The sequence below is a fragment of the Pseudomonas sp. PB101 genome, assembly GCF_009764265.1.
GTDB lineage: Bacteria > Pseudomonadota > Gammaproteobacteria > Pseudomonadales > Pseudomonadaceae > Aquipseudomonas.
The window spans coordinates 1-57,671 of the sequence record NZ_RWIR01000021.1 but is presented as its reverse complement, the minus strand read 5'-3'; the positions used below and the strand labels follow the sequence as shown (position 1 = coordinate 57,671).

The following is a 57,671-nucleotide window of genomic DNA, read 5'->3' as shown; positions in this document are numbered from 1 at the left end:
TGGAAAAAGTCCTGATGGCCTTGCGCCCTCACGCCAAGGGCCGGTTGTTGTGCCTGTTCGGCTGTGGCGGTGATCGCGATCGTGGCAAGCGTCCGTTGATGGCCGAAGTCGTCGAGCGTCTGGCCGACGGCGTGCTGGTGACCGATGACAACCCGCGTACCGAAGATCCATCGGTGATTTTCGATGACATCCGCGCCGGTTTCACGGCTGTGGATAAAGTGGCGTTCGTTGCCGGTCGTGGTCAGGCGATTGCCCGGCTGATCGCCAGCGCCTCGGTGGATGACGTGATCGTCCTGGCCGGTAAAGGTCATGAGGACTATCAGGAAATCAACGGCGAGCGTCATGCCTTTTCCGATCTGGTCGAGGCCGATCATGCCTTGACCGCGTGGGAGGTGGCCCATGCTTAAAGCCCTGCAGCTGAGCGAACTGACCGGAGCGCTGAATGCACGCCTGGTTTCGACTGATGCCAGCTTCGACGGCGTCAGCATCGACAGCCGTGCAATCAAGTCGGGCCAACTGTTTATTGCCCTGGCCGGTCCGCGTTTTGACGGTCATGACTATCTCAATGAAGTGGCGGCCAAGGGCGCCGTGGCCGCGCTGGTCGAGCGAGAAGTCGCTGACAGCACGCTGCCGCAGTTGTTGGTCAGCGACGCCCGTCAGGCATTGGGGCAGTTGGGCGCGCTCAACCGTGCTGCGTTCACCCAGCCCGTTGCCGCCGTGACCGGTTCCAGCGGCAAGACCACGGTCAAGGAAATGCTTGCGAGCATCCTGCGTACGCGCGGTGCCGTGCTGGCGACCCGTGGCAACCTGAACAACGACCTCGGCGTGCCGCTGACCTTGCTCGAACTGGCGCCGGAACACACCGCCGCGGTGATCGAACTGGGTGCCTCGCGCCTGGGCGAAATTGCCTACACCGTCGGCCTGACCAGGCCGCACGTGGCCATTCTCAATAACGCCGGGACCGCCCACGTCGGCGAATTCGGCGGGCCGGACAAAATCGTCGAAGCCAAGGGCGAGATCATTGAAGGGCTGGATGCCGATGGCGTCGCCGTTCTCAATCTCGATGACAAGGCATTCGGCATCTGGAAGACGCGCGCCGGTGATCGCAAGGTGCTGACGTTTGCGCTGAGCAACTCCAGCGCCGACTTCTACGCCAGTGACCTGGCCACCGATGCTCGTGGCTGCCCGGCGTTCAATCTGCACAGCCCTGAAGGTGTGGAGCGCGTTCAACTGAACCTGCTCGGCACCCATAACGTCGCCAACGCCATGGCTGCCGCCGCTGCCGCCCATGCCCTGGGCGTGTCGCTGTTTGGCATCGCCACCGGCCTTGGCGCGGTGCAACCGGTCAAGGGTCGCACCGTTGCACAGCTGGCCAGCAATGGCATGCGCGTGATCGATGACACTTACAACGCCAACCCCACCTCGATGTGCGCTGCCGTTGATATACTGGCCGGCTTTTCCGGTCGCACCGTCCTGGTGCTCGGGGATATCGGCGAGTTGGGCGAATGGGCGGAGCAGGGGCACCGCGACGTGGGCGAGTACGCCCGCGGCAAGGTTTCTGCGCTGTACGCCGTCGGGCCAATGATGGCCCACGCCGTGAACGCATTCGGTCCACAGGCTTTTCACTTCAGCACGCAGGCTGAACTGATCAAGGCCCTGGGCGCCGAGCAAGACACAAACACCACCATTTTGATCAAGGGGTCGCGCAGCGCTGCGATGGAAAACGTCGTCGCCGCCTTGTGCGGGTCCAGCCTGGAGAAACATTAATGCTGCTGCTGCTAGCGGAGTATCTGCAACAGTTCTACAAAGGCTTCGCGGTCTTCCAGTACCTGACCCTGCGGGGGATTCTCGGTGTGCTGACCGCGCTGGTCTTGTCGCTGTGCTATGGCCCGTGGATGATCCGCACTTTGCAGAACCGTCAGATCGGTCAGTCCGTTCGCAACGACGGCCCGCAGTCGCACCTGTCCAAATCGGGAACCCCGACCATGGGCGGCGCGCTGATTCTGTCGTCCATCGGTGTCAGCACCCTGCTGTGGGCTGACCTGACCAACCGTTACGTCTGGGTCGTACTGCTGGTGACCCTGCTGTTCGGCGCCATCGGCTGGGTCGACGACTACCGCAAGGTCATCGAGAAGAACTCCCGTGGCTTGCCGAGCCGCTGGAAGTATTTCTGGCAATCGGTATTCGGCCTCGGCGCAGCGATCTTCCTTTATATGACCGCCGCGACGCCGGTGGAAACCACCCTGATCCTGCCGATGCTCAAGGACTACAGCATTCCGCTGGGCGCAGGCTTCATCGTGCTGACCTACTTCGTGATCGTCGGTTCGAGCAACGCGGTCAACCTGACCGACGGCCTTGACGGCCTGGCGATCATGCCGACCGTGATGGTCGGTGGTGGCCTGGGGATCTTCTGCTACCTGTCGGGTAACATTAAATTCGCCGAATACCTGCTGATTCCTTATGTACCGGGCGCCGGTGAGTTGATCGTGTTCTGCGGCGCGCTGATCGGAGCAGGCCTGGGCTTCCTCTGGTTCAACACCTATCCGGCACAAGTGTTCATGGGTGACGTCGGCGCACTGGCGCTGGGCGCGGCCCTGGGCACCATCGCGGTGATCGTTCGTCAGGAAATCGTCCTGTTCATCATGGGCGGCGTGTTCGTGATGGAAACCCTGTCAGTGGTCATTCAGGTTGCCTCCTTTAAGCTGACCGGTCGCCGCGTATTCCGCATGGCGCCTATCCACCACCACTTTGAACTCAAGGGCTGGCCCGAGCCGCGCGTGATCGTCCGTTTCTGGATCATCACCGTGATTCTCGTGCTGGTTGGCCTTGCCACCCTGAAGCTGAGGTAGAAACTCGTGTCTCTGATCGCTTCTGACCACTTCCGCATCGTTGTCGGCCTCGGCAAGAGCGGCATGTCTCTGGTTCGCTTCCTGGCGAACCGGGGCGTGGCGTTTGCAGTGGCCGATACGCGGGAAAACCCACCGGAACTGGCCACGCTCAAGCGTGACTATCCGCACGTGGAAGTGCGTTGTGGCGAGCTGGACGTCGAATTCCTCTGCCGTGCCGACGAGCTCTACGTGAGCCCCGGCCTGGCGCTGGCGACACCGGCCCTGCAGGCGGCCGCCGCCCGTGGCGTGAAATTGTCCGGCGACATCGAGCTGTTCGCGCGTAACGCGAAGGCGCCGATCGTCGCCATCAGCGGTTCCAACGCGAAAAGCACCGTGACCACGCTGGTCGGCGAAATGGCGGCGGCGGCAGGCAAGCGTGTGGCCGTCGGCGGCAACCTCGGCACGCCGGCGCTGGACCTGCTGAACGATGACATCGAGTTGTACGTGATGGAGTTGTCGAGCTTCCAGCTGGAAACCACAGACCAGCTCAACGCTGAAGTGGCGACCGTGCTCAACATCAGCGAAGACCACATGGATCGCTACAGCGGTCTGCCGGCCTACCACCTGGCCAAGCACCGGATCTTCCGTGGAGCGAAGCAGTTCGTGGTCAACCGTCAGGACGCCCTGAGCCGTCCACTGATGGGCGAGGGCCAGCCGTGCTGGACCTTCGGCCTGACCAAACCCGATTTCAAAGCCTTCGGTATCCGTGAAGAAGGCGGCGAGAAATACCTGGCCTTCGAATTCCAGGACCTGATGCCGGTGCGCGAATTGAAGATTCGTGGTGCCCACAACCAGTCCAACGCCCTGGCGGCCTTGGCCCTGGGTCATGCAGTCGGCCTGCCGTTCGACGCCATGCTGTCGAGCCTGCGCACCTTCGCCGGTCTCGAGCATCGCTGCCAATGGGTCCGCGATCTCGACGGCGTGGGCTACTACAACGATTCCAAAGCCACCAACGTGGGTGCCGCGCTGGCGGCCATCGAAGGCTTGGGCGCGGACATCGAAGGCAAGGTCGTGCTGATCGCCGGCGGTGACGGCAAGGGTGCCGATTTCAAGGACCTGCGCGATCCGGTGGCGGCCAACTGCCGCGCCGTGATCCTGATGGGCCGCGACTCCGACAAGATCGGCGAGACCATCGGCGACGCGGTACCGCTGATCCGCGCCGGTTCCCTGGTCGAAGCCGTCGAGCAATGCCGCGCTGTCGCCCAGCCGGGCGACGTGGTGCTGTTGTCGCCGGCCTGCGCCAGTTTCGACATGTTCAAGAACTACGAAGACCGTGGTCACCAGTTCGTCCAAGCCGTGGAGGATCTGGCATGAGTCTCAAAGGCATCATCAAGCCATATCCATCGCCGCTCATCACCGGACGCGGGATCGACCTCGACTTCCCGATGCTCGCCGGTTGCCTGACGTTGCTCGGCCTCGGCCTGATCATGATCGCCTCGGCATCGACCGAAGTGGCGGCTGTGCAGTCCGGCAGCGCTCTGTATTACATGATTCGCCACCTTATTTACGTGGTGCTGGGCCTGGGTGCCTGCATCGTCACCATGATGATCCCGATCGCCACCTGGCAACGCCTGGGCTGGCTGATGCTGCTGGGGGCGTTCGGCTTGCTGGTGATGGTGATCATTCCGGGGATCGGCCGTGAGGTTAACGGCTCGATGCGCTGGATCGGCTTCAGTTTCTTCAACGTTCAGCCTTCCGAGATCGCCAAGGTGTTCGTGGTGATCTACCTCGCCGGTTATCTGGTACGCCGCCAGAAAGAAGTGCGTGAAAGCTGGATGGGCTTTTTCAAGCCGTTCATCGTGCTGCTGCCCATGGCCGGCCTGCTGCTGATGGAACCGGACTTCGGTGCCACCGTCGTGATGATGGGGGCCGCGGCGGCGATGCTGTTCCTTGGCGGCGTCGGGCTGTTCCGATTTTCCCTGATGGTGGTACTGGCCGTCGGCGCGGTGGTGCTGTTGATTCAGATGCAGCCGTATCGAATGGCGCGTCTGACCAACTTTGCCGACCCGTGGGCCGACCAGTTCGGTGCCGGCTATCAGTTGTCCCAGGCATTGATCGCTTTCGGTCGCGGCGAATGGCTGGGCGTCGGCCTGGGCAACAGCGTGCAGAAACAGTTCTACCTGCCGGAAGCCCACACGGACTTCGTGTTCTCGGTGCTGGCCGAGGAGCTGGGCGCGGTGGGTTCGTTGTGCACCGTGGCACTGTTCGTCTTCGTGTGTATTCGCGGCATGTACATCGGTTTGTGGGCCGAGAAGGCCAAGCAGTTCTTTGCGGCTTATGTGGCATACGGTCTGTCGTTCCTGTGGATCGGCCAGTTCCTGATCAACATCGGTGTAAACGTCGGTCTGCTGCCGACCAAGGGTCTGACCCTGCCGTTCCTCAGTTACGGGGGTAGTTCGTTGGTGATCTGCTGTGCCTGTCTCGGCTTGTTGCTGCGCATCGAGTGGGAAAGTCGAACCCACCTGGGCAGCGAAGAGATGGAGTTCCATGAGAGCGACTTCGCCGAGGAGCCGCACCATGGGCGCTAACGTGATGATCATGGCTGGCGGTACCGGTGGCCACGTGTTCCCGGCGCTGGCCTGTGCCCGCGAATTCCAGGCGCGCGGCTATACCGTGCACTGGCTCGGCACTCCGCGTGGGATCGAGAACGATCTGGTGCCGGCGGCCGGTATCGAACTGCATCGGATCAACGCCAGCGGTCTGCGCGGCAAGGGCAAGCTGTCATTGCTCAAGGCACCGTTCATGTTGTTCAAGTCGGTCTGGCAGGCACGGGCGATCATTCGCCGTCTGCAACCGGTCTGCGTCGTGGGTTTTGGTGGTTTTGTGACCGGGCCTGGTGGCGTCGCGGCCAAGCTGGCCGGCGTACCGGTGATCGTTCACGAACAGAACGCCGTGGCTGGTACCGCCAATCGGTTGCTGGTGCCGTTGGCCGCCCGAGTCTGTGAAGCGTTCCCCGACACCTTTACCCTGTCGGACAGCCGCCGGACCACTGGTAATCCGGTGCGCACCGAGCTGTTCCTCGAAACATCGCGACCTGCCTTGGCCGGTCGCAAGGCGCGTTTGCTGATCCTGGGCGGAAGCCTGGGCGCAGAACCGTTGAACAAATTGCTGCCTGAAGCCCTGTCGCAAGTCGCTGCCGACTTGCGTCCGGAGGTGTTCCATCAGGCCGGTAAAAACCACGATGAAGTGACTGCAGAGCGCTATCGCGCGGCTGGCGTCGAGGCGCAGGTGCAGCCCTTCATCAAAGACATGGCCCAAGCCTACGGCTGGGCCGACCTGGTGGTATGTCGCGCAGGCGCGCTGACCATCAGTGAACTGGCCGCCGCCGGTCTGCCCTCGATGCTGGTGCCTTTGCCCCATGCCATCGATGATCACCAGACCCGCAACGCCGAATATTTGGCCCGTGAAGGCGCAGCCTTCCTGATGCCGCAAAGAACGACCGGCGCAGCGGATCTTGCCGCTCGCCTGACAGAGGTCCTGATGCAACCACAACGACTCAACGAAATGGCTACCGCGGCACGCCGCCTGGCCAAACCCGATGCCACCCGCAACGTCGTCGATAGCTGCCTGGAGGTGGCCCATGGTTGAGAGTCAGAAAGCCATGCCGCAACCGGAAATGCGCCGCATCCGTCGCATCCACTTCGTCGGTATCGGCGGCGTGGGCATGTGCGGGATCGCCGAAGTATTGCTGAACCTGGGTTATGCCGTGTCCGGCTCCGACCTGAAGGCTTCACCGGTAACCGAGCGCCTGGAGTCCTTCGGGGCGCAGATTTTCATCGGCCACCGCGCCGAGAACGCCGCTGCCGCCGACGTGCTGGTGGTGTCTAGCGCCGTGAACACGTCCAACCCGGAAGTCGCCACCGCGCTGGAACGCCGTATTCCGGTGGTGCCGCGTGCCGAGATGCTGGCTGAGCTGATGCGTTATCGCCACGGCATCGCCGTTGCCGGTACCCACGGCAAAACCACCACCACCAGCCTGATCGCTTCGGTGTTCGCCGCCGGTGGCCTGGACCCGACGTTCGTCATCGGTGGCCGCCTGAATGCCGCGGGCACCAATGCCCAGCTCGGCACCAGCCGCTACCTGATCGCCGAGGCCGACGAAAGCGACGCCAGCTTCCTGCACTTGCAGCCACTGGTGGCCGTGGTCACCAACATCGACGCCGATCACATGGCGACCTACGACGGTGACTTCAACAAGCTGAAGAAAACCTTCGTCGAGTTCCTGCACAACCTGCCGTTCTACGGTCTGGCGGTGGTGTGCCTGGACGACCCGGTAGTGCGTGAAATCCTCCCGCAGGTCAAGCGTCCGACCGTTACCTACGGCTTCGGCGAAGACTGCGACGTGCGCGCCATCAACGTGCGCCAGCAAGGCATGCAAACCTTCTTCACCGTGCTGCGCCCAGACCGCGAGCCGCTGGATGTTTCGGTGAACATGCCTGGCAACCACAACGTACTGAACTCGCTGGCGACCATCTGCATCGCCACCGACGAAGGCGTCAGCGATGAAGCCATCGTCCAGGGCCTGTCCGGATTCCAGGGTGTCGGCCGACGCTTCCAGGTCTACGGCGAACTGCCGGTGGAAGGCGGCAATGTGATGCTGGTGGATGACTACGGTCACCACCCGACGGAAGTCGCGGCCGTGATCAAGGCCGTACGCGGCGGCTGGCCGGAGCGCCGCCTGGTGATGGTCTACCAGCCACACCGTTACAGCCGCACCCGTGACCTGTACGACGATTTCGTCAATGTACTGGCCGACGCCAACGTCCTGCTGCTGATGGAAGTCTATCCGGCCGGCGAAGAGCCGATTCCGGGCGCCGACAGCCGCAAGCTGTGCAACAGCATCCGTCAGCGTGGCCAGCTCGATCCGATCTACATCGAGCGTGGTGTCGACCTCGCGCCAGTGGTCAAGCCGCTGCTGCGTGCCGGCGACATCCTGCTGTGCCAGGGCGCCGGTGATATTGGCGGTCTCGCACCAAAACTGTTGAAAAGCGAGTTGTTCGCCGGTGCCGTTGCCGCGCCGGAGAAGGGGAAGTTGAAATGAGTGCTGCCTACGCCAACCTGGTCTCCACGATCGCGCCGAAAGACTTCGGCCGCGTCGCCGTGCTGTTCGGCGGCAAGAGTGCCGAGCGCGAGGTGTCCCTGAAGTCGGGCAACGCGGTGCTCGATGCACTGCAAAGCGCCGGTGTCGACGCGTTCGGCCTCGACGTGGGCGATGACCTGCTGCAGCGCCTGCTCAATGAAAAGATCGACCGCGCCTTCATCATCCTCCACGGTCGTGGCGGTGAAGACGGCAGCATGCAGGGCCTGCTCGAATGCCTGGGCATTCCGTACACCGGCAGCGGCATCCTCGCCTCGGCGCTGGCCATGGACAAGCTGCGGACCAAGCAGGTCTGGCACAGCCTGGGCATTCCGACGCCCCGTCACGCGGTACTCGGCAGCGAGGCCGATTGTATTTCGGCGGCGACGGAACTGGGCTTCCCTTTGATCGTCAAACCGGCCCATGAAGGTTCAAGTATCGGTATGGCCAAAGTGAGTTCCGCGTCCGAATTGATCGACGCATGGAAAGCGGCCAGTACCTACGATTCGCAAGTGTTGGTCGAGCAATGGATTCACGGTCCGGAGTTCACCATCGCCACCCTGCGTGACCAGGTGTTGCCACCGATTGCCCTGGGCACGACGCACAGCTTCTACGACTACGACGCCAAGTACATCGCCAACGATACCCAGTACCGCATCCCGTGCGGTCTGGACAGCGCCAAGGAAAAGGAACTCATGGACCTCACGGCGAAAGCCTGTGAAGCGCTGGGTATCGCCGGTTGGGGCAGGGCAGACGTGATGCAGGACGCCGAAGGGCGGTTCTGGTTCCTGGAAGTCAACACCGCACCGGGCATGACCGATCACAGCCTGGTGCCGATGGCGGCCCGTGCTGCCGGTCTGGATTTCCAGCAACTGGTCCTGGCCATTCTGGCCGAGAGCGTTGCCGGCAATAAAGAGCCAAGAGGTTAAGAGCATGCAAGGCGCACAGCTGAGACATCAGCCCCCCGCATCGCCCGGCCGCAAGCCGGTGCCGCGGGGTGCCAGCCGAATGGTGGCCAAAGAGCCGATGTCCGCGCGCCTGCCGAAAGCCAACTTCGGTTTTCTCAAAGCGTTGTTCTGGCCGGTGCTGCTGGTGGCTTTGGGGTTCGGTACCTATGAGGGCGCGACACGCTTGCTGCCATATGCCGACCGGCCGATCACCAAGATCAACGTGCAGGGCGACTTGAGTTACATCAGCCAGCAAGCGGTGCAGCAGCGGATCGCCCCGTACGTGGCGTCGAGCTTCTTCACCATCGACCTGGCGAGCATGCGCACCGAGCTGGAAACGATGCCATGGATTGCCCACGCCGAAGTGCGCAGGGTATGGCCGGATCAAGTGGTGATCCGCCTGGAAGAACAACTGCCGGTGGCCCGTTGGGGCGACGAGTCGCTGTTGAACAACCAGGGCCAGGCCTTCACCCCGCGTGAACTGGCGAACTACGAACATTTGCCTCAGCTGTTCGGCCCACAACGGGCCCAGCAGCAGGTGATGCAGCAGTACCAGGTGTTGAGTCAGATGCTCCGGCCTCTGGGCTTCTCGATTGCACGCCTGGAGTTGCGCGAACGCGGCAGCTGGTTCCTGACCACCGGCCCCGGCAGTGCCGGCCCGGGAATCGAACTGCTGCTTGGCCGCGGCAACCTGGTGGAAAAGATGCGCCGCTTTATCGCCATCTATGACAAGACGCTCAAAGAACAGATTACGAACATTGCGCGCATCGATCTGCGCTACGCCAACGGCCTCGCTGTTGGCTGGCGGGAACCTGTAGCGCCCACGGCAGCCCAACCCGCTGTCGCGAAGAATTAAGAAGAGGCAGGACCCATGGCAAACGTGCAAAGCGGCAAAATGATCGTCGGTCTCGATATCGGCACCTCCAAGGTGGTGGCGCTGGTGGGCGAGGTCGCGGACGACGGCACGCTGGAAATCGTCGGGATCGGTACCCATCCATCCCGTGGCCTGAAAAAAGGCGTGGTGGTGAACATCGAGTCCACCGTGCAATCGATCCAGCGCGCCATCGAAGAAGCGCAGCTGATGGCTGGTTGCCGCATTCACTCGGCGTTCGTCGGCGTGGCCGGCAATCACATCCGCAGCCTGAACTCCCACGGCATCGTGGCGATTCGTGATCGCGAAGTCAGCTCGGCGGACCTTGAGCGCGTGCTCGACGCCGCCCAGGCCGTGGCGATCCCGGCTGACCAGCGCGTGCTGCACACCCTGCCGCAGGATTACGTGATCGATAACCAGGAAGGCGTTCGCGAGCCTCTGGGCATGTCCGGCGTACGTCTGGAAGCCAAGGTCCACGTGGTCACCTGCGCCGTCAACGCCGCACAGAACATTGAAAAATGCGTGCGTCGCTGCGGTCTGGAAATCGACGACATCATTCTCGAACAGCTGGCTTCCGCCTATTCGGTACTGACCGATGACGAGAAAGAGCTGGGCGTGTGCCTGGTGGACATCGGTGGCGGCACCACCGACATCGCGATCTTCACCGAAGGCGCGATCCGTCACACCGCGGTGATCCCGATTGCCGGTGACCAGGTGACCAACGACATCGCCATGGCGTTGCGCACTCCGACCCAGTACGCCGAAGAAATCAAGATCCGCTACGCCTGCGCCCTGGCCAAGCTGGCCGGTGCCGGTGAAACCATCAAGGTGCCAAGCGTCGGCGACCGTCCGCCGCGCGAACTGTCCCGCCAGGCCTTGGCCGAAGTGGTCGAGCCGCGCTACGACGAACTGTTCACGCTGATCCAGGCCGAACTGCGCCGCAGCGGCTACGAAGACCTGATCCCGGCCGGCATCGTGCTGACCGGCGGTACGGCGAAGATGGAAGGCGCTACCGAGCTGGCCGAGGAAATCTTCCACATGCCGGTGCGCCTGGGCGTGCCGCATGGCGTGAAAGGCCTGGATGACGTAGTGCGCAACCCGATTTACTCCACCGGCGTCGGCCTCTTGATGTACGGCCTGCAGAAGCAGTCCGACGGCATCTCGTTCTCGGGCATCGGCAGCCGCGACAGCTACAGCAATGAAGAGCCACAGGCTCCGCTGCTGGACCGCCTGAAGAAGTGGGTCCAGGGCAATTTCTGAAGATTTACCGCTACACCGTTACACCGAAGCACGCAGTAGGCGAAAAAACTAGAGAATGTAAAGGAGAGGGAAAATGTTCGAACTCGTAGACAACATCCCCGCAAGCCCGGTAATCAAGGTTATCGGTGTCGGCGGTGGCGGCGGCAACGCTGTCAACCACATGGTCAAGAGCAACATTGAAGGCGTCGAGTTCATCTGCGCCAACACTGATGCCCAGGCGCTGAAATCCATCGGCGCGCGCACCATCCTGCAATTGGGCACCGGCGTGACCAAGGGCCTGGGCGCTGGCGCCAACCCTGAAGTAGGTCGTCAGGCCGCTCTCGAAGATCGTGAGCGCATCGCCGAAGTCCTGCAGGGCACCAACATGGTGTTCATCACCACGGGCATGGGCGGCGGTACCGGTACCGGTGCTGCGCCGATCATCGCCGAAGTGGCCAAGGAAATGGGGATCCTCACCGTTGCGGTGGTGACCCGTCCGTTCCCGTTCGAAGGCCGCAAGCGCATGCAGATCGCCGACGAAGGCATCCGTCTGCTGTCTGAAAGCGTCGACTCGTTGATCACCATCCCCAACGAGAAGCTGCTGACCATCCTCGGTAAAGACGCAAGCCTCTTGTCGGCTTTCGCCAAGGCTGACGATGTACTGGCCGGTGCCGTTCGCGGTATCTCCGACATCATCAAGCGTCCGGGCATGATCAACGTCGACTTCGCCGACGTGCGTACCGTGATGAGCGAAATGGGCATGGCAATGATGGGCACTGGCTGCGCCAGCGGTCCGAACCGTGCACGCGAGGCCACCGAAGCGGCCATTCGCAACCCGCTGCTGGAAGACGTGAACCTGCAAGGCGCTCGCGGCATCCTGGTAAATATTACCGCCGGTCCGGATCTGTCCCTGGGTGAGTACTCCGACGTGGGTAGCATCATCGAGGCATTCGCTTCCGAGCACGCGATGGTCAAGGTCGGTACCGTTATCGATCCGGACATGCGCGACGAGCTGCACGTGACTGTCGTTGCCACAGGTTTAGGCGCTAAAATCGAGAAGCCTGTAAAGGTCATCGACAACACCGTCCACACGTCGATGGCTGCACAGCCTCAACAACAGGCCCCTGTTCGTCAGGAAGCTCCAGCGGTGAACTACCGTGACCTGGACCGTCCGACCGTCATGCGCAACCAGGCTCAGGCCGGTGCTGCGACTGCCGCGAAGATGAATCCGCAAGATGACCTGGACTACCTGGACATCCCGGCTTTCCTGCGTCGTCAGGCCGATTGATGAAATGTATCAGGGGTATTAGGGTGATTGGTGTTCAGCAAAGGTCTGGTCTGCTATCATCGCCAGCCTTTGTTGATACCAGTTCGCAATTTGCGCTGAAGCGGCCCATGCCATGATTAAACAACGCACCCTGAAGAATATTATCCGTGCCACAGGTGTCGGCCTGCACTCCGGGGAGAAGGTCTACCTGACCCTCAAGCCAGCGCCTGTCGACACCGGCATTGTGTTTTGTCGCGCCGACCTCGATCCCGTGGTGCAGATTCCTGCCCGCGCGGAAAACGTTGGTGAAACCACTATGTCGACCACGCTTGTTAACGGTGACGTCAAAGTGGACACGGTAGAGCACCTGCTCTCGGCCATGGCAGGCCTGGGCATCGATAACGCCTACGTCGAGCTCTCCGCGTCCGAAGTCCCGATCATGGATGGTAGCGCCGGACCTTTCGTATTCCTGATTCAATCGGCTGGCCTGGAAGAACAGGACGCCGCCAAGAAGTTCATCCGCATCCTGCGTGAAGTGACAGTGGAAGATGGCGACAAGCGCGCTACTTTCGTCCCTTTCGAAGGGTTCAAGGTGAGCTTCGAGATCGATTTCGATCACCCGGTTTTCCGTGACCGCACCCAAAGTGCAAGCGTGGATTTTTCCAGCACTTCGTTTGTAAAAGAAGTCAGCCGCGCCCGTACCTTTGGTTTCATGAGTGACATCGAGTACCTGCGCAAGCACAACCTCGCACTCGGCGGCAGTGTTGAAAACGCTATTGTGGTCGACGCCGATGGCGTACTGAACGAAGACGGCCTTCGCTATGAAGACGAATTCGTGAAGCACAAGATTCTCGATGCAATTGGTGACCTCTACCTGTTGGGCAATAGCCTGATTGGTGAGTTCAAGGGCTTCAAGTCCGGCCACGCACTGAACAACCAGCTGCTGCGCAAGTTGATTGAGCAGACAGATGCCTGGGAAGTCGTGACGTTCGAAGACGCCAGCACTGCACCGATCTCTTACATGCGCCCGGTTGCGGCCGTGTAAGCAAAAAAACCTCTCTAGTTTTTTAAAGGCCACCTTCGGGTGGCCTTTTTTTATGCCTTGGCGCACACCACCCGGTTACGTCCCCCGTCCTTGGCCTGGTACAGCGCCTTGTCCGCGCTGAACAGCAATTGTTCCAGGTTCATATCGCTGGCCGCCGTCCAGGTGGCAATGCCGATGCTCACGCTCATCGGCGGTTCACCGACGTCCACCAGCGGCAGTTTTTGCACCGCTTCACGAATATGTTCGGCAATCTGCGATGCACCCTCACTGCCTGTTTCGGCCAGGACCACCGAAAACTCTTCGCCTCCGTAGCGTGCCACCAGGTCTGTGGGGCGATGGACATTGGCGCTGATGACCTCGGCCAATGCCCGTAGCGCTTCGTCGCCAGCCTGGTGCCCGTGTCGGTCATTGAAGGCCTTGAAGTGATCGGCATCGATCATCAGCAATGACAACGGCTTACCGCTGCGTTGCGCACGAAACCATTCATGGCGCAGGGCTTGATCGAGGGACCGACGGTTGGCCACGCCGGTCAAGGCATCGGTGGCTGCCAGTTGCGCCAGTTCCTGCTCGGCACTTTGACGCAGGCGCAGTTCGCGGCAGAGCAGCCAGGTCAGCCACAACAAACCGATGCACAAAACCCCGGTAGCCCCGCTGATCACATAGGCCGTGCGGTTCCAGGTGGCGAACACTTCATCGATGGAAAGGGCCACGATGACGGTCAGCGGCAGATTGCCGACCCGGGTAAAGGTGTAGAGGCGTCGTTGATGGTCGACGCTGGACACGCTTTCGAAGGTACCGCTGCGCTCTTGCAGCATGCGTATGACGTTGGGGCGGCTGGAGAAGCTTTTGCCGATGGAGTTTTGTTCCCGGTGCGGTTTCTGCGCCAACAGAATCCCGTCATCGTTGATGATGCCCAACGTGCTGCCGCTGCCGATGTCGAGGCTGTTGAACAGTTGGTCGAAGTAGCTCAGGCGCATCGACGCCACCGCGACCCCGAGAAACTCTCCCGTGGGAGAGGAAATGCGCCGGCTCAAACTGATACGCCATTCGTCGCTGTCTTCGCAGTCGCAGCGCGGCTTGAACGGTCGGCTGATAAACATGCCGGTGTCGCGATTGAAAGCATGGGCCAGGAAGTAATCGCGGTCAGCGAAATTACCCGGTTTCGGTTCGATCAACGACGAGTCGGCCAGCACTTCGCCGTGCTTGTCCAGCAACAGGATGTCGCCCTTGTAGCGCGCGGTGGTAGAGCGGTCGAACAGCACCAGATGACGGACCTGCGGCGAAACCTGCTTCAGGTCGTCCCGCTGGGCGGCGGCAATCAGGCCCTGCAAGGTCAAATCATAGAGCTCGACCGTCCGCAGGACATCGGCATCGATCAGTTGCGCAATGGTGGTGGCGCTGCGTGTGGCGGTCTGCTGGGCATTGGCGTGCTCGCGGATCAGCAGGAACGTGACGATGCACAGGATCGAGATGACCGTCAGCGTGCTGCCGAAGATCACCAGGATTTCGGGACGCCCGGGCGGGCCTTGAAAATGTGGGGTGCGGCTTGCGGTCATAGGGCTGAGGTCTGCTGGATGAACGTAGTAAGCGTAGTTCCATATAGGCAGCAGCCGAGTGAATCGTTCCTGTTGTTCTGACGATTGATCAATCGCCCGGGCATCAGGGCCTTTCGTTGCAAAAAATGTAATGAAGGTTGAGTTTCCACCATAAAAAAAGCCGCTGACAGCAGCGGCTTTGGGGACAACCTTTCAAAGGGAAGAGCCGATGAAAAGTGTCGGGGAAAGCAGGGCGACAGGTGCAGGTCAGCTGTCTTTCCCGGCCTGTGGCCGGGACTGGGTGCTGGATGCTTGCGGGGCCTGGGTGTCTTGCACGGCCTTGGCCGTCATCTCGATCCGGTGCTCTTCGAACGCCGCGGCGCGTGCGGTGTTATGCGCGACGAACGTCTGCGATTCTTCCGCCATCGCCAATGGCGACAGGAACAAAGAGGACAAAACGAAAGCGCTGACAATACCCATACTGTTGGACATCTTTAAAACCTTCTTGCTTGGCAAGTGCTGTTTGGTGCGGGCAAAGATAAGGATATGCGGCGAGGGGAAAAAGAGCGGATTCATGAAAGGACTGTTGCTGTTATGGCAACAGTTGGTTGACTGTTCAACCCAAATCCAATGTGGGAGCGAGCCTGCTCGCGATAGCAGCACCTCGGTCCTTGAGTTGTACCGAGTCGCCTGTATCGCGAGCAAGCTCGCTCCCACAAAGAAAGAGGGTTTCAGACGGGAAGATGAATCCCGAACGTATTCATCCCCTGATCACTGCGCACAAACACATCCCCACCATGCATCAACGCAATAGCCTTGACGATGGCCAGCCCAAGGCCATGGTTGTGGCCGCTGTTGCTGCGAGACGCATCGACCCGGTAGAAGCGTTCGAACAGCCGTGGCAGGTGTTCGCGGGCAATCGGCGAGCCGGGGTTGGCGACACCGATGCTGACCTGGTGTTCTGCGGCTTCAATGTGCACCTCGATGACTTGCCCGGGCGCGGTGTGCTGCACCGCGTTGTTCAGCAGGTTGATCAGCGCCCGGCGCAGATGGGCGATCTCGATGTGCACTTGCGCGTCACCACTGACTTCAACCCGGACCTGGGCGTCTTCGAGAATGAAGTCCAGATACTCCAGGGTCGTGGCCACCTCATCGGCCAGCGAGGTCGAGGTGAGCTTGGTCGCCTTGCTGCCCTGATCGGCGCTGGCGAGGAACAGCATGTCGTTGATGATCGAGCGCAGTCGCTCAAGCTCTTCGAGGTTCGATTGCAGCACTTCGAAGTAATGTTCGGCGGAGCGTCCGCGGGTCAGTGCGACCTGGGTCTGGCCGATCAGGTTGGTCAGTGGCGAGCGCAATTCGTGGGCGACGTCGGCGTTGAACGATTCAAGGCGCGAGTACGCTTGCTCAACCCGTTCCAGGGTCGAGTTGAACGAGCTGACGAACTGGTCGAGTTCCGGTGGCAAGGGTGACAAGCGCAAGCGCCCCGAGCGCAACGGCGGAGCCAGGCGCTGGGCCTCCTGGGACAGTTTGATCAACGGCTTGAGGCCGATCCGCGCCACCCAGTAACCCAGTGCCGAGGCCAGCAGTACGCCGACGATCGCCAGGCTGATCAGCGCGATCAGCAGTTGATGCTGGGTGTGGAAAAACGTCTCGGTATCGATGGCGATCATGAAGCGCAGCGGTGGGCGCTGATCCTTGGCCGGGAACTCGCTGACCAGCACTTTCAGCGGATACGGGTGCTCCGCCAGATGCATGTCGCGCGTGCCCAGCGGCCCTTGGGCAAAGGCGCGGACCTGCGGGGTCAGGTTGCCGTATTCGTAGTGCGGATCGCCGCTGATGATCCAGAAACTGATGCGCTTGTCTTCTTCGCTCAGCAGGTTGAGCTTGTTGTTGATCTTCACCCAATGCTCGGGTGTGCCGTAACGGCCGACCGTGGATTCGAGCACGCTGTAGCGCGCATCCAGTTCGGCTTCCGGTAGCAGGCCAAGGCCTTTGTCGACCTGTTGGTACAACGCCCAGCCGATCAACAGGAACACCAGCAACGCCACCAGCGTAAACATCCCGCTTAAACGCAGCGCGATCGAGTTACTGGACACCACGGCTCTCCAGCACATAACCCATGCCACGAATGGTGTGCAGCAGTTTTTCTTCGAACGGCCCGTCGAGCTTGGCCCGCAGGCGTTTGATCGCGACTTCGACGACGTTGGCGTCACTGTCGAAATTGATGTCCCAGACCATTTCGGCGATGGCGGTTTTCGAGAGGATTTCACCCTGACGCCGGGCCAGCACACTGAGCAGCGAGAACTCCTTGGCGGTCAGGTCCAGCCGTGCGCCAGCTCGAGTCGCCTTGCGGCTGATCAAATCTATCCACAGGTCGGCGATGCTCACCTGCACCGGCTCATGGCCGCCGCTGCGCCGGGTCAGCGCTTGCAGGCGCGCCACCAGTTCAAGGAAGGAAAACGGTTTGCCCAGGTAGTCATCGGCACCGTCACGCAGGCCCTTGATACGGTCTTCTACACGTTCGCGGGCGGTGAGCATGATCACCGGGGTTTGCTTGCGCGCACGCAAGGCGCGCAACACGCCGAAGCCGTCGAGGCCCGGCAACATCACGTCGAGGACGATCACCGCGTAGTCGCTCTCCAGCGCCAGGTGCAGGCCTTCGACCCCATCCCGTGCCAGGTCCACGGTGTAACCCTGTTCCGTCAGGCCGCGGTGCAGGTAGTCCGCGGTTTTTTCCTCGTCTTCGATAATCAGAACGCGCATGACCCCGCCTCAGTCTGTGGTCACCAGCGCCGGTACGGGCGCAGGTTCAGGTCGATGGAATAGCCGCTCAAGCCACAAGTATATGACCGGCGTGGTGAACAGCGTCAGCGCCTGGCTCACCAGCAAGCCACCGACCACCGCGATCCCCAACGGCTGGCGCAGTTCGGCGCCGGTGCCGTAGCCGAGCATCAGCGGCAGGGCGCCGAGCAGGGCGGCGAGGGTGGTCATGATGATCGGCCGGAAGCGCGTGATGCAGGCCTTGAAGATCGCCTCCTCAGGCGACAGGCCGCCATTGCGCTGCGCCTCGAGGGCGAAGTCGATCATCAGGATACCGTTTTTCTTGACGATACCGATCAGCAGCACCAGCCCGATCAGCGCCATGATCGAAAAGTCCTGGCCGCAGATCCACAGCATGATCACCGCGCCGAGGCCCGCCGAAGGCAAGGTCGAAATGATCGTCAGCGGGTGCACGAAACTCTCGTAGAGCACACCAAGAATGATGTACACCGCCACCAGCGCCGCGAGGATCAGCCACGGCTGGCTGGCCAGCGAACTCTGGAACGCCTGGGCCGCACCCTGGAAATTGCCGCTGATGGCGGCCGGCATGCCGATGTCGGCCTTGGCCTGGTTGAGCATGATCACCGCATCGCCCAACGCCACGCCGGGCGCCAGGTTGAACGACAGGTTGGCGGCCGGGAACATGCCGTCATGGGCGATGGACAGCGGGCCGATGGTCGGCGCATCGAACCTGGCCAGGGCCGACAACGGCACCATTTCTCCACTCAGGGGCGAGCGCAGGTAGAAATAGTTGAGGCTTTCGGCTTTGCCGCGCTGCTTGGTGTCCAGTTCCAGGATCACATTGTATTGATTGACCTGAGTCTGGAATTCGTTGATCTGGCGCTGACCGAACGCATCGTACAGCGCCTCGTCGACGTCGCTGGCGGTCAGGCCGAAACGGGCTGCCGCGCTGCGGTCGATGCTGATATGGGTGATGCTGCCGCCCAGTTGCAGGTCGTTGGAGATGTCGCGGAAGGCCGGGTTGGCGCGCAGTTTTTCCGTCAGGCGCTGGGTCCAGGTGCTGAGGGTCGCGCCGTCATTGCTCTTGAGCACGTATTGATACTGCGCACGGCTCGGGCCGGAACTGAGGTTGATGTCCTGCCCGGCACGCAGGTACAGGACAATGCCCGGCACTTTCATCAGTTGCGGACGAATCCGGTCGATGAACTCGCTGGCGGAGACGTCGCGGTCGCCGCGTTTTTTCAGAGTGATCCAGAAGCGGCCGTTGGCGATGGTCTGGTTGCTGCCGGAAACTCCGACCGAGTGCGAAAACGTTTCCACGGCAGGGTCGGCGGCGACGATTTCCGCCATCGCCAGGTGTTTTTTCACCATGTCGCCGTAGGAAATATCGGCAGCGGCTTCGGTGGTGCCGAGGACGAAACCAGTGTCCTGGATCGGGAAGAAGCCTTTGGGAATGAAGATGTAACCGGCGACGGCCAGAGCCAGCGACAAAGCGAATACACCGATCATGCTTTTCTGGTGGGCGAGGGCGCGGCGCAGGCCTTTTTCGTACCACGCCAACAGGCGTTCACCGAAGCCCGGTTTGTCGTGGGCGTGATGCACCGGCGCGCGCATGAACAGCGCCGCCAGCGTTGGCGCCAATGTCAGGGAGACCACCACCGAAATCATGATGGTCGAGGTGGCGGTCAGGGCGAACTCCTTGAACAGCCGCCCGACCACGCCGCCCATGAACAGCAGCGGAATGAACGCCGCCACCAGCGAAAAGCTGATCGAGACCACGGTGAAGCCGATCTCGCCGGCGCCCTTGATCGCTGCTTCGCGCATGCCGTCACCGGCCTCCAGATGGCGGTGTATGTTTTCCACCACCACGATCGCATCGTCGACCACAAAGCCCACGGCCACCACGATCGCCACCAGCGTCAGGTTGTTCAGGCTGAAACCCATCACATACATCAGGGCGAAACTGGCGATCAGTGACACACCGAGTACCGCGGATACGATCAGCGTGGCCGACAGCTGGCGCAGGAATAGCGCCATCACCGCCACCACCAGCATGATGGCAATCAGCAGGGTGATTTCCACTTCATGCAGCGAAGCGCGGATGGTCTGGGTGCGGTCGATCAGCACCTTGACCTGCACCGAGGCGGGCAACATGGCTTCCAGCGCCGGCAACGCCGCCTGAATGCGGTCCACGGTCTCGACGATGTTGGCCCCCGGCTGGCGGAAGATCACCAGGTTGACCCCCGGTTGCGAGCCCGCCCAGGCCTGGACGTAGGCATCTTCCGAACCGTTGACGACTTTGGCGACATCCTTGAGGTGAACCGGTGCGCCATCCTTGTAGGAAACGATCAACTGGCTGTATTCGTCGGGATGGAACAACTGGTCATTGGTGGACAGGGTCGAGATGCTCGACTCCCCGTACAACGCACCTTTGGCCAGGTTAAGGCTGGTCTGCTGGATGGCCAGGCGGATGTCGGCCAGCGTCAGGCCGATGGCCGCCAGTTTGTCCGCCGAAACCTGGACACGGATCGCCGGACGCTGCTGACCGGTGATGGAGACCTGGCCTACGCCGTCGACCTGGCTGAGCTGACGGGACAACAGGGTTTCCGTCAGGTCGCTGAGTTCCGGGCCGGGCATCTGCGAGGAGTTGACGCTGAGGATCAGCACCGGGCTGTCGGCCGGGTTGACCTTGCGCCAGGTCGGCAGGTTCGGCATGTCCTTGGGCAACTTGCCGGCAGCGGTGTTGATCGCCGCCTGGACTTCCTGGGCGGCGGTGTCGATGCTCTTGTCGAGGGTGAATTGCAGGGTCAGGTTGGTCGAGCCCAGTGCGCTGCTCGAGGTCATCTGGGTCACGCCTGGAATGGCGCTGAATTGCACTTCAAGGGGCGTGGCCACCGAGGACGCCATGGTTTCCGGGCTGGCGCCGGGCAGTTGCGCGGCCACCTGGATGGTCGGGAATTCCGCCTCCGGCAAGGGCGCTACCGGCAGGCGCGGAAACGCGATGACACCCAGCAGCACCAGGGCGAACGTCAGCAGGACCGTGGCCACCGGGTGGTCGATGCACCAGGCGGATATCGAACCTTGGCCCTTCATTGCGCGGCCTCCGATTGCACCACTTGCGGCGGCTCGGTCATCACCTGCACCGTCGAACCCGGTTTGAGCCGCGACTGGCCATCGCTGACCAGCACATCACCGGGCTTCACGCCTTTGATGATGTCCAGGCCGCTGCCTTGATAGACCATCTGCACCTGCACGGCTTCGACCTTGTCGCCATTGACCCGGTACACGAAGTGCTGATCGAGGCCGCGTTGTACGACTGTCGGCGGCACCACCAGCGCATCTTTGTCCAGGGCTGTCTGAATCTTTACCGTCACCAGCAGGCCCGGCCAAAGCTTCTGGCCCTGATTGTCGAACTCGGCCTTGGCGCGGATGGTGCCGGTGTTGGCGTTGATCTGGTTGTCGATCAGGGTCAGATGGCCTTCGCCGAGCAGGTTGCCGGTTTCGCCGTCGGTGTCGGCACCGATGTAGGCCTTGACCCGGGCGTGCTGTGGGTCGTTGATCAGGCCCTGCAGGGTCGGCAGCATTTGCTGTGGCAGGGAGAATTCCACGGCGATCGGGTCGATCTGGGTCACCGTGAACAGGCCTTGGGTGTCGGTCATGCGCAGGAAGTTGCCTTCGTCGACGGTACGAATGCCGACACGCCCGCTGACCGGGGAGCGAATTTGTGTGTAGGAAAGTTGTACCTCAGCGGAATCAATCGATGCCTGGTTGCCTTGGGCCGTGGCCTTGAGCTGATTGACCAGCGCCTGTTGCTGGTCGTAGGTCTGCTTGGACACGCCGTCGTCGACACTCAACAGCTTGTAGCGCTTGAGGTTGACCAGTGCCACTTGCAGTTGCGCCTGGCTTTCGCCCAGTTGTGCCCGGGCCTGGTCGAGGCTGGCGCGGATCGAGCGGTCGTCGATGGTGGCCAGCAGGTCACCTTTTTTCACCAGTTGGCCTTCCTTGACCATGATTTTGGTGAGAATGCCGTCGATTTGCGGGCGGACCACGACGCTGTGCAGGGACAACACCGAGCCGATGCCGCTGACGTAGCGCGGCACGTCTTTTTCGGCGACGGCGACCACGCGCACGGGGATGGCGCTGGGGGTGGCGAGTTTGGCCTTGGCCGGTTTGATGGCGTACCACAGGCCCAGCGCTGCCAGGACGATCAGAAGGGCGACGAGCAGGGCGGGGTTTTTCTGGATTCGCATGCGAGTGGGGCGCCGGGGCTGGGTTTTGGGTCGAAGGGGAGTTTCCTTTATAAACCTGTTTGGTGGTCAGGAGGGTGACGGCTAACTGACGGCGCTGTCAGTTTTGTGTCTTGGCGGCCTCTGGGCCGACCATGTTGTGGGTGACCGTGTACATATCCGTTTCTTCGGTAACGGCGGCTGGCGGTTTCGCCCTTACGGCGAGTCCCTTTTGGCAAACGCCCGGAGTGCCGGCCCAGCCAAAAGGAACCAAAAGGTCTCGCCCCGAACGTCCGGCCCCTCGCTGGGGCTCGGCGTTCCTTCGCTCCGACATTCATCCGGGGGCATTGCCCTCCGGTCGGCTTCGCTTCGACCTACATGCAATGAGTTCGACTGCGTCGAACGGCGCTGCGCGCCAATCCCCGGATGAACGCCTCCGCTCAGCCTCCCGAGGGGGCGGGTGGATCAAGATCAAGAGCTGCAGGCGAGCTAACGCTCGGCCTGTTGAGTGGTGAGCCGATCTGCTGTTGCTCCTCTGTAGGAGCGAGCCTGCTCGCGATGGACGTCAACGATAACGCGGGAAACCTGACTCACCCCGGCGCCCTCAGGTTTTTCGCGAGCAAGCTCGCTCCTACGGAGATGCACGCCGATCTGCTGTTGCTCCTACAGGTATGCGCGTCAATTCGCCACCCGAACCCCACCCAGACTCCCGCTCAATTCATACGCCGCCAGTTCCGCCTGATGCGCCGCCAGCAATTCCGGCAACGATCCACGCAGATACTCGACCCAAGTCTTGATCTTCGCATCCAGGTACTGGCGCGAAGGGTAGATCGCATACAGGTTCAGCTCCTGCGAGCGGTATTTGGGCATCACGCGGACCAGCGTGCCGCTGCGCAGGCCTTCGATCGCGGCGTACAGCGGGAGGACGCCTACGCCCATGCCGCTGATGATCGCGGATTTCATCGCGTCGGCGGAGTTCACCAGGAAGGGTGAGCTGTTGATGGTGACCATTTCCTGGCCATCGGGGCCGTCGAACGCCCATTTTTCCAGCGGGATCACCGGGCTGACCAGGCGCAGGCAGGCGTGGTTGAGCAGGTCGCCGGGTTTTTGTGCGCAGCCGTTGGCTTTGACGTAGGCCGGCGAGGCGCAAACGATGCTGTAGGTGATGCCCAGGCGCTGGGAGACGAAACCCGAGTCCGGCAGTTCGCGGGCGAGGACGATGGACACGTCGTAGCCTTCGTCGAGCAGGTCCGGCACGCGATTGGCCATGGTCAGGTCGAAGGTCACGTCCGGGTGGGTCTTGCGGTAGCGGGCGATGGCGTCGATCACGAAGTGCTGGCCGATGCCGGTCATGGTGTGCACTTTCAGTTGTCCGGCCGGGCGGGCGTGGGCGTCGCTGGCCTCGGCTTCGGCTTCTTCGACATAGGCCAGGATCTGCTCGCAGCGCAACAGGTAGCGCTTGCCGGCTTCGGTCAGGGCGATGCGGCGGGTCGTTCGGTTGAGCAGGCGGGTTTGCAGGTGGGCTTCCAGGTTGGAGACCGCGCGCGAGACGTTGGCCGTGGTGGTGTCCAGTTGCAGGGCGGCGGCGGTGAAGCTGCCGGCCTCGGCCACGTAACTGAAGGCGCGCATGTTTTGCAAAGTGTCCATGGGGTGCTCTCGAGTGCGATGGCAAATTGTGACACGAAGTTTCAGGGGCTGAGACCCCCGACTTACGGATTATCTCGCTAACGGTAACAAAGATTCACAAGAATCCCAGCTTATCGCCATCAAAGCCCACCCATAGAATTGCGCGGACTGTAGGAGCCGGCTTGCTGGCGATGGCATCGCTGCGGTCATCCAGATGCACCGCGGTGTCTGCATCGCCAGCAAGCCGGCTCCTACAAAATCTTGTGCCTCCCTCCATTTCAGGAAATCGCAGCAGTGCCGCGTCGCATCAGCAGAGCGCTTCAGTCGCTCAGTGTTTTGGCTTTATCCCTGGCAATCAGCGGCTGCATCGGAACCGGAGGTATTGCCCCGCAGGGCAAGGCGCTGGAGGCCAATTCACTGGCCACCGACGAAGCGATCCAGAGCGCCGCGCAAGATGCGCACTGGCCCACCGCGCAATGGTGGCAGGCCTACGGCGACCCGCAGTTGAACCGCTGGATCGATCTCGCCTTGCAAGGCAGCCCGAGCCTGGCCATGGCCGCTGCCCGGGTACGCCAGGCCAGGTCCATGGCCGGCGTCGCTGAAGCGGCCGAATCATTGCAGATCAATGGCGAGTCCACCCTCAAGCGTCATAACTGGCCTACCGACCCGTTCTATGGCCCTGGTGAGCTGGCCAACAGCACCACCTGGGACAACAACGCAGCGCTGGGTTTCAGCTATGCCCTTGACCTCTGGGGCCGCGAAAGCAATGCCACGGAGCGCGCCGTGGACCTGGCGCACATGACGGTCGCCGAGGCGCGGCAGGCCCAGCTCGAATTACAGGACAACATCGTCCGGGTCTACATCGAGCTCTCGTTGCATTACGCGCAACGGGACATCGTCGAAGCGACCTTGAAGCAGCAACAGCAGATTCTCGAGCTGGCGCAAAAACGCCTGAACGGTGGCATCGGCACCCATTTCGAGGTCAGCCAGGCCGAGACGCCGCTGCCGGAAACCCATCGCCAACTCGATGCCCTCGACGAAGAAATCGCCTTGAGTCGCAACCAGCTCGCCGCTCTCGCCGGCAAGGGGCCGGGTGAAGGCGCGCGGTTGCAGCGGCCAACGTTGTCGCTGGGTGCGCCGCTGAAGCTGCCTTCTTCGTTGCCAGCGCAATTGCTCGGGCAGCGCCCGGACGTCGTCGCCAGCCGCTGGCAAGTGGCGGCGCAGGCGCGGGGTATCGATGTCGCCCATGCCGGTTTCTACCCCAACGTCGACCTGGTCGGCAGCCTCGGCTACATGGCCACCGGCGGTGGGGCGCTGGAGTTCCTGACCGGCAAGAAGCTCAACTACAGCGTGGGGCCGGCGATTTCGTTGCCGATCTTCGATGGCGGACGTTTGCGTGGGGAGTTGGGGGAGGCCTCGGCCGGGTATGACATCGCCGTGGCCAGGTACAACCAGACCCTGGTCAATGCCCTGAAGAACATCTCCGACCAGTTGATCCGCCGTGAGTCCATGGACAAGCAACAGGCCTTCGCCGCCGAGTCGGTGGCCACCGCGCAGAAGACTTACGACATCGCGATGATCGCCTACCAGCGTGGCTTGACCGACTACCTCAACGTGCTCAACGCCCAGACCCTGCTGTTCAAGCAGCAGCAAGTGCAGCAGCAGGTTCAGGCGGCGCGGTTGAGTGCTCACGCTGAACTGGTGACGGCGTTGGGCGGTGGTCTGGGGGCGGGCAACGATGTGCCGAAAGACAGCCAGACAGCAGCACCGAAAACCCCGAGCCTTTTGCGTTGAACACAAAACCTGTGGGAGCGAGCTTGCTCGCGATGAGGGCGGCACATCCAACATTGATGCCGGCTGATACTCCGCTATCGCGAGCAAGCTCGCTCCCACAGGTTCCGGTTTTCACTGGAATTTATTGAGCAGGATTTGATGACTCCCTTGCCCGCACCCTTGCGCTGGCTGTACTCCCTGGAATGGCGTCGGGGCTTCTTCGACTGGGTCCGCAGCGATGGCGTGACCTGGGTCTATATCTTCAAGGTGCTGACCGCGGCTTTCCTGACGCTGTGGCTGGCCATGCGCCTGGAACTGCCGCAACCGCGTACCGCGATGATCACTGTTTTCATCGTCATGCAGCCGCAAAGCGGCCAGGTGTTCGCCAAGAGTTTCTATCGCTTTCTCGGCACCCTGGCCGGGTCGGCGGTGATGGTCGCGCTGATCGCCCTGTTTGCGCAGAACACTGAGCTGTTCCTCGGTTCGCTGGCGATCTGGGTCGGTATCTGCACGGCCGGCGCCGCCCGCTGCCGCAACTTCCGCGCCTACGGTTTCGTACTCGCCGGATACACCGCCGCGATGGTCGGCTTGCCCGCACTTGCCCACCCGGACGGCGCGTTCATGGCGGCGGTCTGGCGAGTACTGGAAATCTCGTTGGGCATTCTCTGTTCGACACTGATCAGTGCAGCCATCCTGCCGCAAACCGCCAGCGCCGCCATGCGCAACGCCCTGTATCAGCGCTTCGGCGTGTTTGCCCAGTTCGTCACCGACGGCTTGCGTGGCCGCAGTCAACGCGAGGCGTTCGAGGCCGGCAATGTGCGCTTCATTGCCGAGGCAGTCGGACTGGAAGGGCTGCGCAGCGTCACCGTGTTCGAAGACCCGCACATGCGTCGGCGCAATGGACGACTCAGCCGCCTGAACAGTGAGTTCATGGGCATCACCACGCGCTTCAATGCCCTGCATCAGTTGCTCGAACGCTTGCGCAGCAACAATACGGATCATGCCGTAGCGGCGATAAAACCGGGCTTGCAAGACCTCGCCGAATTACTCGACGGCTTCAGTGGACGTGCGCTGACCAGCGCCGATGCAGCGCGTCTGGTTACGGCGCTGAGCGCCTACAAGGCAGGGTTGCCGGCGCGGGTGCGCAGCCTGCGGGCGATCTTTCAGGAGAGCGAACCGAGCGACGACGAACTGCTGGACTTCCACACGGCGTACGAACTGCTCTACCGCTTCGTCGACGACCTGCACAGTTATGCACAGACCCACGCCTCCCTGGCCGATCACAGTCACGAGCGGGAGCGCTGGGACGAGCCCTTCACCCCGCAAACCAACTGGATGGCCGCGGCGGCATCGGGGATTCGCGCAGCGTTCATTCTGGTGGTATTGGGCAGCTACTGGGTGGCAACCGCCTGGCCGAGCGGCGCGACCATGACCCTGATCGCCGCCGCGACCGTGGGCTTGTCCGCCGCCACCCCGAACCCGAAACGCATGGCCTTTCAGATGGCCTGCGGAACATTGCTCGGGGCGCTGATCGGCTTCGTCGAGATGTTTTTCATTTTTCCGTGGATCGACGGATTCCCATTGCTGTGCGTGATGCTCGCACCGGTGATCGTACTCGGCTCGTTCCTGACTTCGCGACCGCAATACGTCGGCGTCGGCCTGGGTTTGCTGATCTTCTTCAGCACCGGTTCAGTGCCGGACAACCTCACGGTCTACAACCCCTACACCTTCATCAATGACTACATCGCCATGGTGCTGGGCATGCTGGTGTGCGCGGCGGCCGGGGCGATCATTTTGCCGCCCAACAGCCGCTGGCTGTGGCGCCGGTTGGAGCAGGACCTGCGCGGTCAGGTGGTGTACGCCATCAGCGGCAAGCTCAAGGGCCTGGCGTCGAGTTTCGAAAGCCGCACCCGCGATCTGGTGCATCAGGCGTATGGCTTCGCGGCGGGTCAACCGCAAGTGCAGCGGGACCTGCTGCGCTGGATGTTCGTGGTGCTGGAAGTCGGCCACGCGATCATCGAACTGCGCAAGGAACAGGCGATTCTGCCGGTGCATCCGGCCTATGCCGAATCCCAACCGTGGCGCCAGGCGATCCGGGTGATGGGGCGGGCGCTGGTGCGGCTGTTCCTGCAACCGAACAGCAGCAACCTCGAACGCGCGCTGATTGCCGTCGATCACGCGATCAGCCGTGTGCAGTCCACCGACGAACCCTTCGCCCCGCACTTCGATACCTCGGCGTTGCGCCGGGTGAAGAGCTACCTGCACTTCATCCGCACCTCGCTGCTCGATCCGCAATCACCGCTCGCCGCCTTCGCCAACAGCCAGCCCCAAGGACTTGAACATGCCTCGTGAAATCGCCTTCCACGGCGTGTACATGCCGACCATGACCCTGATGTTTTTCATCGCGGCGGCGCTTGCCTGGGCGCTGGACCGGTTCCTGTCCGGGTATGACCTGTACCGTTTTTTCTGGCACCCGGCGTTGCTGCGCCTGAGCCTGTTTACCTGTCTGTTCGGCGCCATGGCGCTGACTGTCTACCGTTGAGAACGTTCTGATGAAAAAGTTTTTCAGCCTGCTCGCGACCCTGTTGGTGCTGGCCCTCGCGCTGTGGATCGGCCGCTCCTTGTGGGAGCACTACATGAACACGCCATGGACCCGCGACGGCCGCGTGCGCGCCGACATCATCAACGTCGCCGCCGACGTCACCGGCGAAGTGGTGAACGTGCCGGTGCGGGACAACCAGTTGGTGAAGAAGGGCGATTTGCTGATGCAGATCGACCCCGAGCACTACCGTCTCGCGGTGAAGCAGGCGCAAAGCCTGGTGGCATCGCGCAAGGCAAACTGGGAGATGCGCAAGGTCAACGCCCATCGTCGCGCCGACATGGACAACCTGGTGATCTCCCGGGAAAACCGCGACGACGCCAGTAACCTCGCCGACTCGGCCCTGGCCGATTACCAGCAGGCCCAGGCGCAACTGGAAGCCGCCGAACTCAACCTCAAGCGCACAGAAGTGCGTGCGGCGGTGGATGGCTACGTGACCAACCTCAACGTGCATCGCGGCGACTACGCGCGCATCGGCGAGGCGAAAATGGCCGTGGTCGACATGAACTCGTTCTGGGTCTACGGCTTCTTCGAAGAAACCAAACTGCCCCACGTGCGCGTCGGCGACAAGGCCGACATGCAACTGATGAGCGGCGAAGTGCTCAAGGGCCATGTGGAAAGCATCTCGCGCGGCATCTACGACCGCGACAACCCGGAGAGCCGCGAGCTGATCGCCGACGTCAACCCGACCTTCAACTGGGTGCGCCTGGCACAGCGAGTACCAGTGCGCATTCATATCGATGAAGTGCCGGAGGGTGTGGTGTTGGCGGCGGGGATTACTTGTACGGTGGTGGTCAAGCAAAGTGATGGGGCATAACCGATAGACCAAATCGCCTGCTTCGCGAGCAGGCTCGCTCCCACATTTGATCTTCAGTGAACGATGATTGTATGTACGACACAAATCCAGTGTGGGAGCGAGCCTGCTCGCGAAGGGAACGACGCAGTCCGTCAGGCAGGCGTCGGGCGTTCACTCCTTGCAAAACGTCTCATGCAAATGCCGCCAGATCACCCGGCCATCGGCGTGTTTTTCGAACACAACCGTGGAGCGCCGATCCGAGTGCTGCCCGGTGGCATCGGTCTGGTGCTCGCGGTAACTCACGGTTGCGCCACCTTGGTACTGAGCAATACCACGCAACTCGCTGAGCTCGATGCGGAACCCGAGCTTCTTGCCGCCCGCCAGGGTGAACAATTCGTTGAGCGCGTCAAAGTCCAGCACCCGGCCGAGCGGCGAGACCATGGAGAATTGCGGCGAAAAACGGCTCAGCAGTTGTTCGAGTTCGGATGCGTCCCGCTCCTCGGCCAGCCATTGTTCGATAGCCACGTGGGCCTGGATCACTTCGTCGAAGTATTGGGTGTAGTCGGTCATGTTGTTTCCTGAAATTCTTTGGTGATTGTTCTGACGCCATCGTCTGATCGCAGCCCGGAGCAAGCCCGCTCCCACAGGTCATGCGCAGATTTTGAAATAGCGCCAGTCCTGTGGGAGCGAGCTTGCTCGCGATTGCAGGCGACTCGGTTTCAGAGCTGCCCACGCAACCCGAACCGTTTCATCAGCCCCAATTCCAGCAGCCCCTTGGGCAACAAACCCGCCAGCAGCGGCAACGCCCGGCTGCCATTGCCCAGACGAATCAGTCGCGGTGGCTTGTCCTGCTGCACAGCCTTGAGCAAACCGGCGGCGAATTCATTGGCCGGGGTCGGGTTGTCCTGAGAGGCTTTGGCCCGTGCGCGAATACCTTCGCGCAGCGGAAACCATGGCGATTGCTCGCTGATCAATTGCTCGGCTTCGTGCCCTGCATTTTTGGCGAAACTGGAAGCGATGGCCCCCGGCTGGACTTCCATGACCCGCACACCGAACGGCGCCAGTTCCATGCGCAGGACATCGCTCAAGGCATGCACGGCGGCTTTCGAGGCGCAGTAGGCGCCAGCGAATGGCGTGACCAGAACACCGGACACGCTACCGATATTCACCACCAGACCCTTGGCCCGGCGCAGCACAGGGAACAACGCGCGGGTGACGCCGACGATGGAAAATACATTGGTTTCGAACTGGCGCTGCATGGCCGGCACACCGCCGTCGAGCAACGGCCCCATGGCGCCATAACCCGCGTTGTTGATCAGCACGTCGAGGCCGCCGGTCTGCTGGTTGATTCGCTCGCCCAAGGCTTCCAGCGCCACGGCGTCGTTGACATCCAGTTGCACTGCCGTGAAACCCGCGGCGGTGAGAACCGCGACATCTTCAGCCTTGCGGGCACTGGCCCAGACTTCGTAACCGGCACCCTTGAACGCATCGGCAAGGGCGCGGCCAATGCCGCTGGAACAACCGGTAATCAACGCAACGGGCATGGCGCATTCCTTGTGCAAAAAATAGGGGAGGGATCAGTCGGAAAAACTACCCTGCAATCGCTCGGCGCGAAACTCCAGGGTTTCCGGACGGTAGCCAGGGCGCAACGGCGGCAGCGGCAAACAGTCTTCCCAGTTGCCACCGGCCTGCAATTCGCCGGGGCCACGATAGCGCGGGGCAGTGTATTGATTGTCGGCCAGGTTCACCGTGTCGCCAGGTGCATAAGCGGCGACGCGCCAGCGCAGTTCCGTGAGTGGTACGTCATTGCCGTTGTTCATCGTCAGTTTCAACGGACGGTCGGCCGGGCAGTGTTCGGGCGCATAGCTGATGCGCAGCTCCAGACGTTCCAGTTGCTTGAGTTCGCGATGGTCCATCCAGATGACCCAGGTGGCAACCAGGCCCAGCCCCACGGCGGCAGCCATGGAAACAGGCAAGGCCTTGGCCGGATAGCGCAGCAACAGGATCAGCCAGGTGATGACCAGCAGGACGCCGATGAACATGACGTAAATCTCGGGAGTAGAGAGGGTCATCCTACCTAAGCGCAGGTGGGGTTGGCGATGGGCGAGGCGTGGTGATGGCGTTTGAAGCCGTCAGTCTGAACTGTAACTTCTGACAGTAGCCGGGTATTTGCTAAACAGGCTTAGATGTGGGGAGTGATTCCGGAGCGGCTACAGTGCCAGCAACCCTTTCAATCCACCGCCACACCCCGAGTCTGACGGCAAGTGACCCTCGGGGGTTGCCAGTCCGCGCCGTCGGTTACTGGCGTGACATCGACGGCGTGCCCCCTCAGGCACGGGTCAACCGTACGGTCCATGATTGGGCGGGGCGCGCAGTTGCGCAGTGGGATCCACGGTTGTTTCTGGACCCTTCGGCACCGGCCAATCTGCAAACGGTGTATGTCCTGTCCGGCTCGGTGCTAAGTACAAGCAGCGTCGATGCCGGATGGCGTGTGGCGTTGTTGGGGGAGGCGGGGCAAGCGGTTCATCTATGGGATGGTCGTGGGTCTGAGCGCAGGATGCAGTACGACACTCAGTTGCGCCCGGTGTCGGTGTTCGAACAGGCGGTGGGTGGCGAGGCGGTGTGCGTGGAGCGCTTGGGTTATGGTTCGAGCGATCAGACGGAGCACAACCAATGCGGCCAGTTGATCCGCCACGATGACTTGGCGGGCACGCAGTTGTTTGCCGAGTTCGGATTGCACGGTGTGGTGTTGGAGCAGACTCGGCATTTTCTCGACGACCTGACGCAGCCGGACTGGCCCGCATCGATAGTGGATCGCGATCTGATGTGGGAGCCGGGTGAGGGCGCCACTAGCCGTTCACACCACAACGCGGCGGGCGATGTCGTTAAGCAAACCGATGCCAAAGGTCACCGCCAGTTGTTCCATCAAACCCTCGATGGCCAGTTGCGCGAAGTACGTCTGCAACTCAAGGCGGATCCCACCGCGAAAACCCTGGTCGGTTCCATCACCTACAACGCCCACGGCCAGACCGAACGGGAAGTGGCCGGCAATGGCGTGATCACCACGCTGAAGTACGACGAGCAGAATGGACGCCTGATCCGCCTGTTGGCGCAACGCGGCAACGAAGCCCTGCAAGATCTGCATCACGAATACGACGCGAAGGGTAATGTACGGAGCATCTTGGATGCCGCGATGCCGATTCGCTACTTTGCCAACCAGCGTATCGAACCGATCAGTCGCTACACCTACGACAGCCTGTCGCAACTGATCGAAGCCACCGGTTGGGAAACGGGCAGCGCCAGCAAAGGTCCAGAGCTTTCAACCTTCGACGACCCCGCACCTCGTGCGAACTACCGCCAGGTCTATCGTTACGACGCGGGTGGCAATCTGCTGGAACTGATCCACGAAGGTCCACAAAGCCATGGTCATCGAATGCTCGCGGCGACACACAGCAACCGTTGCCTGCCAGTGCTGGAAGGCGTGGAACCGGGTGAAGACGACTTCCGTCGCGCCTTCGACCGCAACGGCAATCTGCTCAACCTGCAACCGGGGCAGGCCTTGGCCTGGGATCTGCGCAACCAACTGTGCGAAGTACGGCCGGTGGAACGTGACTCAGGTCTCAATGACCGCGAACGCTACGTCTACGGCGCCGACGGCATGCGCCTGCGCAAAGTCCGCGAGGCCCACACCAATGCCCGGATGCTGATCGCCGAAACCCGTTATCTACCCAATCTGGAACTGCGCACCAACAGCGGCACCGGCGAAATGCTGCAGGTGATCAGCGTGCAGGCCGGGCTCAGCAGTGTGCGGGTGTTGCATTGGGAATCGAAGGACAGCGCCAATGATCAGTACCGCTACCACCTGAACGATCATCTGGGCTCCTGCACCTTGGAACTGGACAAGGACGGCGAAGTGATCAGCCAGGAGCGTTATCACCCGTACGGCAGCACCGCATGGTTCGCCGGGCGTGGGGAGGTGGAGGCGAGTTATCGAACGGTGCGGTATTCAGGGAAGGAACGGGATGCGACGGGGCTGTATTACTACGGGTTCAGGTATTACGTGGCGGGGTGGCAGCGGTGGTTGAATCCGGATCCGGCGGGTGATGTAGATGGATTGAATTTTTATTGCATGGTCCAGAGCAATCCAGTCAGCTTCAAGGATGATGACGGAAGACAAAGTGACTTTAGTAAATATTATAAGCCTGAGCAGGGTGATCTCATTTTTGGTTTGGCGAAAGTACTGGATCAGGGATATCTGAGTTGGCGGGCAGCGCTGACCGGTCGTGGTGATTATCTGGCGAAGTATTTGGACGGGGATGATATCGCCCGCTTGGAGAAAGGCCTTGATCCATTGCGCCATAGCTATAGCTCGATCCGTGATTCGACCAGGAGGTTGGCTTTGTCCTCTCCGGGGACGAACGATAACGGCAGCAGTAATCGCTTCTGGGAGGGGCAATATTCGTCGGTCGCAGAACTTGTTTTCAGGAAGGAGGGAAAATACTACGAGAATATAAAAACGCGTTACGGGGGGGGTGCGTCGACCGCAGCTAACAAACAGTTTTCAGAAAATTATGCGGATGCGTTTTCCAGCGGTCATTACTCGGTACGCAAAACCTTTGAAAAATATGTTGATGCCGACGACAAGTTTGGTCAAAAGCTTATTAGTCGAGCGAGTAAGGCAGGGTTGTCAACGATACTCAACTCTGGGCGCACGGATGTGATTCATTTCACCCTTGACGGGTTGGATATGGAGCAAGTCGTGATGAAAACTCGTCCGTCTGCTACTTCGTCGGAATTGCGTTATCTGTTTAGAAATCGTGAAAAACTCGCAGATAAAGTTTTATTTTACAGAAAGAACATGCTGGTGGATGCGCCCTGGCGCACGGACCGGGCAGAGTGGAGTCGATACACCCCCAAAAGTGCGTCCAGTAATACTTTACTGTCTGGAAGACAAACGATGAAATAGCCACCAGAAGAAAGGTCCCTCACTCAACTCACTCCGGATAGGGAGCGCAGTGAATTGAGTGAGGAGGCGTTTTTATCGGTCGCTTACTGCGCGATAGTCTTCACCGAAACCCCACGCTCAACCGGCGTCGAGCGTCCGTAGATATCCTCAAACCGCTCGATATCGTCTTCGCCCAGGTAGCTGCCCGATTGAACCTCGATGATCTCCAACGGAATCTTCCCCGGGTTACGCAGGCGATGCACCGAAGCGATCGGAATGTAGGTCGACTGGTTCTCGGTCAGCAGGAACACGTTTTCGTCGCAAGTCACCTCAGCGGTGCCGCTGACTACGATCCAGTGTTCGGCGCGGTGGTGGTGCATTTGCAGCGACAGGCACGCGCCCGGCTTGACCGAGATGTGCTTGACCTGGAAGCGGCCGCCCATGTCCACCGAGTCGTAGGAGCCCCACGGACGGTAGACCTCGCAGTGGTTCTGGGTTTCAGTGCGGCCCTGTTCGTTGAGGGTGTTGACCATCTGTTTCACGCCTTGGACCTTGTCCTTGTGGGCGATCATCATGGCGTCCTTGGTTTCGACCACGACGATGTTTTCCAGGCCGATCACCGAGACCAGCTTGCCGTTGCCGTGGATCATGCAGTTGCGGCTGTCCTGGATCACCACATCGCCTTTGGTGACGTTGCCGTTGGCGTCTTTCGCGTTGACTTCCCACAGCGACGACCAGCAGCCGACATCGCTCCAGCCCGCGGTCAGCGGCACGACGCAGGCGCGTTGGGTTTTTTCCATCACCGAGTAGTCGATGGAATTGTCCGGGCAGCAGGCGAAGGTGGCTTCGTCGAAGGTGATGGTGTCGGCATCCTGATGGCTGCGTTCCAGAGTCAGCAGGCAGGTGTCGTAGATGTCCGGATCGTGCTTCTTCAGCTCTTCGAGGAAGCGGCTGGCGCGGAACAGGAACATGCCGCTGTTCCAGAAGTAGCCACCGGACTGGACGAACTCGGTGGCGCGTTTCACGTCGGGTTTTTCGACGAAGTGCGAGACGCGGCTGACGCCTTCAGGCAGCAGCGAGTCGTTGGTCGACTTGATGTAGCCATAACCGGTTTCCGGTTTGGTGGCCGGCACGCCGAACAGCACCATTTCACCGTTCTCGGCCGCGACTGTGGCCAGGGCCAGGGCGCGTTGCAGGGCTTTCTGGTCTTCCAGCACGTGGTCGGCCGGCAGCACCAGCATCAGTTCATCGCGACCTTCGTTGACCAGCATCATCGCGGTCAGGGCCACGGCCGGCGCGGTGTTGCGACCGAACGGCTCCATCAGGATGCGCTGGGTTTCCAGCTTGCGAGCGCTCAATTGCTCGTTGACGATGAAGCGGTGGTCCTTGTTGCAGACCACGATCGGCGTGTCCATGCCTTCGAACACCAGGCGTTCCAGGGTTTGCTGGAACAGGGTGTGTTCGCCGGTCAGGGCCAGGAACTGTTTAGGGAATTGTTTGCGGGAAAGCGGCCAAAGACGTGAGCCACTACCACCTGACAAGATCACCGGAATCATGTTGTTACTCCTTGAATATCGATTGGTTAGAGCTACTGCGTTCTGTCGTTTCACTCTTGTTTTTGTTTCGTGTCCGGACTGACGACTCGATCCCTTGTAGGAGCGAGCCAGCTCGCGATGGACGTCAACGAAAACGCGTTCTGTCTGGGTAAACGCGTTGCCCTTGCGTTTTTCGCGAGCAGGCTCGCTCCTACAGGGGGGGCATGGGGCAGTCCGGAAAATTTGTTAGCGTGTCGACACCGGGCGTTTCACCCAGACCGGCGACAGGCTGCTGCCGCTGCCGGTGACGTACAGCACCGCGGCTTCACCGCGTTCCAGGGCGACCGGTTTCACGTCGCCGACTTTGGTGGCGCCGTCATACAGCGCCAGGCTGACTTTCACCGGGTTGATTTCACGCTCGCCACGACCCTTGGGCGCAACGTTCGGTACCACGTCGGTCTTGCCGTCGGCGGTCTTCAGGGTCAGTGCCTTGTCGCTGAGGTTTTGCACGCGTACCAGGGACTTCTGCTTGTTCTTGAACGGCGGCTCTTCGATCAGTTGCGGTGCGCCGCTGGCGTTGTTGACCAGGGTGTAATAGTGGTCGCCGGCCAGTTTCACCGGCAGGCTCTGGCTACCGACCTTGGCGCTGTAGTCGCCGCCCGGCATGAAGCTGAAGTCACTGCTCGACAGTGGCGCGACATCGCTCAGGTTGGTGCTGCCGACGGTGGCGCTGACCTCGCTGTTGCTGGCGTTGTAGATGCGCACGAAGGTCGAGCCTTTTGGTGCGGTCGGGCCGTACAGGGCGGCGTCGCCACCGGCGAAAGCCTGTACCGACAGCACGCTAAGGCCGGCTACCAGGGCAAGGCGTTTGGCGAGACGACGAGGAGTAGTAGTGAAAGTCATGGTGTACCTCTCTTTCAGTTTTGCGCCCGGTCGGGCGTCTCGGATTTAGTGTTTGCGGCTACGTTTTGTTGGCGGGCGCCGGCTTGTTTAAGCTCTGCGACCCACTGCGGGTCGGCGTCGCCGATTTCGTTGTTCACAGGCAGATATCGTTCAGGGAACTCCCAGATCAGCACTTGTGGCGGGCTGTTCTTGAAAGCGTCGCTCTTGAGGTAGCTGAGCATCGGCAGAATCGGGCCGTGGCCGTCTTCGGCGTAATTGACCACGTCGCTGTTCAGCGCTTGCTTGAGCGCGCCGACGAAGTTCCAGTTCGGGTTGGCGCTGTAGCTGGTCCCGATCAGGGCCACCGGCACTTCGGTGTTGGCGAACAGTGCGTCGTCGCCAGCGGGCTGATCTTGCGCCGCGACCGTATTGCGTTTCTGCAAGGGCTCTTGCTTGGGCATCAGGTTTTCGAACAGCGGGTCCAGTGGCAGGAACAGACGCAGGTCGCCCTTGTGTGTGATGGTTTCGGCAGGTTCGGTGACGAAGTGTTGCGGCTCACCGCTCAACGGGTATTTGTCGGCAATGGTCTTGGCCAGACGGTTGGCGGCAATCTCTGCACCTTGCGGCGTCCAGTGGGTGTCGGTGCGCAGGAACACTTGCTGACCGTTCTGCTTGGCCTGTTGCAGCGGGCCGAGCAGGTCCGGGGCCGGAATCCGGTCAGCGGCCAGGCGCTGGTGGAAGTCCTGGTAGAGGTTGGCGTGGATGCTCGCCGGTTTCACTTCACCGAGGTGTTCCGGATACAGGCGCACCTTGGCCGGCACCACCGCCATCACCAGTTGCACGCCTTTGGCTTTCAGCGTTTGGCGCACGCCTTCGACCAGCGCGTAGTTGCCTTGCAGGTTCAACTCTTCGTTGACCACCGGGTGGAATTCTTCATCGCTGTACAACCACTGGTCGCGACCGAGCACCACGCCCGGACGACCTTCGTTGAACAGTTTGAAATCCAGCGCGGCCCAGAGATTGGTACCCAGGCGCTTGATCGGGAACTCGTCGTCGTAGTGCGTTTCCACGGCCTTGGTCCAGCGACCGTTGAGCACGGTCGCATCGGCGTTGGTGCTGAAGCCGAAGAAGCTGCGCACCGACCACAGACCGAGCACCAGCAAGGTCACCAGGAACAGCGCGATGTAGAAGATGCGTAATGAGCGGGTCATGGTCAGATCCCTCAGAACTGGAAGTAAAGGAACGGCGAGAAGCTTTGCGCCGAGAGTTTGAGAATCGAGGCGATGAACAGCAGCAGCACCAGCGCACGCATCACGTAGCGCGACCAGTCAGCGGTCCAGTAGGCCGGCTGCACCTGGGCTTCGACGCCGACGGTGTAGCCAGGCTGGTGGATGCTCGCCGGGTTATCCCCAGGCACGGCCTTGATCGTTCCCGCTGTAGCGGCGGCTGGGCCATCGCTGTCGACATTCACCGCAGGCTTGGTCTTGACCGGTGGCTGATTGGTGTAGAAATCGCGCAGGCCGAAGAACGCCAGGGTCACGTAAGCCACGATCAGGGTTGCCACTTGCAGACCGGTGAGACTGGCCTGGTTGAGTTCCGACAGCGACCAGTCGCCGAAGCTGAACATCGCGCCGTACATGCGACCGGCAACGTGCAGGTTCTCGGCGCGGAAGATCACCCAGCCCATCACTACCAGCAGGAAGGTCAGCGCCCAGCGAATCGGGTTGATGCTGCGCGGCGAGGTGTTCAGGCCCAGGGCCTTTTCAATCGCCAGCCACATGCCGTGCCACGCACCCCAGACGATGTAGGTGATGTTCGCGCCGTGCCACAGACCACCGAGCAGCATGGTCAGGAAAAGGTTGCGATAGGTCATCAGCGTGCCTTTGCGATTGCCGCCGAGGGTGATGTACAGATAGTCGCGCAGCCAGGTCGACAGGCTGATGTGCCAGCGCCGCCAGAACTCGGTGATCGACTGGCTGATGTACGGCTGCTTGAAGTTTTCCATGAAGCGGAAACCCATCATCAGGCCCAGGCCGATGGCCATGTCGCTGTAACCGGAGAAGTCGAAGTACAACTGCGCGGTGTAGGCGAGGGCGCCGAGCCAGGCATCGCCCGTGGTCGGGTTTTGCAGGGCGAAGCAATGGTCGGCCACGACGGCCAGGGTGTCGGCGATGAAGACTTTCTTGATGAAACCCTGCATGAACCGCGTGCAGCCCTCGGAGAATTTGTCGAGGGTGTGGGTGCGGTTGTTGAACTGATCGGCCAGGTCGCGGAAACGCAGCACGGGGCCGGCGATCAGGTGCGGGAAGATCGCCACGAACGCCGCGAAGTCGATCAGGTTGCGCGTCGCCGGGGTGTCGCCACGGTAGACGTCGATGATGTAGCTGATGGACTCGAAGATGTAGAACGAGATACCGATCGGCAGCAACACGTGGGTCAGGATGAACGGCGAAAGTCCCACCGACGTCATCATTGCGTTGATGCTGTCGACGCCGAAATTGGCGTACTTGAAGTAGCCGAGAATGCACAGGTCGACGGCCACGCCGAGCAGCAGCCAACGCTGCGCCGGTTTGGTCCTGACGCCTGCGGCACCGACTTTCAGGCCGATCCAGTAGTTCCACAGCGTGACCGCTGCGAACAGTGCGAGGAAGTCCACACGCCACCAGGCATAGAACACGTAACTGGCAATCAGCAGCAGCAGATTGCGATAGCGTTGCCCGCTCAAGTAGTACAAGCCGAGAAAGATCGGCAAGAACAAAAACAGGAACACGTTGGACGAAAAAACCATCCCGATCTCTCCTTGTTTGAACCTACATTCAAGGGCCAACGGCCCCCCCAAACCCCCCACCGAAAACCGGGGGATGTCTTGCATTCAAAGCCACCGCGATCCCTTGTAGGAGCCGGCTTGCTGGCGAAGGCGGCAGATCAGTCGACATCGATGGTGAATGTCATACCGCCATCGCCAGCAAGCCGGCTCCTACAAAGGTTGTGCGTCAGGAACCCTTGCCCTTTTCATTGGCCGGGTCGTAGACCTTGGTCAGGTCACCGCCGAGACGGAAGGTCTTGAACGGCTGCATCTGGTGTTTCTTCTCCAGCACCTCGGGCGAGCAGGTGTAGAGCGAGCAGAACGGTTCGAGCCAGGCGAATTTCATGTCCTCCTTGAGGTCGGTCATGTCCTGTTCCTTGCCGTTCTTTTTCTCGAACTCATCCGGGTCTTTCACCCCCGACAGCACCCGGTCACCGAGGCGTTTGAGTGCGCCATTGTTTTCCTGGCGCAGATCCACACCGTTGACCTGGGCGAAACTGGCGATCATCGCCAGCGGCGGCAGGGCGTAGTTGTGGTAGGCCAATGCCCGTTGCTGACGCTTGAGTTCATTGGGCAGGTAGCCGTCGGCGTCGACCTGGTTGGCGCCGACCTTGTATTCCTTCACGGCCCAATCGAACAGGTCGCGACGGTTGGTGGCGACGGACGTTGCCATCACCGACCAGGCGGCCCAGTACGAGTGGTTGTTGGTCTTGTCGAGCGGCAAGTTGTCCCAGTCGCTGACCACCTGGTCGGCCATCTTGCTGAACCAGGCTTCGATCAGCTGCGCTTGCTGTTGATGGGTGGCCAGCGGATGGGAGTCGGAAAACTTCAGGCGGATATACGCCGAAGCCATGCTGCCCAGCGCCCATTTGCGCATCGACTTGCCGGTGTGGTTGAAGTCCTTGGACATCAAGGCATCAGCCTGGGCCCAGGCCGTCAGCCAGTTGAGTGTGCATTCCAGCTGCTCCGGGCGACCGTCACGCATGAACTGCATCACGCGCTTGCTGGTGCCGCGCTCGATCTTGGTGATGTCGGCGGTGCTGTCGCGGAAGGCTTTTTCCGACTGCACGTTCAGGGTCGCGCGGGCCTTGTCCGAACCTTCGTACTTGCTGCGAAACTGCAACGAGCCGGTGTATGGCGTCGGCATCGCATCGCAGCCTTCGCTCTTGTCGCCCGTCTTGAATTTATCCACAGGCGCAAAATAGCCCTGGGGTGGACGCAGTGGCGCCGCCGCTTGCGTGGCCCCGGCGAACATCGCCAGGCTCAGGAGCGTCGGTGCCAACAGTGTTGAAAATTTCGGAGTACGCATAGCAGACCTCATTGCCCGACCGAAGCAGTACGCTGCTCGGCGCCCGGGAATACGTTGCGTTTGCAAATTTTCGCTTCGACTTTCTGAGGCGCGGCACCGGCTTCGGGGCCCTGGACTTCAACGGCCAGCAGGTTCTGCGAGGCCCAGTCTTCATCCGTGCGCAATTCGAAAGCGAAACGCCCGTCAGTCTCGGAGGTTTCCGGTTTGTCGATCTTGATGTCCTCGTGGCGACCGTTCATGTACCAGAGGGTGGCTTGCAGGGTTTTCACCGAGGTGTCGGCGAAGCGGATGTCGACCTGGTGGCTGCTGTTGCGCAGGTCCATGTTCTTGCTGTTGACCATCAACTCGTTTTTGCCCGGCTTGAGCGTGGCGCTGCCGGCCATCTGCGCATCCTTGCCTTCGCAACCGTTGTCCAGCAACGCCATCATCTGGCGGTAGATGGTTTCCTGGTCGAGGCGGTACAGCGGCGAGAATTCCCAGATGAGAATCTTCGGCGGGTTCTTCTGGAACTCGTCGCTGCCCAGGTACTGCAGCATCGAACCTTCCAGGCCGCCGCCGGGGAACGCCACGTTGAGAATGTCCGCGCCGATGGCCTCTTCGAGGAACCCGGCGAAGTTGTAGTTCTTGCCGCTGTGGGAGGTGCCGACGAGGGTGATCTGCGGGTTGCCGGAGTCGCCGAACAGATCGCCATCGCCCGCTTCGCCCTTCGGCTCGGTGGTGAACTGATCCATGTACTGGATCGCGTAGCTGGTGCCACAGAGTTGACCGGCCATGTTGTGCAATGTTCCGGTCTTGCCCATGCGACCCGACTTCTTGGTCTCGAATTCACGCTTGGGAATGTCGGCGAATTCAGGCAATTGCTTGACCTTCTCGGCGACGATTTTCGCCGTGCGCTGGGCGCCGTACGGGGTCCAGTGCTGGTCGCCACGGAAGTAGAAATCGTGGGCGGGCAGGGTGTCGGGCAACGACTCGTTGGTCAGCGGCGACAGGTCCGGAACCACGTAGCCCATCTGCGCGAAACGACCGAGCATGGTCTTGTAGTTTCTCAGCGCCTTGTCGAAGTCGTAGCTGGCTTTCTCCGCCGGGTTGAGCTTGTTGCGGTTCACCAGGCCACGGGTCGGCTGGTACACGACGACCAGTTCCACGCCTTTGCTCTTGAACGCATCGTGCAGTTGTTTCATGCGCTTGTAGCCGGCGGGGGTGGTGTCGAATTCGGTGCGCAAGTCTTCTTGCGTACGGAACAGCCAGTCGCCCTGGGCCTGCACCAGCGTGGTGAAGTTCTGCTGGTAACGGGTGGTGTAGTTCTTCGCATCGTGGGCGGCCGGGCACAGGCTGCAGCAAGGCTCCGCGGTGAAGCTGGGTGCTTTGACCTCGTCGGCGCGAACGCCGCCGCTGGCCGCGAGAATGCCGGCGGTCAGGGCCGACAGGCTGAGTAATTTGATCAAGTGTGGGTGCATAAGATTATCCTCAGTCCCGCATTTCGGTCTGGCGTTCGACGGGGTCGATCAGCACGGCTTTCTGCTGGCGCACCAGCAGGTCGAGAATTTCATCCTGGCGCTCGCCAAGGATGCCGGTGAAGCTGATGCCGCTGGATTTGGTCGGTGCGAGCATCGACACGCGATACAGCTCCACACTCAGCGGCGAGTCGATGGACAGCGGGCCACTGCCGTTGGCCGCCAGTTCACCGCCGACCACGATCAGCGACACCTGGGCGTCGAACGGGTCGAGCTTGATGTCACGGTCGGTGTTGCTCAGGTCCTTGATGTGGCCGTAGACACCGGTCAGGCCGTTGGCCATGGCGACGTTTTCGTAGAGGCGAATGTTCACGCTGTTACGAATGCGGATGCCGTGGCGGCGGTTGCTCACGACCTTGTTGCCCCACAGCAGGTTGTCGGCACTCTCGTAGAGGGTGATGCCGTCGGTGTGGTTCTGGTAGATCTCGTTGTGGGCGATCAGGTTGTTGACGCTGTTCCGGTCGATCACCAGGCCCGACAACTTGTTGTCGTAGCTGCGGTTGTTGAAGATGAAGCTGTCGTTGACCTCACGGGAAATAATGATCCCGTGCTTCTTCTTGGTACCAAACACCGTGTTGTCGGCAATGATCAGGCCGTGGGAACGGTCGTGCGGGTCGATGCCGTAGACGATGTTGTCTTTGTAGGTGTTGCCCTTGACCACGAAGTCGCGGGTTTCGTAGCAGTAGAAGCCGTACCACATGTCCGAGAATTCCGAGCCGACGATCCAGCCGGTCGGTTCGGGACGCTTGAGCACCTTGGCCATGTTCGGCGTGTACTGGGAAATACTCACGCCATAGGACTTACTGTTGGCGTAGCCGAAACTGGCGATCTTGCTGTTGGCGATGTAGGTCTCGGTGCCGCCCCAGGACAGCAGGAACGGGCGGAATTCCTTCGGCGAATTGAACGTCGCCGGGCCGTTGTCCTTCTCGCGCCAGCCGGTGATTTTGGTGTCACGCACGAACAGCTGGCCGTCGTTGACCAGGAACGCACCGCCCTCCTGGGACAGGCGCAGTTCCTGGGTCTGCTTGTCGATTTCGAGGATGCCGTGACGACCGACCACGATCGGCAAGCGAGAGAGGAACACACCCGGCGAGGTTTCGCTGAAATACTGCTTGGGAACCTTTTTCGCCAGGTCCTTGAGGTTCATGTAACCGTCGTCGACGAAGATCGCCTGGGGGATGCCGTGCTGACGCACCACCCACTCGGCCATCTTGTTGTCGCCGCCGATGAAGTCCTTCAGGGCGTCTTCCTGCATCATCCGGCGCAGGCTGATCTTGCCCGGTTTGCTGCGCACGATCTTCGCGGCGATGGCTTCGGCGGTGTAGCCGGACACGTCCGGCAGTTTCGGCGTGGCCAGTTCCAGCGGGGCGGTCGGTGCGCTGCTGACGGTGTAGGTCTTGGCCTGTTGCAGTTCCTTGGCCACGGTTGCCGGCTTCGCCGGCTCCACTTTGGCCGGCTCTACGTTGGCGAAGGCGGCCGAGCTTGCCAGCAGCATCGCGCCGGCCAGCAAGGTGAGCGAACCTCGCTTCGAATTGTTCATGTCGGGCACTCCCTTCGCGGTTTGCATCAGAAGCGCCAGATCACGTCGATGAACGCGCGGTGCATGTACGAATCGACTTCCTTGCCATAGGCATCGCCCGGCTTGAACACGCCGCCACGCAAACGCACCAGGGCCGAAGGCTCATCGATCGCCTGGCTCATCGACGCAGGCAGCAAGCCTTGCTTGAAGTACTTGGTCACCACCAGGTCCATCTCCTGACCGAGGTCTTTCTCGCCATCGTTCAGTGGCAGGGAAGTGCTGGAGAGGATCGCGCCGGTGACGTCGTCGGTATTGTTCTGCACGGCGTCGATGCCGTTGCTGCCGACCGGCTTGTTGCCGTCGACGCGCCAGAACTTGTGGTAGATCAGGCTGGCGTCGTATTCGTCGTTGAGCATCCACGAACCGAACAGGGTGGCGCTCTGCAGGTTGTTCATTTCGCCACGGAAGGCCTCGCCGAAACGGTGCACGCGCGAGCGGGTACCGGTGTAGTTCGAGCGGTTACTTTCCAGGCCGTTCTGCTCATAGTCTTCGCTGGCGCGGGCGTAGGCCGCACCGACTTGCCATTGCGGATCGAGGCGCAGGCGAACACCCAGGTCGGTGGCCCAGCCATCGACATCGCCGCTGCGCTTGGCTTGTGCGGGCGCGGTGCCATCGGCGTTCAGCGGGTTGACCGTGTCGCGGTCGCCGCTCATGCCGGTGATGCTGCCCCAGTAGTTGACGGTGTTGGTGTTGCGCCAGTTGTAGGCGTCGCTGTCGGCGGTGAGGCCGAGCCAGCTGATGTCACCGTTTTGTTTCTTGTCCAGCGAATCGCTCGGCACGCCCGGTTGTGCGTAGTCGAGTTTGCCGTCGTCGTGGGTGTGGTGGCCGCGAATGCCGACCCAGTTGCCCGGTGTCCACTGGTACGCCGCATCGGCGTAGGCGTGCAGGCGATCCTTGTCCTCTGGCGCGAGTTCCTTTAGGTCGGTGCGGTACTCGCTGAAGCGTTCGGCGATACCGACGTTGGCGCGCAGCAGGGTGGTGTCGAAGGTCCAGTTCAGGGCTTCGATGTTGGTGTCGCGCCACTGGCCGTCGTCATTGCGCAGGCGCTGGCGACCGAGCTTGAGGACCTCGCCGGGGTAAGGCGTGAAGCCGCTGTAGCCGACCCAGAACTCACGCATGGCCAGGTAGTTTTTCTTGGTCTCGCGATCACCGTTGTCGGTGTTCTCGGCGCCATCGGATTGTTGCAGGGTGTCGGTCTCGATGATGTCGGTGGACGTCACCGCCTGACCCATGGCGTAGGCGCTCCACGCGCCGCTTTCGCCGTAGACCCACGGACGCAGGTCGAGACCGACGCCGTTGACGTCGCCGCCATGGGCGGTGCCCAGGTCACGGTCGTCTTCGGACTGGCCGGTGATTTTCACGTCCAGGCCGAAGTTCTTGGTTTCTTCAGTCATCGCAGCAAGCGTCGGGCAAGACCAGATCAGCGCGAATGTCAGGCCGATGCCGGCCTTCATGAATGGATTCAACTTCATTTCGATTCCTCGCTGGCTTCTTCTTGCAGGGCGTTCAGCTCCGGCGTGTTCGGGCTCAGGGCACCGCGCACGGCCTGTTCTTGTTTCAACAGGCGTTGGGCTTCGGCCAACCGCTCGGGCGGCAATTGCGTTTGGATTGTTTGTGCAAGCTCGGTGGCTTGCGGCGTGTTCTGGGCCAGGGCCAGTTGGCTGAAGACGTAGGCATTCAGCGGATCAGGCTTGGTGCCCTTGCCTTGGGAAAACAGTTGGGCAATGGCGAAGTCGGCGCTGTTCTGGCCGTTGCGCGCAGCGGTCAACAGATGGTCGAGGGCCTTCTGCGGATAGACCTTGCCCAGGTAACCACGGCGATAGATCTGGCCGAGGTAGTAATCGGCGGCGACTTCGCGGCCGACGGCTTTTTGGAAATGCTCCTCGGCGACCTTGGCATCGGCCGGCACCAGTTTGCCTTCGAAGTAGAGCTTGCCCAGCAACAGCTCGGCGCGGGGCTGGTCGGCGGCGCGGCCGTTGTCCAGGTACTTCATCATCTGGTCGACGTCGCCGAGTTCCGGGAAGTCGTAGAGCAGTTGCGCGAGGCTGACCCACGCCGCCGGGTAGCCCGGAGCGATCGGTTCGAGCAGCGACTGCGCGGTTTTCTCGTCGGTCTTGCCCAGGGATGCATCGGCGAGCACACGGGCGACGCTGTCGACACGCTGCGGCGAAACGCTGCCGCGAGCGTGAGCCGCTTGCATCTGCTTGATCAGCTCGGCCTGTTGCTCGGGCTTGGCCTGTTTCTGATAGACCGTGGCCAGTTCGACGTAGCAGATGTCGCTGGTGTTGAGCGCGGCCTTGCAGATCTTTTCCACGTCATCCAGATGCTGGTCGTAGGTGCCCTGGGTGCGATAGAGCAGCACTTGCGCCAGACCCGCTTCCGGTTTGCCTTCGGCACGCCATTGGCTGATCTGCTGCTGCGCATTCACGTCGGGAAAGCTGTGCGGGTATTGCAGGTACAGCATCGCCAGCGGGATCAGCGTGTTGCCTTCGCCCGCGGCGGCGGCTTTCTTCAACAGGGTTTCGGCTTCGTGTTGCTCGGCTTCGGTGGAACCGGGCTTGGCCACCAGCAGGCGACCGAGACGTGCCTGGGCGCGCGGCGAAACGCTGGCCGCGGCGCGGTAAGTCGCCTCGGCCTGTTTCATCTGCGCCGGGTCACGGCTGTCGACTTGAATGTCAGCCAGGCCGACCTGGGCTTCGCTGTAGCCCAGGTCCGCCAGTTGCCGGTAATTCTGCGCTGCGGTGGCGGTGTCGCCACGCTTGAGGGCTTCGTTGGCCAGGCGCTGGTCGGGCAGGCCGGCGCAACCGGCCAGGCTTACCGCCAATGCCAGCGAGCACACCACATGCCCCCTGTAGGAGCTGGCTTGCCAGCGATTCAGGCGACTCGGTTTTTCAGTAACACCGCAGTGATCCAATCGCTGGCAAGCCAGCTCCCACAGGGATCTCGGTGTTCTCAGAAGGCTAATGATCGTCACAGGCATGTCCTCGACTTAAAGACCGACAGCCATGGCTTTGTCGATCAGCCAGTTCAGGTTCGGGCCACGGTCGCTGCTGACTTCCACCGGGCGGCCGGCGAGGGCGCTGTCCAGGGTTTCGTCCGGCTGGATCAGCACGCGGATGTCCGAAGACAGGTCGGCGCTTTTCAGGCTGGTGCTGCTGACGATCTTGCCGGTGCGGCTCTGGTCTTCGCCGGCGATCTGGAAGCGCACCGAAGTGCCTGGGCGCACGTCGCCGAACTGGCGATAGGAGAAGCGTGCTTCAACGTTGGCTTCGCTGTTGCGCGGGACCAGTTGGAAAATCACGTCGCCCTTGCTGGCGTACTGACCGTTGGCGACCATTTGCTGGGCCACGGTGCAGTCGCAAGGCGAGGTCAGGGTGCCGGTCATCTGCTTGCCGAACAGTTCTTCAACCTTGGCCGGTTGCAGCTGGTCTTCGTCCAGATGCCCCTTGAGCACGTCGAGCATGCTGGTGCTGAAGGTCGCCAGCGGTGCGCCCTTGGCGGCCACGCCGTCGGTTTTCACCAGGCTTTGCACGGTACCGTCGCGCGGCATGGTGATGTTCACGCCCGGCACGCTGACCAGGCCGGCCTGGGCGTGGCTGACGAAGTACATGCCGTACACCGATTTGAAGACAAAACCGAATGCAGCCACGCCAACAACGAAGATCCCCAGGCTGAAGGTCACGGCTTTCAGGCGTCCGAACGCGGACATGCCGTGGCCGCCGTCCTTGACCTTGCGCGCCTTGGTGAAGTTGTCGCGCTGCAGGGTCGCCAGCATTTCACCCACGCTGACGATGTCGCCGGCCAGGTGCGAGGTGATCAGGTGGCGCAGGGTCGAGATGTCCCGTGGTTCCAGGTTCTGGAACTGGCAGCCGGCGCGTCCGGTCTCGCGATCGAAGGAGCGGACCTGCAACTCGACGTCCATGGCCAGGCCGAGGTTGTCGATGACGAATTGCAGGCGGGCCTTGTACACGTCACCGATCTTCAGCGGCAACTGACCGGCGTTGAACGCCAGGCCGCCGGCGGACAGGTCGATCACCCGGGCTTCGACCGGTGTCCGGTCGGGGCCGAAGAAACGCAGCTTGGCCGGGATTTTCACGCGGGCATGTTGGCGCTGGGCTTCGGATTCGTGCACTACGTTGGCGTTGACGGCGGTATTCATAAGGGCGTTTTCCTAGTTAATTCAGGCGAGTCAGGTCAGACCATCAACAGCAGCACGGCGACAAAAATGCTGCCGGCAGAGAAGGTCATGGTCCGAGACGACCAGGTGTTGAACCAACGTTGAAAGCTGGCGAGATCACGGGTCAGAGAGGTGGGCTGGCGAGTCCAGGACTGTTGGTCGAGGCGGAAGAACACGTAGATCTTCACCAGCGCGCCGACGATCTGGTTGTAATAGAGAATCGCCGGGTAAGCCGGGCCGATCCGGTGTCCGGAGCACGACAGCAACAAGGTCAGGATGAATCGGGTGATGCCGATCCACAGCAGGTAGACCAGAATGAACGCGGTGCCGTACTTGAAGCTGGCGATCAACGCCACGGTCAGGCCCAGCAGCGAGGTCCACATCGACACGCGCTGGTCGAACAGCACCACCGAAGTGAACACGCCGAGGCGTTTGACCCCCAGGCCGAGGGCGCGGGAGTTCTGGCGCAGGTTGTTGCCGTACCAGCGGAACATCAGTTTGCGGCTGGCCTTGATGAAGCTCTTTTCCGGCGGGTGTTCAACGGTGTTGATCGCCGCGTCGGGCACGTAGAAGGTGTCGTAGCCCAGGCGCATCAGGCTGAACCAGCTCGACTTGTCGTCGCCGGTGAGGAACTTGAAACGACCCAGGCGCCAGTGTTGCAGCGAGTCGCTTTCCACGTCGGCGATGAACTCCGGGTTGGTGACCACGGTGGCGCGGAACACCGACATGCGCCCGGTCATGGTCAGCACGCGCTTGGACAGGGCCATCGAGCACATGTTGATGTGACGCTGGGCGAAACGCAGCTTGTGCCATTCGCTCATGATGTAGCCGCCGCGCACTTCGCAGAACTCGTTGGTGGTCAGGCCGCCGACGTTGCCGAACAGCTGGAACCACGGCACGGTCTTGCGTACCGTGCCTTCGCCGAGCACGGTGTCGCCATCGATCACGGCGACCACGGCGCGGTCATCCGGCAGGTGGCGGGAGATGGCGCGGAAACCGTAGGCCAGGCCATCGCGCTTGCCGGTGCCGGGAATGCGCACGAAGTCGAGCTTGACCCGGGACGGCGGGTTCATTCGGTTCCACAGGCTCTTGACCAGCAGCTCATCGGACATTTCCACGATGGAGCAGACCACCGTGGTCGGCAGGCCGCAGTCGATGGCCTCGCGGATCACCGAGCTGTAGACCTGTGCGGTGGTCAGCGCGTCGATACGGAAGCTGGTGACCATCAGGAACACGTGGGACGGGTCAGCCGCTTTGCCCAGCTTGCGCACTTTGCGCCGCAGGTGCGGGTAGACGATGTAGAGAAAAATCATGCCGCGCACAAAGTGCGTGGCACCCATCGAGTAGCGCCAGATACCCACGGCGCCAATCAGGAATATGAAGTCCTTCGACTCGGAGTCGAACGTGGACACGGGCAACGCCATGGCGAGGCCCATCAGTAACGTCAGGTAGAACAGCCAACCGGCGGCCTGGAGTAGGCCGTGTTTTAGCCTGTGCATAATCTGCATCCGTCTAGATCTCGGGTTAACGCAGGCGTACAAACCTGTAGGAGCGAGCTTGCTCGCGATGGTCGCCAACGATGACGCTGGGTATCTGATACCCAGCGGTGTTCTCAGGTGCATCGTCGGAGCGCCGCCCGGAGCAAGCTCGCTCCTACAGGGGGCTTACCAGCAGATGCCTTCAGTCCGGCCAGCCACGCTGGTGGCTTTGGACATGAAGCCGACCAGGTCGATCACCTGCTTGCCGTGCGGAACGTTCTGCACCAGGGCGCGGAATTTCTCGTCGCGGTTGCCGAGGATGATCACGTCGGAGTTGTTGATCACATCGTCGAAGTCAGCGTTGAGCAGGGACGAGACGTGAGGGATCTTCGACTCGATGTAGTCCTTGTTGGCGCCGTGAACACGGGCGTATTCGACGTTGCTGTCGTAGATGCTCAGGTCGTAGCCCTTGCCGATCAGCATTTCCGCCAGGTCGACCAGCGGGCTTTCGCGCAGATCGTCGGTGCCGGCCTTGAAGCTCAGTCCCAGCAGGGCGACTTTGCGTTTGTCGTGGCTGGAGACGATGTCGAAAGCGTTCTGCACCTGGGATTCGTTGCTGCGCATCAGCGAGTTGAGCAACGGTGCTTCCACGTCCAGGGAACCGGCGCGGTAGGTCAGGGCACGCACGTCTTTTGGCAGGCACGAACCGCCGAAGGCGAAGCCCGGGCGCATGTAGTACTGGGACAGGTTGAGGGTCTTGTCCTGGCAGACCACGTCCATCACTTCGCGGCCGTCGACGCCGACCGCCTTGGCGATGTTGCCGATCTCGTTGGCGAAGGTGACCTTGGTGGCGTGCCACACGTTGCAGGTGTACTTGATCATCTCGGCGACGGCGATGTCCTTGCGGATGATCGGAGCGTCGAGCTCTTCGTACAGCGATTGCAGAACGTCGCCGGACGCCTTGTCGAATTCGCCGATGACGGTCATTGGCGGCTGGTCGTAGTCGGCGATGGCGGTGCTTTCGCGCAGGAACTCAGGGTTCACGGCCACGCCGAAATCAACGCCGGCCTTCTTGCCGGAGCAGTCTTCGAGAATCGGGATGACCACGTTGGCCACGGTCCCCGGCAGCACGGTGCTGCGCACGACGATGGTGTGGCGGGTGGACTTGTCACGCAGGACAAAGCCGATTTCGCGGCACACGGCCTCGATGTAGTTCAGTTCCAGGTCGCCGTTTTTCTTGCTCGGCGTACCGACGCAAATCATCGACAGGTCGGTGTCGCGAATCGCCTCGGCGAAGTTGGTGGTGCCGCGCAGACGACCGGTCTGGATGCCCTGGGACAGAAGTTCGCCCAGGCCCGGTTCAACGATCGGCGATTTGCCGGCATTGATCATATCGATCTTGTCTTTGGCCACATCGACGCCAACGACGTCATGACCCCGTGCAGACAGGCAACCGGCACAGACTGCGCCGACGTAACCCAAACCAAAAATGCTGATGCGCATCGCAATTACCTCTCTATTATCAAGCCTGTATACATCGAGCCATTAGATGGCCAGAGTTAATGGTGTGCAGCGGTTAAAGTGCACTCGCAAGTGCGACTTACAGGCGCAACAATGCCGTGTGCTGGCATATGAATTACGAGTGTCTAAATAAATGCACTCAAGGGGTGCGCAACTAGGCCTTGTTGTTATGATTTGCCCTGTTATGCAGCCGATCCTCTTTTCGGGGATGCTGGCGCAAAGGTATTACACGCGTGATGTCAGGCCGAAAGCCCGTGGATCAGGCGGTTTGGTGCTCGGGTGAGCACGTTTATAGGGGCGCTGTCGTGGCCTTGTAGGGGATAGTCATACCGCGTTATCTCCTGTCCGCTCGCTGTTGTCCAAATCAGTGATTAGTCAGCGCAAGTTTGTATTACAACTTGGCTACACGAATCTCTTATCTGCGTAAGTTATCTCGTACACGTTCGGCGAGAATCGTTACCGGTGGTATGAGCGGCACGTTTGGACATAGTTCCAGTCCGCCCATCGTGAAATCTGAAATTTCTTGAAATATTGATAAAGATGGCACTGCTCTCAAATTGATAGCACTTGCCGTTTCGCCCTTTATATAAAGGCGGTTCATTGGATGGGATATTTTTGTGCCACCACTGTTAAAAAAAGTCAGTGCCACTACGCAAAAAAAAGATTGAAGTCGAGTGAAACTAAAGTTAGAAAATCGGTTGGTATTTTTCTGGCGCCATAAAAATGGCGAAAAGGCGGGGAAGGCTGAAGTGAGTCTAGGGTCGGCGCACGAGGGTTGGTGGAGGTCGTGCGCCGACCGGGTGCATCACTCTGGTGCGTGATCGCGCAGAAACACCAGATTGTCCGGCTTGGATTGTTCGGCGCTGTAGCGATAGCCTTGAACGTCGAACTGCTTGAGGGCTGCCGGATCGTTGATGCGTTCTTCGATGACGAATCGGCTCATCAAGCCACGGGCCTTTTTCGCGTAGAAGCTGATGATCTTGTACTGGCCGTTCTTCAGGTCCTTGAACTCGGTATTGATGATGCGTGCGTTCAAGGCGTTGCGCTTGACCGCCGAGAAATACTCGTTGGACGCCAGGTTGAGCAGCACGTCATCGCCCTGATCGACCAGCGCTTCGTTCAGCCATTCGCTGATGCGTGTGCCCCAGAACGCATACAAGTCCTTGCCCCGGGCGTTGGCCAGCTTGGTGCCCATTTCCAGGCGATAGGGTTGCATCAGGTCCAGCGGGCGCAGCAGGCCATACAGGCCCGAGAGCATGCGCAGGTGTTTTTGGGCGTAATCGAAATCGGCTTCGCTGAGGGTTTGCGCGTTCATGCCGGTGTACACGTCGCCCTTGAAGGCCAGCAGCGCCTGCTTGGCGTTTTCCGGGGTGAACGCAGGCGTCCAGCTGCCGAAACGCGCGGCGTTGAGCCCGCCGATCTTGTCGGAAACATGCATCAGTTCGCTGATCTGTGCCGGGGACAGCTCGCGCAATTGCAGGATCAACTCCTGGGAATGGTCGAGGTACTGCGGCTGGGTGAAGCGCTGGGTCGCCGGCGGTGTTTCATAGTCGAGGGTCTTGGCGGGTGAAATCACCATCAGCATGAAGTCGTCTCCTTTAATCGTGGCGGCGATTCTAGGGGGTTGTCGGCGTTGACTCCAGCTATCGCGTCCATAGGTGATGGCCGGTTCGCCACTACCTCTGTAGGAGCGAGCCTGCTCGCGATGGTGTGTCAGTCGACACAGCGGTGCCTGACACTCCATCGCGAGCAGGCTCGCTCCTACAAGGGTCTGTGTTGCTGCGGGAGTTGAGCCTGGATCAGCTATAGTGCCGCGCGGGTTTTGTTATGGAGACATCCCATTGCGTATCGTTTTTCTCATCTCGATCTGGCTGTTGAGCCTCGGCGCCATCGCGGCACCGGGCGATGTGGCCACGCTTGATCGCAGCACCTGGCCGGAAAAACTCGGCAACCCGACGCTGTTCGACGTGGCGTCGCGGGCCGAGATCCTGATGTTTTCCAGTGTGCTGTTGGCCAGCGAGTCGCTGGATGAAACCGCCCTGGCCCAGCGCCTGGGCTTGCGCACGATTAATCTGGAGTCGGTCAACCGGGTTCGCCAGCATCTGTGGCAGCGGCTGCTGGCCAACTACAACTACGCCCAACAGAGTTGCGACCAGGATGCCTCCTTCTGTTTTCTGGTCGAAGACATGCCGACCCTGCGTGAACAGGCTGGCAAGTTCCAGGTCAGCGCAGACAGCTACTACATCAAGTGGGCCGAACCGAGCCGTGTGTTCCACACGCAGTACCTGGACGAGCAGTTGCGCAAGGCTGCGCTGTTCCCGCAAACCAGCAGCGAAGTCGATCGTTTCGGCGACTATGAGCGCTCCGGTGACGAGATGCATGACCGGCTGTTCCTGCTGACCTTCGACAGCGCCGCCAACGCCGCGCCGGACAACACGGCCTGGCTCACCGAGTACCTGCGCAAGTCGAACATGAGCGCAACGTTCTTCGTCCTTGGCAAGGACATCCAGGCCCGTTTGGGCGAGCATTCGGTGGGCGACCTGCAAGCGACCTACTCGAGCCAGTGCATCGGCGTACAAGGCTGGGAGTTCCGTTCCCACAGTCACTGGCAGGACTGGCAGGACTCGGTGCGCCGCAGCGCCGAACTGGTCAAGAGCAAGCTGCCGGAGAACTACGTGCCGCTGTTCCGTCCGCCCGACGGCCAGCGTCGTTCCGATGCCGAAGGCTTCTTCAAGGCTCAGGGTCTGCAGGTAGCGCTGTGGGACATCGACGCCCAGGACGGCGCCGGCAAACTCAAGGGCAACGCGAGTGCGCAACGGGTGCTGACGCTGATGTTGCTATGGCGCCACGGGGTGATCAATTTCAATGTGAAGCAGGATGGGGTGAAAACGGCGTTGCCGTGGCTGGTCACGCAAACGGCACCGGTCGGGATCGGTTGGGAGGATTGCCAGGATGCGTTTCGCTGAATCGGCCAAACCCAGTAAACATTGGGTTTTTGGCGATTTTGGAAGGGAATTTGTTGCAGGTTGACTTCCGACTGTAAACGGGTGATGGCAGTCCGCCAAGTGTTATTGGTCATTCTGAAAAATAAACTTCAAAAAAGCGTCAAAGTACTTTTTTCTGTCACACGTTTTGGAGTATTACGAAGACAGACCGCCGAAACCTGCAACACAGGTGGCGTCTTCCAAGACCCCGCATGTAGGCAGAACACTTGAGTCCCCGCAGGTGTATTCGGCAGTCACTTCGAGGCGCAGCACCGCCAAGGTATTGCGTCGAATGGCTCCCACAAAGGTGACCGAGTATGGATGATCACGGACGTAGCTCTTCTTCCAACCAGCCAATCCTTTATGTACTCGATACCAACGTATTGATTCACGATCCAAACGCGCTGCTTAACTTCGAAGAACACCACGTCGCGATCCCGATGACCGTGCTTGAAGAGCTCGACAAGCTCAAGAGCGGGCATCACAGCGTTGCCGCCGAATGCCGCCAGGCCATCCGCCTGATCGACAAGACTCTGGGCGATGCCTCACCCGAGGACGTCGAGCAGGGTGTGCCGATCCAGCGTGGCAAAAGCGGACCCAAGGGTTTGCTGTCAATTCTGATGAGCAAGCATGCCGAGCCGAACCTGATTCTGCCCGAGCACCTGAACGACAACAAAATCATCAACCAACTGATCGACCTGCATACGCGCGACCCGAAGAAGCCCGTGGTGCTGGTCACCAAAGACATCAACATGCGCCTCAAGGCGCGCGCCTGCGGGATTGCGGCCGAGGACTACAGCACCGACCAATTGGTCGACGACGTGTCCTTGCTGCCCAACGGTTACCACAACATGACCGGCTCCTTCTGGGACCGTGTGAGCAAGGTCGAAACCCGTCAGGACCACGGCCGCACCTGGCATCAGGTGCAATTGATCGACAACCTGCCGGCGGTGCATATCAATGAATTCATCATTGATGAACAGGGCTTTGTCGGCTGGATCAAGGAGATCGAAGAAGACCGCTTGCTGATCCTCGACCTGCACCAGGAACCGCTGCTGCACCAGGAAGCCTGGGGCCTGAAGCCGCGCGATATCTATCAGAGCCTGGCGTTGTACGCGTTGCTTGATCCGGACATCCACCTGGTCAACCTGTCGGGTGCCGCAGGTTCCGGTAAAACCATCCTGGCACTGGCCGCTGCGATCGAGCAGACCATGGTCAGCAAACGTTATCGCCGCATCATCGCCACCCGCAGCGTGCAGGGCCTGGACCAGGAAATAGGCTTCCTGCCCGGCACCGAGGCGGAAAAAATGGAGCCATGGCTGGGCGCCATCACCGACAACCTCGAAGCCTTGCACATGGATGACGAAAGCACCCATGGCAGCGTCGACTACATCCTCAGCAAAGTGCCGTTGCAGTTCAAATCCCTCAACTACATCCGGGGCCGCAGCTTCCAGCAGAGCCTGATCCTGATCGACGAATGCCAGAACCTCACGCCGCACCAGATGAAAACCATCATCACCCGTGCCGGCGCCGGCTCCAAAGTGGTGTGCCTGGGCAACCTGGCGCAGATCGACACCCCTTACCTGTCCGCGACCAGCTCCGGGCTGACCTACCTCACTGAACGCTTCAAGGACTTCCCGAACGGGGTGCACATCACCCTGCAAGGGGTACCACGCTCGATCCTGGCCGAATACGCCGAAACGCATTTGTAATCCTTCACCCAAACCGGGCGGCCGCGAGGTCGCCCGGTTTTTTATGTCGGACACAAATCCTGTGGGAGCGTGGCTTGCCCGCGATGCAGGCACCGCGGTTTAACGGTCACACCGCGTTGATGCCATCGCGAGCAAGCCACGCTCCCACAGGAATCGATGTCATCGGACAATCATGCGTGCGGAAAATTGACCCGCAGGTTTACAATCGGGATTCCTGATCAGGAGTAATCCCGTGCTGACTCATCTCGATTCCCAAGGTCGCGCCAACATGGTCGACGTCACTGAAAAAGCCGTGACGTTCCGTGAGGCGACCGCCCAAGCGCTGGTGCGCATGCTGCCCGAAACCCTGCAGATGATCGTCAGCGGCGGCCACCCCAAGGGTGATGTGTTTGCCGTGGCGCGCATTGCCGGCATTCAGGCGGCGAAGAAAACCAGCGATCTGATTCCCCTGTGCCATCCGCTGATGCTGACCGGCGTCAAGGTCGAGCTCAGTGCCGAAGGCGACGACTCGGTGCGTATCGTGGCGCGCTGCAAGCTGTCCGGGCAGACCGGCGTCGAGATGGAGGCCCTGACCGCTGCCAGCGTCGCCGCGCTGACCATCTATGACATGTGCAAGGCCGTGGACCGCGGCATGACCATTGAAAGCGTGCGCCTGCTGGAGAAGGTCGGCGGCAAGAGCGGTCATTTCCAGGCGGAGCAGCCATGAACGTTACCGTGAAGTTTTTCGCTCGTTATCGTGAAGCGCTGGGGCTGGACTCGGTGAAGGTCGAAGGCAACTTCGCCACTGTCGACGACGTCCGCGCGCTGTTGGCTCAACGTGACGGTGCCGAGGTGTTGTCCGAGCAAAACCTGATGTGTGCCCGCAACGAAGACCTGTGCCAGCTCGACGAGCCGGTCAGCGAGGGCGACGAAGTGGCGTTCTTCCCGACCGTGACCGGAGGCTGAGCCATGGCCATTCGTGTGCAGTCCACGCCGTTCGACCCGGGTGCCGAGGTCAACGCCATGCACGACGCCAATGTCGGCGTGGGGGCGGTGGTGAGCTTTGTCGGCTACGTGCGCGACTTCAATGACGGTCTGGACGTCGCCGGGATGTTCCTCGAACACTATCCCGGCATGACTGAAAAGGCCCTCGGCAAGATCGCCATCGAGGCCGGGCAGCGCTGGCCGCTGCTCAAGCTGGAAGTGCTGCACCGCATCGGCGCCCTTGAACCGGGCGAGCCGATTGTCTTCGTCGGCGCAGCCAGCGCCCATCGTCAGGCGGCGTTCGATGCCTGCGCCTTTGTCATGGACTACCTGAAAACCCGTGCTCCGTTCTGGAAGAAAGAAAACACCAGTGACGGGCCGCGCTGGGTCGAGGGGCGTGACAGTGATCATGCGGCGGCGGATCGCTGGAAGCAGTAATTCCTGCGGCGTTCTCCAGTCAGCCTTCGCGGGCAAGCCCGCTCCCACAGAGTTCTGTGTCGTGCACAAAATCTGTGTTCAACCAGATACCCTGTGGGAGCGAGCCTGCTCGCGAAGGGGCCCTCAGTTACAGCCAATAACTTTCCTGACACACCACCCGACCATCGGCCGGCAAGGGCTGCATTTGCCTGATTGACGGATAATACATAAAAGTCCAAGATGGAATTATAAGTACAAAAAAGGATTCCACCCCCGTTTCAGCTTTTTCTTCTGTCTTGCCAAACCAACAACAACCGCGAGAAAACGAACATGAAGAAGTTCCCCCTCATCACCGGTCTGGCCCTGAGCCTGTTGGCGTGCAGTTCTGTGTTTGCCGCCGAGAAAACCCTGCGCATCGGCATCGAAGCCGCGTATCCGCCGTTCGCCTCGAAATCCGAAAAAGGCGAAATCATCGGTTTCGACTACGACATCGGCAATGCCCTGTGCGCGCAGATGAAGGTCAAGTGTGTGTGGGTCGAAGGCGAGTTCGATGGTCTGATTCCTTCCCTGAAGGTGAAGAAAATCGACATGGCGCTGTCGTCCATGACCATCAACGAAGACCGCAAGAAGTCGGTGGACTTCACCCACAAATACTATTTCACCTCGTCGCGCCTGGTGATGAAGGACGGCGCGGTGGTGGATGACCAGTACGCCAGCCTCAAGGGCAAGACTGTCGGCGTGCAGCGCGCCACCACCACCGACCGTTACGCCACCGAGGTGTTCGAGCCCAAGGGCATCAACGTCAAGCGCTACAGCAACAACGAAGAAATCTACATGGACCTGGCAGCCGGTCGCCTCGACGCGATTTTTGCCGACACCATTCCGCTCAATGACTTCCTGTCGATGCCGCGTGGCCAGGGTTATGCCTTTGTCGGGCCGGAGCTGAAAGATCCGAAGTATGTGGGCGAGGGTGCCGGCATTGCGGTGCGCAAGGGCAACACTGAACTGGTCAGCGAGCTGAACACGGCCATTGACGGGATTCGCAGCAGTGGCGAGTACCAGAAGATTTCCGACAAGTACTTCAAGTCAGATATTTACGGCGACTGATAGATTGCCATCGCGGGCAAGCCCGCTCCCACAGTGGATCGGTGTACACCGTACCCTGTGGGAGCGGGCTTG

46 protein-coding genes (1 of these 46 running past the window's edge) are annotated in these 57,671 nt (G+C 61.0%); 23 read left to right on the top strand and 23 right to left on the bottom strand.

Annotated elements, in window-relative coordinates:
* From EI969_RS06515 to lpxC, 12 genes are all read left to right on the top strand, one after another.
* Positions 1–407, top strand: partial view of a UDP-N-acetylmuramoyl-L-alanyl-D-glutamate--2,6-diaminopimelate ligase gene (locus tag EI969_RS06515; RefSeq protein ID WP_160386674.1) — the 3' end only. It extends 1,057 nt beyond the left edge of the window; 407 of the gene's 1,464 nt are visible here — the last part of the coding sequence; its start codon lies beyond the left edge, outside the window; it ends in the stop codon at positions 405–407.
* Positions 400–1,767 carry a UDP-N-acetylmuramoyl-tripeptide--D-alanyl-D-alanine ligase gene (gene murF / locus EI969_RS06510; protein ID WP_160386673.1) on the top strand — a complete coding sequence of 456 codons (1,368 nt, stop codon included), beginning with the start codon at positions 400–402 and terminating at the stop codon, positions 1,765–1,767. Before EI969_RS06515 ends, murF begins: the two co-directional genes overlap by 8 nt.
* Positions 1,767–2,849, top strand: coding sequence for a phospho-N-acetylmuramoyl-pentapeptide-transferase (mraY, locus tag EI969_RS06505; protein WP_160386671.1), 1,083 nt, complete (start codon positions 1,767–1,769; stop codon positions 2,847–2,849). Before murF ends, mraY begins: the two co-directional genes overlap by 1 nt.
* Before the next feature lie 6 nt (positions 2,850–2,855).
* Entirely contained in the window at positions 2,856–4,202 is a 1,347-nt protein-coding gene (gene murD / locus EI969_RS06500; RefSeq protein WP_160386669.1) for a UDP-N-acetylmuramoyl-L-alanine--D-glutamate ligase, read from the top strand.
* A complete protein-coding gene (ftsW, locus tag EI969_RS06495) occupies positions 4,199–5,416 on the top strand; it encodes a putative lipid II flippase FtsW (RefSeq protein WP_007972603.1) in 1,218 nt (405 codons plus the stop codon). Before murD ends, ftsW begins: the two co-directional genes overlap by 4 nt.
* A complete protein-coding gene (murG, locus tag EI969_RS06490; protein WP_160386667.1) occupies positions 5,406–6,476 on the top strand; it encodes an undecaprenyldiphospho-muramoylpentapeptide beta-N-acetylglucosaminyltransferase in 1,071 nt (356 codons plus the stop codon). Before ftsW ends, murG begins: the two co-directional genes overlap by 11 nt.
* A complete protein-coding gene (gene murC, locus EI969_RS06485) occupies positions 6,469–7,929 on the top strand; it encodes a UDP-N-acetylmuramate--L-alanine ligase (protein WP_160386665.1) in 1,461 nt (486 codons plus the stop codon). Before murG ends, murC begins: the two co-directional genes overlap by 8 nt.
* The gene (locus EI969_RS06480; RefSeq protein ID WP_160386663.1) at positions 7,926–8,894 is read left to right on the top strand and encodes a D-alanine--D-alanine ligase; all 969 of its coding nucleotides are present in this window, start codon (positions 7,926–7,928) and stop codon (positions 8,892–8,894) included. Before murC ends, EI969_RS06480 begins: the two co-directional genes overlap by 4 nt.
* Positions 8,895–8,898: 4 nt before the next feature.
* Positions 8,899–9,768 (top strand): cell division protein FtsQ/DivIB, encoded by an 870-nt coding sequence (locus tag EI969_RS06475; RefSeq protein WP_160386661.1) that lies wholly within the window; start codon positions 8,899–8,901, stop codon positions 9,766–9,768.
* 15 nt (positions 9,769–9,783) lie between these two features.
* Positions 9,784–11,043: a cell division protein FtsA gene (ftsA, locus tag EI969_RS06470; protein ID WP_007972611.1), complete on the top strand. Its 1,260-nt coding sequence runs from the start codon at positions 9,784–9,786 to the stop codon at positions 11,041–11,043.
* A gap of 73 nt (positions 11,044–11,116) precedes the next feature.
* Positions 11,117–12,310 (top strand): cell division protein FtsZ, encoded by a 1,194-nt coding sequence (ftsZ, locus tag EI969_RS06465; RefSeq protein WP_046041931.1) that lies wholly within the window; start codon positions 11,117–11,119, stop codon positions 12,308–12,310.
* A gap of 112 nt (positions 12,311–12,422) precedes the next feature.
* Positions 12,423–13,334 carry a UDP-3-O-acyl-N-acetylglucosamine deacetylase gene (lpxC, locus tag EI969_RS06460; RefSeq protein ID WP_007939852.1) on the top strand — a complete coding sequence of 304 codons (912 nt, stop codon included), beginning with the start codon at positions 12,423–12,425 and terminating at the stop codon, positions 13,332–13,334.
* A 50-nt stretch (positions 13,335–13,384) separates the two neighbouring features.
* Here the strand turns inward: lpxC and EI969_RS06455 are convergent, their stop codons facing one another.
* The 7 genes from EI969_RS06455 to EI969_RS06425 form a co-directional block, all read right to left on the bottom strand.
* Positions 13,385–14,890, bottom strand: coding sequence for a sensor domain-containing diguanylate cyclase (locus EI969_RS06455; RefSeq protein ID WP_160386659.1), 1,506 nt, complete (start codon positions 14,888–14,890; stop codon positions 13,385–13,387).
* Positions 14,891–15,136: 246 nt separating this feature from the next.
* Positions 15,137–15,361 (bottom strand): hypothetical protein, encoded by a 225-nt coding sequence (locus EI969_RS06450; protein ID WP_160386690.1) that lies wholly within the window; start codon positions 15,359–15,361, stop codon positions 15,137–15,139.
* A 239-nt stretch (positions 15,362–15,600) separates the two neighbouring features.
* Positions 15,601–16,965: a heavy metal sensor histidine kinase gene (locus tag EI969_RS06445; protein WP_160386657.1), complete on the bottom strand. Its 1,365-nt coding sequence runs from the start codon at positions 16,963–16,965 to the stop codon at positions 15,601–15,603.
* Positions 16,955–17,632 (bottom strand): heavy metal response regulator transcription factor, encoded by a 678-nt coding sequence (locus tag EI969_RS06440; protein ID WP_160386655.1) that lies wholly within the window; start codon positions 17,630–17,632, stop codon positions 16,955–16,957. The genes EI969_RS06445 and EI969_RS06440 overlap by 11 nt, the downstream gene beginning before the upstream one ends.
* 9 nt (positions 17,633–17,641) lie before the next feature.
* Positions 17,642–20,743, bottom strand: coding sequence for a multidrug efflux RND transporter permease subunit (locus EI969_RS06435; protein ID WP_160386653.1), 3,102 nt, complete (start codon positions 20,741–20,743; stop codon positions 17,642–17,644).
* Positions 20,740–21,900, bottom strand: coding sequence for an efflux RND transporter periplasmic adaptor subunit (locus EI969_RS06430; protein WP_160386651.1), 1,161 nt, complete (start codon positions 21,898–21,900; stop codon positions 20,740–20,742). The genes EI969_RS06435 and EI969_RS06430 overlap by 4 nt, the downstream gene beginning before the upstream one ends.
* Positions 21,901–22,554: 654 nt before the next feature.
* The gene (locus EI969_RS06425; protein ID WP_160386649.1) at positions 22,555–23,523 is read right to left on the bottom strand and encodes a LysR family transcriptional regulator; all 969 of its coding nucleotides are present in this window, start codon (positions 23,521–23,523) and stop codon (positions 22,555–22,557) included.
* A 273-nt stretch (positions 23,524–23,796) separates the two neighbouring features.
* Between EI969_RS06425 and EI969_RS06420 the strand changes: the two genes are divergently transcribed.
* From EI969_RS06420 to EI969_RS06405, 4 genes are all read left to right on the top strand, one after another.
* Positions 23,797–25,296: an efflux transporter outer membrane subunit gene (locus EI969_RS06420; RefSeq protein WP_160386648.1), complete on the top strand. Its 1,500-nt coding sequence runs from the start codon at positions 23,797–23,799 to the stop codon at positions 25,294–25,296.
* Positions 25,297–25,434: 138 nt separating this feature from the next.
* A complete protein-coding gene (locus EI969_RS06415; protein ID WP_160386646.1) occupies positions 25,435–27,627 on the top strand; it encodes an FUSC family protein in 2,193 nt (730 codons plus the stop codon).
* Positions 27,617–27,817, top strand: coding sequence for a DUF1656 domain-containing protein (locus tag EI969_RS06410; protein WP_160386644.1), 201 nt, complete (start codon positions 27,617–27,619; stop codon positions 27,815–27,817). The genes EI969_RS06415 and EI969_RS06410 overlap by 11 nt, the downstream gene beginning before the upstream one ends.
* Positions 27,818–27,827: 10 nt before the next feature.
* Positions 27,828–28,691, top strand: a complete 864-nt coding sequence (locus EI969_RS06405) for an HlyD family secretion protein (RefSeq protein ID WP_160386642.1) — start codon at positions 27,828–27,830, stop codon at positions 28,689–28,691.
* 150 nt (positions 28,692–28,841) lie between these two features.
* Here EI969_RS06405 and EI969_RS06400 read toward each other — a convergent pair whose 3' ends face one another.
* The 3 genes from EI969_RS06400 to EI969_RS06390 form a co-directional block, all read right to left on the bottom strand.
* The gene (locus tag EI969_RS06400) at positions 28,842–29,240 is read right to left on the bottom strand and encodes a DUF4440 domain-containing protein (RefSeq protein WP_160386640.1); all 399 of its coding nucleotides are present in this window, start codon (positions 29,238–29,240) and stop codon (positions 28,842–28,844) included.
* Between the two features lie 149 nt (positions 29,241–29,389).
* Entirely contained in the window at positions 29,390–30,214 is an 825-nt protein-coding gene (locus EI969_RS06395; protein ID WP_160386638.1) for an SDR family oxidoreductase, read from the bottom strand.
* A gap of 33 nt (positions 30,215–30,247) precedes the next feature.
* Positions 30,248–30,712: a multidrug transporter gene (locus EI969_RS06390; protein WP_150715477.1), complete on the bottom strand. Its 465-nt coding sequence runs from the start codon at positions 30,710–30,712 to the stop codon at positions 30,248–30,250.
* A gap of 173 nt (positions 30,713–30,885) precedes the next feature.
* On the opposite strand from EI969_RS06390, the gene EI969_RS06385 reads away from it, so the two are divergent.
* Complete coding sequence (locus EI969_RS06385; RefSeq protein WP_371925876.1) at positions 30,886–33,636, top strand: RHS repeat-associated core domain-containing protein; 2,751 nt, start codon at positions 30,886–30,888, stop codon at positions 33,634–33,636.
* Positions 33,637–33,719: 83 nt separating this feature from the next.
* Here the strand turns inward: EI969_RS06385 and EI969_RS06380 are convergent, their stop codons facing one another.
* The 13 genes from EI969_RS06380 to yaaA all read right to left on the bottom strand — a co-directional run bounded on the left by EI969_RS06380 (position 33,720) and on the right by yaaA (position 52,001).
* Positions 33,720–35,171 (bottom strand): mannose-1-phosphate guanylyltransferase/mannose-6-phosphate isomerase, encoded by a 1,452-nt coding sequence (locus EI969_RS06380; RefSeq protein ID WP_160386636.1) that lies wholly within the window; start codon positions 35,169–35,171, stop codon positions 33,720–33,722.
* 225 nt (positions 35,172–35,396) lie between these two features.
* Complete coding sequence (locus EI969_RS06375; protein ID WP_160386634.1) at positions 35,397–36,053, bottom strand: alginate O-acetyltransferase AlgF; 657 nt, start codon at positions 36,051–36,053, stop codon at positions 35,397–35,399.
* A 14-nt stretch (positions 36,054–36,067) separates the two neighbouring features.
* Positions 36,068–37,243: an alginate O-acetyltransferase gene (locus tag EI969_RS06370; protein WP_160386632.1), complete on the bottom strand. Its 1,176-nt coding sequence runs from the start codon at positions 37,241–37,243 to the stop codon at positions 36,068–36,070.
* Between the two features lie 11 nt (positions 37,244–37,254).
* Positions 37,255–38,820, bottom strand: a complete 1,566-nt coding sequence (locus EI969_RS06365; RefSeq protein WP_160386630.1) for an MBOAT family protein — start codon at positions 38,818–38,820, stop codon at positions 37,255–37,257.
* 205 nt (positions 38,821–39,025) lie between these two features.
* Positions 39,026–40,147, bottom strand: a complete 1,122-nt coding sequence (locus EI969_RS06360; RefSeq protein WP_160386628.1) for a mannuronate-specific alginate lyase — start codon at positions 40,145–40,147, stop codon at positions 39,026–39,028.
* 8 nt (positions 40,148–40,155) lie between these two features.
* Positions 40,156–41,604 (bottom strand): alginate O-acetyltransferase, encoded by a 1,449-nt coding sequence (locus EI969_RS06355; protein ID WP_160386626.1) that lies wholly within the window; start codon positions 41,602–41,604, stop codon positions 40,156–40,158.
* 10 nt (positions 41,605–41,614) lie between these two features.
* A complete protein-coding gene (gene algG, locus EI969_RS06350) occupies positions 41,615–43,201 on the bottom strand; it encodes a mannuronan 5-epimerase AlgG (RefSeq protein ID WP_160386624.1) in 1,587 nt (528 codons plus the stop codon).
* A 26-nt stretch (positions 43,202–43,227) separates the two neighbouring features.
* On the bottom strand, positions 43,228–44,712 hold the full coding sequence (locus tag EI969_RS06345; protein WP_160386622.1) for an alginate export family protein: 1,485 nt from the start codon (positions 44,710–44,712) through the stop codon (positions 43,228–43,230).
* Complete coding sequence (gene algK / locus EI969_RS06340) at positions 44,709–46,220, bottom strand: alginate biosynthesis TPR repeat lipoprotein AlgK (RefSeq protein ID WP_178120572.1); 1,512 nt, start codon at positions 46,218–46,220, stop codon at positions 44,709–44,711. The genes EI969_RS06345 and algK overlap by 4 nt, the downstream gene beginning before the upstream one ends.
* Before the next feature lie 9 nt (positions 46,221–46,229).
* A complete protein-coding gene (locus EI969_RS06335) occupies positions 46,230–47,399 on the bottom strand; it encodes an alginate biosynthesis protein Alg44 (RefSeq protein WP_160386620.1) in 1,170 nt (389 codons plus the stop codon).
* 35 nt (positions 47,400–47,434) lie between these two features.
* Positions 47,435–48,916 carry a mannuronan synthase gene (alg8, locus tag EI969_RS06330; protein WP_371925874.1) on the bottom strand — a complete coding sequence of 494 codons (1,482 nt, stop codon included), beginning with the start codon at positions 48,914–48,916 and terminating at the stop codon, positions 47,435–47,437.
* 165 nt (positions 48,917–49,081) lie between these two features.
* Entirely contained in the window at positions 49,082–50,398 is a 1,317-nt protein-coding gene (locus EI969_RS06325) for a nucleotide sugar dehydrogenase (protein WP_160386616.1), read from the bottom strand.
* Between the two features lie 823 nt (positions 50,399–51,221).
* Positions 51,222–52,001 carry a peroxide stress protein YaaA gene (gene yaaA, locus EI969_RS06320; protein WP_150715465.1) on the bottom strand — a complete coding sequence of 260 codons (780 nt, stop codon included), beginning with the start codon at positions 51,999–52,001 and terminating at the stop codon, positions 51,222–51,224.
* A 256-nt stretch (positions 52,002–52,257) separates the two neighbouring features.
* Here yaaA and EI969_RS06315 point away from each other — a divergent pair, with 256 nt between their 5' ends.
* The 6 genes from EI969_RS06315 (at position 52,258) to EI969_RS06290 (ending at position 57,599) form a co-directional block, all read left to right on the top strand.
* Positions 52,258–53,382, top strand: coding sequence for a polysaccharide deacetylase family protein (locus EI969_RS06315; RefSeq protein WP_160386614.1), 1,125 nt, complete (start codon positions 52,258–52,260; stop codon positions 53,380–53,382).
* 335 nt (positions 53,383–53,717) lie between these two features.
* Positions 53,718–55,112: a PhoH family protein gene (locus tag EI969_RS06310; protein ID WP_103396283.1), complete on the top strand. Its 1,395-nt coding sequence runs from the start codon at positions 53,718–53,720 to the stop codon at positions 55,110–55,112.
* Positions 55,113–55,344: 232 nt separating this feature from the next.
* Positions 55,345–55,818 (top strand): cyclic pyranopterin monophosphate synthase MoaC, encoded by a 474-nt coding sequence (gene moaC / locus EI969_RS06305; RefSeq protein WP_007972660.1) that lies wholly within the window; start codon positions 55,345–55,347, stop codon positions 55,816–55,818.
* A complete protein-coding gene (moaD, locus tag EI969_RS06300) occupies positions 55,815–56,057 on the top strand; it encodes a molybdopterin converting factor subunit 1 (RefSeq protein ID WP_075945584.1) in 243 nt (80 codons plus the stop codon). Before moaC ends, moaD begins: the two co-directional genes overlap by 4 nt.
* 3 nt (positions 56,058–56,060) lie before the next feature.
* The gene (gene moaE, locus EI969_RS06295; protein ID WP_095965503.1) at positions 56,061–56,513 is read left to right on the top strand and encodes a molybdopterin synthase catalytic subunit MoaE; all 453 of its coding nucleotides are present in this window, start codon (positions 56,061–56,063) and stop codon (positions 56,511–56,513) included.
* Between the two features lie 309 nt (positions 56,514–56,822).
* A complete protein-coding gene (locus EI969_RS06290) occupies positions 56,823–57,599 on the top strand; it encodes an ABC transporter substrate-binding protein (protein ID WP_160386612.1) in 777 nt (258 codons plus the stop codon).
* The last annotated feature ends 72 nt before the right edge of the window (positions 57,600–57,671 follow it).

Coding starts and splice junctions, on each gene's coding strand:
- EI969_RS06455 (WP_160386659.1), bottom strand. CDS start 14,890: ATGACCGCAAGCCGCACCCCACATTTTCAAGGCCCGCCCGGGCGTCCC.
- EI969_RS06360 (WP_160386628.1), bottom strand. CDS start 40,147: ATGCGTACTCCGAAATTTTCAACACTGTTGGCACCGACGCTCCTGAGC.
- murF (WP_160386673.1), top strand. CDS start 400: ATGCTTAAAGCCCTGCAGCTGAGCGAACTGACCGGAGCGCTGAATGCA.
- murC (WP_160386665.1), top strand. CDS start 6,469: ATGGTTGAGAGTCAGAAAGCCATGCCGCAACCGGAAATGCGCCGCATC.
- EI969_RS06345 (WP_160386622.1), bottom strand. CDS start 44,712: ATGAAGTTGAATCCATTCATGAAGGCCGGCATCGGCCTGACATTCGCG.
- EI969_RS06480 (WP_160386663.1), top strand. CDS start 7,926: ATGAGTGCTGCCTACGCCAACCTGGTCTCCACGATCGCGCCGAAAGAC.
- EI969_RS06290 (WP_160386612.1), top strand. CDS start 56,823: ATGAAGAAGTTCCCCCTCATCACCGGTCTGGCCCTGAGCCTGTTGGCG.
- EI969_RS06355 (WP_160386626.1), bottom strand. CDS start 41,604: ATGCACCCACACTTGATCAAATTACTCAGCCTGTCGGCCCTGACCGCC.
- moaD (WP_075945584.1), top strand. CDS start 55,815: ATGAACGTTACCGTGAAGTTTTTCGCTCGTTATCGTGAAGCGCTGGGG.
- EI969_RS06375 (WP_160386634.1), bottom strand. CDS start 36,053: ATGACTTTCACTACTACTCCTCGTCGTCTCGCCAAACGCCTTGCCCTG.
- EI969_RS06390 (WP_150715477.1), bottom strand. CDS start 30,712: ATGTTCATCGGCGTCCTGCTGGTCATCACCTGGCTGATCCTGTTGCTG.
- moaE (WP_095965503.1), top strand. CDS start 56,061: ATGGCCATTCGTGTGCAGTCCACGCCGTTCGACCCGGGTGCCGAGGTC.
- EI969_RS06405 (WP_160386642.1), top strand. CDS start 27,828: ATGAAAAAGTTTTTCAGCCTGCTCGCGACCCTGTTGGTGCTGGCCCTC.
- EI969_RS06450 (WP_160386690.1), bottom strand. CDS start 15,361: ATGTCCAACAGTATGGGTATTGTCAGCGCTTTCGTTTTGTCCTCTTTG.
- EI969_RS06475 (WP_160386661.1), top strand. CDS start 8,899: ATGCAAGGCGCACAGCTGAGACATCAGCCCCCCGCATCGCCCGGCCGC.
- EI969_RS06410 (WP_160386644.1), top strand. CDS start 27,617: ATGCCTCGTGAAATCGCCTTCCACGGCGTGTACATGCCGACCATGACC.
- mraY (WP_160386671.1), top strand. CDS start 1,767: ATGCTGCTGCTGCTAGCGGAGTATCTGCAACAGTTCTACAAAGGCTTC.
- yaaA (WP_150715465.1), bottom strand. CDS start 52,001: ATGCTGATGGTGATTTCACCCGCCAAGACCCTCGACTATGAAACACCG.
- EI969_RS06380 (WP_160386636.1), bottom strand. CDS start 35,171: ATGATTCCGGTGATCTTGTCAGGTGGTAGTGGCTCACGTCTTTGGCCG.
- EI969_RS06400 (WP_160386640.1), bottom strand. CDS start 29,240: ATGACCGACTACACCCAATACTTCGACGAAGTGATCCAGGCCCACGTG.
- EI969_RS06325 (WP_160386616.1), bottom strand. CDS start 50,398: ATGCGCATCAGCATTTTTGGTTTGGGTTACGTCGGCGCAGTCTGTGCC.
- EI969_RS06365 (WP_160386630.1), bottom strand. CDS start 38,820: ATGGTTTTTTCGTCCAACGTGTTCCTGTTTTTGTTCTTGCCGATCTTT.
- lpxC (WP_007939852.1), top strand. CDS start 12,423: ATGATTAAACAACGCACCCTGAAGAATATTATCCGTGCCACAGGTGTC.
- EI969_RS06425 (WP_160386649.1), bottom strand. CDS start 23,523: ATGGACACTTTGCAAAACATGCGCGCCTTCAGTTACGTGGCCGAGGCC.
- algG (WP_160386624.1), bottom strand. CDS start 43,201: ATGAACAATTCGAAGCGAGGTTCGCTCACCTTGCTGGCCGGCGCGATG.
- EI969_RS06335 (WP_160386620.1), bottom strand. CDS start 47,399: ATGAATACCGCCGTCAACGCCAACGTAGTGCACGAATCCGAAGCCCAG.
- EI969_RS06370 (WP_160386632.1), bottom strand. CDS start 37,243: ATGACCCGCTCATTACGCATCTTCTACATCGCGCTGTTCCTGGTGACC.
- ftsZ (WP_046041931.1), top strand. CDS start 11,117: ATGTTCGAACTCGTAGACAACATCCCCGCAAGCCCGGTAATCAAGGTT.
- algK (WP_178120572.1), bottom strand. CDS start 46,220: ATGCCTGTGACGATCATTAGCCTTCTGAGAACACCGAGATCCCTGTGG.
- alg8 (WP_371925874.1), bottom strand. CDS start 48,916: ATGCACAGGCTAAAACACGGCCTACTCCAGGCCGCCGGTTGGCTGTTC.
- EI969_RS06395 (WP_160386638.1), bottom strand. CDS start 30,214: ATGCCCGTTGCGTTGATTACCGGTTGTTCCAGCGGCATTGGCCGCGCC.
- ftsA (WP_007972611.1), top strand. CDS start 9,784: ATGGCAAACGTGCAAAGCGGCAAAATGATCGTCGGTCTCGATATCGGC.
- EI969_RS06435 (WP_160386653.1), bottom strand. CDS start 20,743: ATGAAGGGCCAAGGTTCGATATCCGCCTGGTGCATCGACCACCCGGTG.
- EI969_RS06430 (WP_160386651.1), bottom strand. CDS start 21,900: ATGCGAATCCAGAAAAACCCCGCCCTGCTCGTCGCCCTTCTGATCGTC.
- EI969_RS06440 (WP_160386655.1), bottom strand. CDS start 17,632: ATGCGCGTTCTGATTATCGAAGACGAGGAAAAAACCGCGGACTACCTG.
- murG (WP_160386667.1), top strand. CDS start 5,406: ATGGGCGCTAACGTGATGATCATGGCTGGCGGTACCGGTGGCCACGTG.
- ftsW (WP_007972603.1), top strand. CDS start 4,199: ATGAGTCTCAAAGGCATCATCAAGCCATATCCATCGCCGCTCATCACC.
- EI969_RS06415 (WP_160386646.1), top strand. CDS start 25,435: ATGACTCCCTTGCCCGCACCCTTGCGCTGGCTGTACTCCCTGGAATGG.
- EI969_RS06310 (WP_103396283.1), top strand. CDS start 53,718: ATGGATGATCACGGACGTAGCTCTTCTTCCAACCAGCCAATCCTTTAT.